General features: G+C 73.1%; 52 protein-coding genes (2 of these 52 only partly in view). 34 read left to right on the top strand and 18 right to left on the bottom strand.

Annotated elements, in window-relative coordinates; genetic code table 11:
- Positions 1-322, bottom strand: partial view of a 3-oxoacyl-ACP synthase III gene (locus tag SERN_RS03475; RefSeq protein ID WP_135848689.1) — the 5' portion only. 701 nt of this gene lie to the left of the window's left edge; only the first 322 of its 1,023 coding nucleotides appear in the window; the start codon lies at positions 320-322; its stop codon lies beyond the left edge, outside the window.
- 174 nt (positions 323-496) lie between these two features.
- Here SERN_RS03475 and SERN_RS03470 point away from each other — a divergent pair, with 174 nt between their 5' ends.
- Together SERN_RS03470 and SERN_RS03465 are read left to right on the top strand one after the other, a co-directional pair.
- The gene (locus SERN_RS03470) at positions 497-2,419 is read left to right on the top strand and encodes an alpha-amylase family protein (RefSeq protein WP_135848688.1); all 1,923 of its coding nucleotides are present in this window, start codon (positions 497-499) and stop codon (positions 2,417-2,419) included.
- A gap of 65 nt (positions 2,420-2,484) precedes the next feature.
- Positions 2,485-3,210, top strand: a complete 726-nt coding sequence (locus tag SERN_RS03465) for a maleylpyruvate isomerase N-terminal domain-containing protein (RefSeq protein WP_135848687.1) — start codon at positions 2,485-2,487, stop codon at positions 3,208-3,210.
- A gap of 34 nt (positions 3,211-3,244) precedes the next feature.
- On the opposite strand, the gene metX is transcribed toward SERN_RS03465, so the two are convergent.
- Both metX and SERN_RS03455 read right to left on the bottom strand, forming a co-directional pair.
- A complete protein-coding gene (metX, locus tag SERN_RS03460; protein WP_233251430.1) occupies positions 3,245-4,465 on the bottom strand; it encodes a homoserine O-acetyltransferase MetX in 1,221 nt (406 codons plus the stop codon).
- Positions 4,466-4,585: 120 nt separating this feature from the next.
- Positions 4,586-5,938, bottom strand: coding sequence for a bifunctional o-acetylhomoserine/o-acetylserine sulfhydrylase (locus SERN_RS03455; protein ID WP_135848685.1), 1,353 nt, complete (start codon positions 5,936-5,938; stop codon positions 4,586-4,588).
- Positions 5,939-6,248: 310 nt separating this feature from the next.
- Between SERN_RS03455 and SERN_RS03450 the strand changes: the two genes are divergently transcribed.
- Together SERN_RS03450 and SERN_RS03445 are read left to right on the top strand one after the other, a co-directional pair.
- Complete coding sequence (locus tag SERN_RS03450) at positions 6,249-7,745, top strand: C40 family peptidase (protein ID WP_135848684.1); 1,497 nt, start codon at positions 6,249-6,251, stop codon at positions 7,743-7,745.
- 50 nt (positions 7,746-7,795) lie between these two features.
- Positions 7,796-8,230: a DUF6918 family protein gene (locus SERN_RS03445; protein WP_135848683.1), complete on the top strand. Its 435-nt coding sequence runs from the start codon at positions 7,796-7,798 to the stop codon at positions 8,228-8,230.
- 105 nt (positions 8,231-8,335) lie between these two features.
- On the opposite strand, the gene SERN_RS03440 is transcribed toward SERN_RS03445, so the two are convergent.
- Positions 8,336-8,854 (bottom strand): inorganic diphosphatase, encoded by a 519-nt coding sequence (locus SERN_RS03440; protein WP_135848682.1) that lies wholly within the window; start codon positions 8,852-8,854, stop codon positions 8,336-8,338.
- Between the two features lie 185 nt (positions 8,855-9,039).
- On the opposite strand from SERN_RS03440, the gene dacB reads away from it, so the two are divergent.
- The 10 genes from dacB to SERN_RS03390 all read left to right on the top strand — a co-directional run bounded on the left by dacB (position 9,040) and on the right by SERN_RS03390 (position 22,123).
- Positions 9,040-10,434 carry a D-alanyl-D-alanine carboxypeptidase/D-alanyl-D-alanine endopeptidase gene (gene dacB, locus SERN_RS03435; protein WP_135848681.1) on the top strand — a complete coding sequence of 465 codons (1,395 nt, stop codon included), beginning with the start codon at positions 9,040-9,042 and terminating at the stop codon, positions 10,432-10,434.
- A 67-nt stretch (positions 10,435-10,501) separates the two neighbouring features.
- Positions 10,502-11,635: a zinc-dependent metalloprotease gene (locus tag SERN_RS03430; protein WP_135848680.1), complete on the top strand. Its 1,134-nt coding sequence runs from the start codon at positions 10,502-10,504 to the stop codon at positions 11,633-11,635.
- A 30-nt stretch (positions 11,636-11,665) separates the two neighbouring features.
- On the top strand, positions 11,666-12,682 hold the full coding sequence (gene tilS / locus SERN_RS03425; RefSeq protein ID WP_135848679.1) for a tRNA lysidine(34) synthetase TilS: 1,017 nt from the start codon (positions 11,666-11,668) through the stop codon (positions 12,680-12,682).
- A 37-nt stretch (positions 12,683-12,719) separates the two neighbouring features.
- A complete protein-coding gene (gene hpt / locus SERN_RS03420) occupies positions 12,720-13,289 on the top strand; it encodes a hypoxanthine phosphoribosyltransferase (RefSeq protein WP_233251429.1) in 570 nt (189 codons plus the stop codon).
- Positions 13,290-13,459: 170 nt separating this feature from the next.
- Entirely contained in the window at positions 13,460-15,493 is a 2,034-nt protein-coding gene (gene ftsH / locus SERN_RS03415) for an ATP-dependent zinc metalloprotease FtsH (RefSeq protein ID WP_135849003.1), read from the top strand.
- A gap of 63 nt (positions 15,494-15,556) precedes the next feature.
- Positions 15,557-17,131 carry a hypothetical protein gene (locus SERN_RS03410; RefSeq protein ID WP_135848678.1) on the top strand — a complete coding sequence of 525 codons (1,575 nt, stop codon included), beginning with the start codon at positions 15,557-15,559 and terminating at the stop codon, positions 17,129-17,131.
- Between the two features lie 25 nt (positions 17,132-17,156).
- Entirely contained in the window at positions 17,157-17,624 is a 468-nt protein-coding gene (locus tag SERN_RS03405) for a DUF3180 domain-containing protein (RefSeq protein WP_135848677.1), read from the top strand.
- A gap of 253 nt (positions 17,625-17,877) precedes the next feature.
- The gene (locus SERN_RS03400) at positions 17,878-19,866 is read left to right on the top strand and encodes an HNH endonuclease signature motif containing protein (RefSeq protein ID WP_158292552.1); all 1,989 of its coding nucleotides are present in this window, start codon (positions 17,878-17,880) and stop codon (positions 19,864-19,866) included.
- Between the two features lie 92 nt (positions 19,867-19,958).
- Positions 19,959-20,462: a PH domain-containing protein gene (locus SERN_RS03395; protein WP_408640857.1), complete on the top strand. Its 504-nt coding sequence runs from the start codon at positions 19,959-19,961 to the stop codon at positions 20,460-20,462.
- A complete protein-coding gene (locus SERN_RS03390; RefSeq protein WP_135848674.1) occupies positions 20,459-22,123 on the top strand; it encodes a PH domain-containing protein in 1,665 nt (554 codons plus the stop codon). The genes SERN_RS03395 and SERN_RS03390 overlap by 4 nt, the downstream gene beginning before the upstream one ends.
- Before the next feature lie 39 nt (positions 22,124-22,162).
- On the opposite strand, the gene SERN_RS03385 is transcribed toward SERN_RS03390, so the two are convergent.
- Positions 22,163-22,843 (bottom strand): DUF805 domain-containing protein, encoded by a 681-nt coding sequence (locus SERN_RS03385; RefSeq protein ID WP_135848673.1) that lies wholly within the window; start codon positions 22,841-22,843, stop codon positions 22,163-22,165.
- Between the two features lie 97 nt (positions 22,844-22,940).
- Here SERN_RS03385 and SERN_RS03380 point away from each other — a divergent pair, with 97 nt between their 5' ends.
- The 7 genes from SERN_RS03380 (at position 22,941) to SERN_RS03355 (ending at position 30,175) form a co-directional block, all read left to right on the top strand.
- Positions 22,941-23,717 carry a response regulator transcription factor gene (locus SERN_RS03380; RefSeq protein WP_135848672.1) on the top strand — a complete coding sequence of 259 codons (777 nt, stop codon included), beginning with the start codon at positions 22,941-22,943 and terminating at the stop codon, positions 23,715-23,717.
- On the top strand, positions 23,714-25,213 hold the full coding sequence (locus SERN_RS03375) for a sensor histidine kinase (protein ID WP_135848671.1): 1,500 nt from the start codon (positions 23,714-23,716) through the stop codon (positions 25,211-25,213). The genes SERN_RS03380 and SERN_RS03375 overlap by 4 nt, the downstream gene beginning before the upstream one ends.
- On the top strand, positions 25,210-27,051 hold the full coding sequence (gene panC / locus SERN_RS16025; RefSeq protein ID WP_135848670.1) for a pantoate--beta-alanine ligase: 1,842 nt from the start codon (positions 25,210-25,212) through the stop codon (positions 27,049-27,051). The genes SERN_RS03375 and panC overlap by 4 nt, the downstream gene beginning before the upstream one ends.
- A 48-nt stretch (positions 27,052-27,099) precedes the next feature.
- Positions 27,100-28,686 carry a lysine--tRNA ligase gene (gene lysS, locus SERN_RS03365; RefSeq protein WP_135848669.1) on the top strand — a complete coding sequence of 529 codons (1,587 nt, stop codon included), beginning with the start codon at positions 27,100-27,102 and terminating at the stop codon, positions 28,684-28,686.
- A 10-nt stretch (positions 28,687-28,696) separates the two neighbouring features.
- Positions 28,697-28,855, top strand: coding sequence for a hypothetical protein (locus SERN_RS15425; protein ID WP_199241483.1), 159 nt, complete (start codon positions 28,697-28,699; stop codon positions 28,853-28,855).
- Positions 28,856-28,977: 122 nt separating this feature from the next.
- Entirely contained in the window at positions 28,978-29,310 is a 333-nt protein-coding gene (locus tag SERN_RS03360) for a histone-like nucleoid-structuring protein Lsr2 (protein WP_135848668.1), read from the top strand.
- 127 nt (positions 29,311-29,437) lie between these two features.
- Positions 29,438-30,175 carry a phosphoglyceromutase gene (locus SERN_RS03355; RefSeq protein WP_135848667.1) on the top strand — a complete coding sequence of 246 codons (738 nt, stop codon included), beginning with the start codon at positions 29,438-29,440 and terminating at the stop codon, positions 30,173-30,175.
- 86 nt (positions 30,176-30,261) lie between these two features.
- Here the strand turns inward: SERN_RS03355 and phoU are convergent, their stop codons facing one another.
- Complete coding sequence (gene phoU / locus SERN_RS03350; RefSeq protein WP_135848666.1) at positions 30,262-30,939, bottom strand: phosphate signaling complex protein PhoU; 678 nt, start codon at positions 30,937-30,939, stop codon at positions 30,262-30,264.
- A 179-nt stretch (positions 30,940-31,118) separates the two neighbouring features.
- Between phoU and SERN_RS03345 the strand changes: the two genes are divergently transcribed.
- Both SERN_RS03345 and SERN_RS03340 read left to right on the top strand, forming a co-directional pair.
- Positions 31,119-32,348, top strand: a complete 1,230-nt coding sequence (locus SERN_RS03345) for a sensor histidine kinase (RefSeq protein ID WP_135848665.1) — start codon at positions 31,119-31,121, stop codon at positions 32,346-32,348.
- A complete protein-coding gene (locus tag SERN_RS03340) occupies positions 32,345-33,046 on the top strand; it encodes a response regulator transcription factor (protein ID WP_135848664.1) in 702 nt (233 codons plus the stop codon). Before SERN_RS03345 ends, SERN_RS03340 begins: the two co-directional genes overlap by 4 nt.
- A 27-nt stretch (positions 33,047-33,073) precedes the next feature.
- On the opposite strand, the gene SERN_RS03335 is transcribed toward SERN_RS03340, so the two are convergent.
- A complete protein-coding gene (locus SERN_RS03335) occupies positions 33,074-33,541 on the bottom strand; it encodes a hypothetical protein (protein ID WP_135848663.1) in 468 nt (155 codons plus the stop codon).
- Between the two features lie 202 nt (positions 33,542-33,743).
- On the opposite strand from SERN_RS03335, the gene SERN_RS03330 reads away from it, so the two are divergent.
- The 3 genes from SERN_RS03330 (at position 33,744) to rlmB (ending at position 36,735) form a co-directional block, all read left to right on the top strand.
- A complete protein-coding gene (locus SERN_RS03330) occupies positions 33,744-34,226 on the top strand; it encodes a CarD family transcriptional regulator (RefSeq protein ID WP_135848662.1) in 483 nt (160 codons plus the stop codon).
- 110 nt (positions 34,227-34,336) lie between these two features.
- On the top strand, positions 34,337-35,758 hold the full coding sequence (gene cysS, locus SERN_RS03325; protein WP_135848661.1) for a cysteine--tRNA ligase: 1,422 nt from the start codon (positions 34,337-34,339) through the stop codon (positions 35,756-35,758).
- A 2-nt stretch (positions 35,759-35,760) separates the two neighbouring features.
- Positions 35,761-36,735 carry a 23S rRNA (guanosine(2251)-2'-O)-methyltransferase RlmB gene (gene rlmB / locus SERN_RS03320; protein WP_135848660.1) on the top strand — a complete coding sequence of 325 codons (975 nt, stop codon included), beginning with the start codon at positions 35,761-35,763 and terminating at the stop codon, positions 36,733-36,735.
- Between the two features lie 9 nt (positions 36,736-36,744).
- Here rlmB and SERN_RS03315 read toward each other — a convergent pair whose 3' ends face one another.
- The 5 genes from SERN_RS03315 to SERN_RS03295 form a co-directional block, all read right to left on the bottom strand.
- On the bottom strand, positions 36,745-38,007 hold the full coding sequence (locus tag SERN_RS03315; RefSeq protein WP_135848659.1) for a DUF4032 domain-containing protein: 1,263 nt from the start codon (positions 38,005-38,007) through the stop codon (positions 36,745-36,747).
- 27 nt (positions 38,008-38,034) lie between these two features.
- Positions 38,035-38,814, bottom strand: coding sequence for an ABC transporter ATP-binding protein (locus SERN_RS03310; RefSeq protein ID WP_135848658.1), 780 nt, complete (start codon positions 38,812-38,814; stop codon positions 38,035-38,037).
- 102 nt (positions 38,815-38,916) lie between these two features.
- On the bottom strand, positions 38,917-40,044 hold the full coding sequence (locus SERN_RS03305; protein WP_135848657.1) for an ABC transporter ATP-binding protein: 1,128 nt from the start codon (positions 40,042-40,044) through the stop codon (positions 38,917-38,919).
- Between the two features lie 192 nt (positions 40,045-40,236).
- Positions 40,237-41,103, bottom strand: a complete 867-nt coding sequence (otsB, locus tag SERN_RS03300) for a trehalose-phosphatase (protein ID WP_135848656.1) — start codon at positions 41,101-41,103, stop codon at positions 40,237-40,239.
- Entirely contained in the window at positions 41,096-42,547 is a 1,452-nt protein-coding gene (locus SERN_RS03295; RefSeq protein WP_135849002.1) for an alpha,alpha-trehalose-phosphate synthase (UDP-forming), read from the bottom strand. Before SERN_RS03295 ends, otsB begins: the two co-directional genes overlap by 8 nt.
- Positions 42,548-42,760: 213 nt before the next feature.
- Between SERN_RS03295 and SERN_RS03290 the strand changes: the two genes are divergently transcribed.
- Positions 42,761-44,440 (top strand): serine/threonine-protein kinase, encoded by a 1,680-nt coding sequence (locus SERN_RS03290; RefSeq protein ID WP_135848655.1) that lies wholly within the window; start codon positions 42,761-42,763, stop codon positions 44,438-44,440.
- A 4-nt stretch (positions 44,441-44,444) separates the two neighbouring features.
- Here the strand turns inward: SERN_RS03290 and SERN_RS03285 are convergent, their stop codons facing one another.
- From SERN_RS03285 to SERN_RS03275, 3 genes are all read right to left on the bottom strand, one after another.
- Positions 44,445-45,887, bottom strand: a complete 1,443-nt coding sequence (locus SERN_RS03285) for a serine hydrolase (RefSeq protein ID WP_135848654.1) — start codon at positions 45,885-45,887, stop codon at positions 44,445-44,447.
- Between the two features lie 79 nt (positions 45,888-45,966).
- Positions 45,967-46,698, bottom strand: coding sequence for a potassium channel family protein (locus SERN_RS03280; RefSeq protein WP_135848653.1), 732 nt, complete (start codon positions 46,696-46,698; stop codon positions 45,967-45,969).
- 5 nt (positions 46,699-46,703) lie between these two features.
- Positions 46,704-48,074, bottom strand: coding sequence for a TrkH family potassium uptake protein (locus SERN_RS03275; RefSeq protein WP_135848652.1), 1,371 nt, complete (start codon positions 48,072-48,074; stop codon positions 46,704-46,706).
- A gap of 131 nt (positions 48,075-48,205) precedes the next feature.
- Here SERN_RS03275 and SERN_RS03270 point away from each other — a divergent pair, with 131 nt between their 5' ends.
- The 4 genes from SERN_RS03270 (at position 48,206) to SERN_RS03255 (ending at position 52,471) form a co-directional block, all read left to right on the top strand.
- The gene (locus SERN_RS03270) at positions 48,206-49,600 is read left to right on the top strand and encodes a GntP family permease (RefSeq protein ID WP_135848651.1); all 1,395 of its coding nucleotides are present in this window, start codon (positions 48,206-48,208) and stop codon (positions 49,598-49,600) included.
- A 61-nt stretch (positions 49,601-49,661) separates the two neighbouring features.
- Positions 49,662-50,906, top strand: a complete 1,245-nt coding sequence (locus SERN_RS03265) for an alpha-amylase family protein (RefSeq protein ID WP_135848650.1) — start codon at positions 49,662-49,664, stop codon at positions 50,904-50,906.
- A gap of 94 nt (positions 50,907-51,000) precedes the next feature.
- Positions 51,001-52,212: an acetoin utilization protein AcuC gene (locus SERN_RS03260; protein ID WP_332888455.1), complete on the top strand. Its 1,212-nt coding sequence runs from the start codon at positions 51,001-51,003 to the stop codon at positions 52,210-52,212.
- Between the two features lie 160 nt (positions 52,213-52,372).
- Entirely contained in the window at positions 52,373-52,471 is a 99-nt protein-coding gene (locus SERN_RS03255) for a 30S ribosomal protein bS22 (RefSeq protein ID WP_012085056.1), read from the top strand.
- Positions 52,472-52,554: 83 nt separating this feature from the next.
- Here the strand turns inward: SERN_RS03255 and SERN_RS03250 are convergent, their stop codons facing one another.
- Positions 52,555-54,105: a UDP-N-acetylglucosamine 1-carboxyvinyltransferase gene (locus SERN_RS03250; RefSeq protein WP_135848649.1), complete on the bottom strand. Its 1,551-nt coding sequence runs from the start codon at positions 54,103-54,105 to the stop codon at positions 52,555-52,557.
- 101 nt (positions 54,106-54,206) lie between these two features.
- Complete coding sequence (locus SERN_RS03245; RefSeq protein WP_135848648.1) at positions 54,207-55,022, bottom strand: HAD family hydrolase; 816 nt, start codon at positions 55,020-55,022, stop codon at positions 54,207-54,209.
- Positions 55,023-55,080: 58 nt separating this feature from the next.
- Here SERN_RS03245 and SERN_RS03240 point away from each other — a divergent pair, with 58 nt between their 5' ends.
- A complete protein-coding gene (locus SERN_RS03240) occupies positions 55,081-55,338 on the top strand; it encodes a glutaredoxin family protein (RefSeq protein ID WP_135848647.1) in 258 nt (85 codons plus the stop codon).
- Between the two features lie 100 nt (positions 55,339-55,438).
- Here SERN_RS03240 and SERN_RS03235 read toward each other — a convergent pair whose 3' ends face one another.
- Positions 55,439-55,969: a YceI family protein gene (locus SERN_RS03235; RefSeq protein WP_135848646.1), complete on the bottom strand. Its 531-nt coding sequence runs from the start codon at positions 55,967-55,969 to the stop codon at positions 55,439-55,441.
- Between the two features lie 81 nt (positions 55,970-56,050).
- Between SERN_RS03235 and SERN_RS03230 the strand changes: the two genes are divergently transcribed.
- Together SERN_RS03230 and SERN_RS03225 are read left to right on the top strand one after the other, a co-directional pair.
- Positions 56,051-56,593 (top strand): MarR family winged helix-turn-helix transcriptional regulator, encoded by a 543-nt coding sequence (locus SERN_RS03230; protein WP_135848645.1) that lies wholly within the window; start codon positions 56,051-56,053, stop codon positions 56,591-56,593.
- Between the two features lie 5 nt (positions 56,594-56,598).
- Positions 56,599-57,070, top strand: partial view of a histidine phosphatase family protein gene (locus SERN_RS03225; protein WP_135848644.1) — the 5' portion only. The gene runs 176 nt beyond the window's last position; only the first 472 of its 648 coding nucleotides appear in the window; it begins with the start codon at positions 56,599-56,601; the stop codon falls past the right edge of the window.

The raw sequence follows: 57,070 nt of genomic DNA, 5'->3' as shown, positions 1-57,070 counted from the left end.
CGGCCACCGACGGCTCCAGGTGGGGCCGGGTGACGGAGGTGTTGATGATGAGACCGACGTCGGAGGGCGAGACGCCGGCCTCGGCCAGGGCCTTCTCCCCGGCGGTGATCGCCGCGGACTCGAAGGTCTGGTCCGGCGCCCAGCGACGGCGCTCGTGCACGCCGGCCACGCGCTGCAGGAGACCTCGGGGCATGCGCAGCCGTTCCAGCGTCCTGGCGAGCCTGTCGTCGATGTCTGCCGACGTCGTCACGACGTCGGGCATCACCGCGGCGACCGACATGAGTGCCACGTTCTGGTGCCTGGAGGTTGCGTTGCCGATCACGTCTGCGTCCTTCTCGTCCGGTGGGAGCCTCACGGCGACCCACCCATGATCCCCCAGGCGGGCCGCGAGGCGGTCCTCGGGCCGGGGTGGGCTGTGCCACGCAGGCCCTCGAGCTCTGCGAAACTCTGACCGCTAGGCTCGCTCTTCCCTGATGCACGCTCGAGAGGCGCCCGCATGACCCGCCTGGCCCGCTCCGTCCTGGTCGACGCCGACGTCGTCCGTTCCCGGATCGCACCGCTCGCCCCCGGGGCCGAGCACGACGCGATCTTCGCCGCCCGCTTCGCCGACCACTTCCCGACGCTGCACCGCCTCTTCGGCGAGCTCTACGGCGCGCGCGACGACGCGCTCGAGGCGCTCACCGCCGTCGTCGGACTGGCCGCCGACTCCTGGCGCGAGCGCCCCGCCGACCTGCGCGAGCTGGACGCGCGCCGCGAGGCGGAGCCGCCCTTCTACCTCGACGCGAGCATGCTGGGAGGCGTCTGCTACGTCGACCGCTACGCCGGGGACCTCGAGGGCGTGCGCCGCCAGATCCCGTACTTCACCGAGCTGGGGCTCACCTACCTGCACCTGATGCCCCTGTTCGCCTCGCCGGAGGGGAACAGCGACGGCGGGTACGCCGTGTCGAGCTACCGGGACGTCGACCCCGCGCTGGGCTCGATGGCGGAGCTGGCGTCGCTGGCGCGCGAGCTGCGCGCGGCCGGGATCTCGCTCGTCGTCGACTTCATCTTCAACCACACCAGCGACGAGCACGTGTGGGCGCGGCGGGCGGTCGCGGGGGAGGTGGTCGACGGCGTCGACCACTCGGACTTCTACCTCATCTACCCGGACCGGACGATGCCGGACGCCTACGAGCGGACCACGCGCGAGATCTTCCCGGACGATCACCCTGGATCGTTCGTGCAGCTGCCGGACGGCCGCTGGATCTGGGCGACGTTCTACCACTTCCAGTGGGACCTGAACTACGCCAACCCGGCGGTCTTCCGCGCCATGGCGGGGGAGATGCTGTTCCTCGCGAACCAGGGCGTGGAGCTGCTCCGGATGGACGCCGTCGCGTTCATCTGGAAGGAGCTCGGCACCACGTGCGAGTCCCTCCCGCAGGCGCACCTGCTGCTCCAGGCCTTCAACGCCGTGCTGCGGATGGCCGCGCCGTCGCTCCTGTTCAAGTCGGAGGCGATCGTCCACCCGGACGAGGTGGTGACCTACGTCAGCCAGGCCGAGTGCCAGATCTCCTACAACCCGCTGCAGATGGCGCTCACCTGGGAGGCGCTCGCGACGCGTGACGCCTCGCTGCTGAACCAGGCGCTCGAGCGCCGGCACGCGCTGCCCGAGGGGACCGCCTGGGTCAACTACGTGCGCAGCCACGACGACATCGGCTGGACCTTCGCGGACGAGGACGCCGCCGAGCTCGGGATCGACGGCTACGCCCACCGCCGCCACCTCAACGACTTCTTCGTCGACCGCGTCCCGGGGTCGTTCGCGCGCGGTGTGCCGTTCCAGGACAACCCGCGCACGGGTGACTGCCGCATCGCCGGGACGACGGCGTCGCTCGCCGGGGTCGAGGCCGGTGATCCGCTCGGGGTCGACCGGGTGCTCCTCGCGCATGCACTCGCGCTCTCGACCGGGGGGATCCCGCTGATCTACCTCGGGGACGAGGTCGGCCAGCTCAACGACTACTCCTACCGGGAGCGCCCCGCCGAGGCGGGCGACTCCCGCTGGGTCAACCGACCGTTCCGGCCGAGCGCGGCCTACGACGCCCGCACCGATCCTCGCGCGACGGCGGGGCGGGTGTTCGCCGGCCTGCGCCGCCTGATCGAGGTGCGGAAGGCGACGCCGGAGCTCGGCGGCGGCACGCTGCTCCCCTTCCGCACGCCGCACCGGTCCGTGGTCGCGTTCCAGCGCCCCGGATGGATCGCCGAGCTGCCGCGCGTGCTGGTGCTGGCGAACGTCGGCGACACCGCGGTGCGGGTGGAGGCGCTGACGCTCAGCGGGTTCGACGCCGCGGCGCGAGACCTCCTGGCGGGTCGGTCGGTGGACCTGCGCGACGGCGTCGCGCTGCCCCCGGCGTCCGTGCGCTGGCTGCGCGTCACGCCGCGCTGAGCCGCCTGCTCAGAACCCGAGCCTCGTCACGACGGCGACCACCCGCGCGGCGCTACCCTCGCCCCATGACCGACGCCGACGTCACCCCCGCCCAGCTGGACGCCGATCTCGCGGAGCAGTGGGACGCCGTCGTCGACTGGTTGCGCACGCTCGAGGACACCGCCCTCGACACCCCGACGCCGCTGCCCGGGTGGCGGGTGCGGGACCTGGTGGCGCACCTCGGCGAGGCGATGGGTGTGCTCGCCCGGGCGGAACCGGTGGACGTGGGGACGGTCGTGGCCGATCGCCCCGAGCGCCGGCACGACCTCGCGTCCTACCTCGCCAGCTACGCCGACAACGCCGACGGCATCCACGCTCGCGCCGTGGAGGTCGCGGACGAGCAGGCCGACGACCCGGCCGCCGCGGTCGAGGAGCGGGGTGCCGCGGCGCTGGCGCACCTGGCGCAGCTGCGGTCCGACGGCGTCGCGCTGGTGCGGGTGCGACGCGGGATCGTCCCGCTCGACCAGCTCGTCACCACGCGCCTGGTCGAGCTCGTCGTGCACGCGGACGACCTGTCGCGCTCGGTGCACGGGGCCGCGGCGGTGGACCCCACCGCACGGACGATCGTCTCGGGCGCCCTGCTCGCGATCCTGCGACGTCGCAGCGGCTACGAGGTCGACGTCGTGGACGAGCGCGCGTGGGTCCGGCTCGCCACCGGTCGTCTCGGCTGGGCCGACCGGGGCGATGCGCTGCGGTCGGGCAACCTGGCCGAGGGACTGCCGGACCTCAGCGCCTACTTGCCCCTGGTCTGACGGCCCGATCCGAGGCGGGGGCGCCGAGGCGGCGTCAGGCGCGGCGAACCACCGGGGCGACCTCGCCCAGGAACGCCGCGACGATGGGACCGAGGGTGTCGAACTCGATGAGGAACCCGTCGTGCCCGTGGTCGGAGTGCACCACGTGCAGGTCCGCCGCCGTCAGCCCGCGTGCGATCTGCGCCGAGTGCGCCGGCAGGAAGAGGCGGTCGGAGTCGACGGCGACCACCAGGCCCCTCGCCGTCACCCCCGCGAGCGCGGCGGCGACCCCGCCCCGGTCGCGGCCGAGGTCGTGCGTGATCATCGACTGCGTCAGCGTCACGTAGGAGCCGGCGTCGAACCGCCGCGCGAGCTTGGCGCCGTGGTGGTCGAGGTAGGACTGCACGGCGAACCGTCCGGTCCCGTCGAGCGGGTTCTCGGCGCGCTGCGGGATCCGGCCGAACCGTGTGTCGAGCTCGCGAGCCGACCGGTAGGTGGTGTGGGCGATCTGGCGCGCCAGCGAGAGGCCGACGTGCGGGCCCTCGCCGTCGGGCGCGTCGTAGTAGTCGCCGCCGCGGAACCGGGGGTCGGCGTGGATCGCGCCGAGCTGCGCGTGCAGCCACGCGATCTGGTCGCCCGTGGTCTGCGCCGCCGTCGCGACGGCGGCGAACGCGCGCACCCGCTCGGGGACGGTCACGGCCCACTCGAGCACGCGGTGGCCGCCCATCGACGCGCCGATCACGAGGGCCCAGGACTCGACGCCGATCGCGTCGCTCAGCAGCACCTCGGCGGCGACCTGGTCGCGCACCGTGAGAGCGGGGAACCGGGAGCCCCACGGGGTGCCGTCGGGGGAGAGGGAGGCCGCGCCGGTGGAACCCTGGCAGCCGCCGAGGACGTTGGGCGCGACGACGAAGTAGCGGTGGGTGTCGATCGGCCGGCCCGGGCCGACCATCTCCGACCACCAGCCGGCGGTGAGGTGGCCGTCGCCGGCGTCGCCCAGCACGTGAGAGTCGCCCGTCAGGGCGTGCAGCACGAGGACGGCGTTGTCGCGCTCGGCGTTCAACGTGCCCCAGGTCTCGTAGGCCATCCGGACCCCGGGGAGCGTGCCGCCCGCCTCGAGGTCGATCTCGCCGACGTCGACGAACCGGCGCCCGCCGACCGGCTGCCCGGCGCGCCAGGCGGCGCTGGCCGCGAGGGGGGTGCCGTCGTCGGCGCGCACCTGACCCCGCGCCGACGGCGCGAGGCGGGGGTGCGGACGCTTCTCGCTGGCACTCACCCGGTGATCGTACGGGGAGGACATCTCCCGGTTCACCCCGTTCTCCCCCCGTGTCGGTGGCCGGACACCGCCCGCGCCACGTCGTGGTCGACGGGGCGCGGGCGGGCCTGCCGGTGCGGGTCAGACCGAGGCGGGCTCGGCGGTGGGTGCCTGAGCCACGACCGCGGCGGCCGCCGCGAACCCGAGCTCGAGGTCGGCCAGGATGTCGTCGACGTGCTCGAGCCCGACGGCGAGGCGCACCAGACCGGGTGTGACCCCCGAGTACAGCTGCTCCGCCGGCGTGAGCTGGCTGTGCGTGGTCGAGGCCGGGTGGATGACGAGCGAGCGCACGTCGCCGATGTTGGCGACGTTGGAGTGGAGCTCCAGCGCCGAGACGAACGCCTGGCCGGCGGGGGCGCCGCCGTCGAGCTCGAACGCGAGCACGGCCCCGGCGCCCTTCGGGGCGTACTTGAGCTGGTTCGCGTGCCACGGCGAGGACTCCAGGCCGGCGTAGTGCACCCCGGCGACGTCCGCGCGTGCCTCGAGCCACGCCGCGACCTTCTGGGCGTTCTCCACGTGGCGCTCGATGCGCAGCGACAGCGTCTCGACGCCCTGCGCGATGAGGAAGGCGTTGAACGGGCTGACCGCCGCACCCAGGTCGCGCAGCAGCTGCACGCGCGCCTTGAGGATGTAGGACAGGTTGACGCCGAACGCTCCGCCCTCGCCGAGGTCGCGCGCGTAGACCAGACCGTTGTAGGAAGGGTCGGGCGTGTTGTAGTTCGGGAACCGGTCGGGGTGCTGGGCGTAGTCGAACGTGCCGCCGTCGACGATCACGCCGGCGATCGCGGTGCCGTGGCCGCCGAGGTACTTCGTGGCGGAGTGCACCACGACGTCGGCGCCCCAGGCCAGCGGGTTGATCAGGTACGGCGTGGCGACGGTGTTGTCGACGATCAGGGGCACGCCCACCTCGTGCGCGATGCCGGCGACGGTCTCGATGTCGAGGACGTCGGAGCGCGGGTTGGGGATCGTCTCGCCGAAGAACAGCTTGGTGTTGGGGCGGACGGCGTCGCGCCACTGCTGCGGGTCGTGCGGGTCGGACACGAACGTCGTGGTGATGCCGAGCCTGGGCAGCGTGTGGTGCAGGAGGTTGTAGGTGCCGCCGTAGAGCGAGGAGCTCGCCACGACGTGGTCGCCGGCCTCGGCGACGTTGAGGATCGCGATCGTCTCGGCGGCCTGCCCCGAGGCGACGAGCAGGGCGCCCACACCGCCCTCGAGCGAGGCGATCCGGTTCTCCACCGCCTCCTGCGTCGGGTTGTTGATCCGGGTGTAGATCGGTCCGAGCTCGGCCAGGGCGAACCGCGCCGCGGCCTGCTCGGCCGACTCGAACACGAACGAGGTGGTCTGGTAGATCGGCAGCGCGCGCGCCCCGGTGGCGGGGTCGGGCGTCTGTCCGGCGTGGATCTGGCGTGTCTCGAACGACCAGTCGTTGCTCATGGTGGCTCCTTGGCAGGTGGTGCGTGAGAGGGGAGGGGATCGGGACGAACGTAGGGTCGCGACGACGGCGATGGCTCGCGGGGCGTGTCGCGTCTCACATGGCGGAGGCGCCGCGTGGTGCCCTCGGCGGTCCGGCGATCCGCGTGACCGCGTCCGCGACGAACTACACGCGTGTTATTTTTGCTTCGGATTAGCGCGGCGTGTCGAATTGACGAAGACCACTTTGACACGCTCATTTCTCAGGCTAAGGTCGAGGCTGAGCCTGTGTCCGCGATGTCTACGCGACACGCCGGACACTGGAGGAAGCCCGATGACGCAGCACCCCCGTCACCTGAGCGCGCGCTCGCGCTCGACCGTCCTGGCGGGCGCCGTCGCCGCCGCCCTGGTCGGGCTGTCAGGCCTCCTCGTTCCCGCGTCGGCCGTGCCGAGCCAGACCGAGCGTGACCAGGCCCAGGCCGACGTCGCCACCCAGGCCGATCGCGTCTCCGTGCTCGAGGGCCAGCTCGCCGCCGCGAACGCCGCGCTGGCCGACGCCGACGTCGCCGCAGCCCTCGCCGGCGAGGACTACCTCGCTGCCGAGGAGTCCGCGACGCGTGCCCGCGCCGCCAAGGTCACCGCCGACACCGAGGCCGCCACCGCGCAGCAGGAGGCCGACGACGCGAGCGACGCGCTCGCCAGCGTCGCCCTCGCCAGCTACCGCAACGGCGGTGGCGCCGCCACCCAGGCGCAGGTCTTCCTCGGGGCCGACGAGTTCTCCGACGTGCTGCGCCGCTCCGCCGCGCTCTCGATCGCGACCGGTGCCGCCGGCGACACGGTGCTGTCGGCGCAGGAGGCGCAGGCGAACGCCGACGTCGCCGCGACCCGCGCCACGACGGCGCAGGAGACCCTCGACACCCGCGAGGCCGCCGCGCGCACCGCGCTCGAGGAGGCCGACGGCCTGCAGGAGGACGCCGAGGCCCAGCGCGCCTCGACGGCCGCGATCGTCGACGGCGCGATCAACGAGCTCGCGGTGCTGCGCAACCACAGCGTCGAGCTCGAGCGCGCCTACCAGGCCGACCAGCTCGAGCAGCAGCGCATCGCGGACGAGAAGGCCGCCAACGACCGGATCGCCGCCGAGGCAGCCGCCCGCGCCGCCGTGACGCCGGCGGCGCCCGCCACGCAGGCGCCGAGCACGCCGAGCACGGCTGCGACCAAGGCGCCCGCGGCGGTCACCCCGGCGCCGAGCACACCGGCCCCTGCACCGGCTCCGGCACCTGCTCCGGCCCCGGCCCCCGCACCTGCTCCGGCCCCTGCGCCTGCGCCCGCTCCGGCTCCGGCGCCTGCGCCCGCTCCGGCCCCCGCACCGGCTCCGGCCCCCGCACCGGCTCCGGCCCCTGCGCCCGCTCCGAAGCCGGCCCCCGCGCCTGCGCCGGCCCCCGCACCTGCCCCGATCCCGCCGGCGTCGTCCAAGGGCCAGGCCGCGGTGAACGCGGCGATGACCAAGGTGGGTCTCACCTACCGCCTCGGCGCGAACGGCCCGAACGCCTACGACTGCTCCAGCCTCGTGAAGTTCGCCTACGCCCAGGTGGGAATCAACCTGCCGCGCGTCTCGCGCGACCAGTGGGGTGCCACGACCCGCATCACGGCGGACCAGCTCCAGCCGGGCGACCTGATCTTCTACTCGAACTCGAAGTCGGCTCGCGACATCTACCACGTCGCGATCTACACCGGCCCCGGGATGAAGGTGCACGCTGCGAACCCGAAGACGGGCATCGTGCACGACAAGATCTACGGCACGAAGCTCCTGGGCTACGGCCGCGTCTCCTGACCGGCCCGACGGTGCGGTCGGCCCCGCGGGGCTGACCTAGCATCGTCAGCATGACGAACCTCCGCGACACCCTGACCGCGCCCGAGACCAAGCCCGCCGCCGTCGCCGATCTCGCCTCGCTCATCGACGCCGAGGTGGCGGGCATGAGCGGCCTGACCGGGATCGCGGCCAAGACGGCGGTCAAGGCCGCCAAGGCCAAGCGTCCCGACGTCGTCACGCGCGGCGCGAACGCCTACCTCGGCACGCTGGCCGACGCGCTCGACCCGTTCTGGACGCGCCACACCGCGCAGGGCGGCGGCGACTTCGGCGCCTACGTCGCGGCGAACTCGGGAGAGGTGAACGCCGCGGTGCTCGCCGCGGTCGAGTCCGAGGTCGGCAGCGGCAACCAGCGCTCGATGTACGAGAAGTTCAAGCCGCAGCTGTCGAAGGTCATCGCCGGCGCCCTGCCGAAGATCGGCACGCTCGTGCAGAAGCACGCCGGCTGACACCCACCCGCTTCCCCCGGCAGGCACCTGGCCGGACACGACGACGGGCCCCGCTCCTGCAGGAGCGGGGCCCGTCGTCGTGCGTGTGCTGCGAGAGCTGCCCGATCAGTGCGGGGCGTTGGCGCCGTGCGCGTGGTGCAGACCGGCGTCCTTGGCGCGCTGGACCGAGCGGAGGATCTCCTGCTCGGCCTCCGCGCGGCCCGTCCAGTGCGCACCCTCGACGGACTTGCCGGGCTCGAGGTCTTTGTAGACCTCGAAGAAGTGCTGGATCTCGAGGCGGTGGAACTCCGACACGTCGTCGATGTCGTCGCGCCAGCTCGCGCGCTGGTCGCCGACCGGCACGCACAGCACCTTGTCGTCGCCGCCGGCCTCGTCGCGCATGCGGAACATGCCCAGGGCGCGGCACTCGATGAGGCAGCCGGGGAACGTGGGCTCCTCGAGCAGCACGAGCGCGTCCAGCGGATCGCCGTCCTCGCCCAGCGTGCCCTCGATGAACCCGTAGTCGTCCGGGTACCGGGTCGAGGTGAAGAGCATGCGGTCCAGCCGGATGCGGCCGGACAGGTGGTCGACCTCGTACTTGTTCCGGTGACCCTTGGGGATCTCGATCGTGACGTCGAACTTCACCGCATGACCTCTCATCTGCTCGTCGGCCGGCGACCTGCCGGTGGACCGGCCTCGTGACCTCGCGGCCGCGTAGGCACCGCGTGACTACTGTGGGGACAGTCTGACGTACGTCGGGCGTTCCCGCGCACCGCGCGTGCGCCCCGCGCGTCGGGAGCACCGTCGTCGAGAACGTTCAGGAGGAACGCGTGGGTCGCAAGCGCCGCGCCGTCGTCGTCACGTCCGTGGTCGTGGCGCTGGGAGCGGTGGGTGTCGGCTACGTCGCCGCGGACAGCGCCGGCCTCGTGCCAGGACCCTTCACGACGGCGGAGCCGCCGCCCGTGCCGCCGCCGTTCCCGACGCCGTCGCCCGCGGGGGCGATCGCCGTCCCGCGCGTGCTGCCGTCGCTCGACGGCGCGGCGCCCGTCCCGACGGCGGCGGGTCTCCAGCAGGCGCTCGACGCCCTGCGCTCGGCGCCCGAGGTCGGGGCGCCCCCCGGCGTGCTGGTCGTCGACGTCGCCACGGGCGAGACCGTCACCGCGGCCGACGAGCAGGTGGCTCGACTGCCCGCCTCGACGACGAAGGTCCTGACCGCGGCGGCCGCCGTCGCCACGCTCGACCTGTCCGCGACCCTGCCCACGACCGTCCGGCTCGACGGCGCGGACGGGCTCGTGCTCGTCGGCGGCGGTGACATCGCGCTGGCCGCGGGGAGCGGCGACCCGACCGCCGTCGTCGGGCGTGCCGGCCTGGGTGATCTCGCGACGGCGACGGCCGCGGCGCTGGCCGAGCGCGGGATCGCCTCGGTGACGCTCCGCGTGGACGACACGCTCTTCTCCGGACCGTCCCAGGCCCCGGGCTGGTCCCCGATCGACCTCACCGGGGGTTTCGTGGCCCCCGTCCAGCCGCTGGGGATCGAGGTCGGGCTGATCGCCGGGCGCGACCGGCGCGACACCGACCCCGCCGAGTCGGCCGGCCTCGTGCTGGCCGACGCGCTCCGTGCCCAGGGCATCGAGGTCCGCGAGGGGCCGACGCGAGGGACGGCCGCCGAGGGCGCCGTCGAGCTGGCCCGGGTGGAGTCCGCGACCGTCGGCGAGGTGCTGGACCTCGCGATGGCCGACTCCGACAACACGCTCACCGAGCTGCTGGGCCGGCTCGTGGCGATCGAGGCGGGGGAGCCCGCGACCTTCGACGGAGCGACGTCCTCGACGCTCGCCGTGCTCGCCGGCCTCGGCCTCGACGTCGGCGGCACCACGCTGTCCGACAGCTCGGGGCTGTCGTCCGAGAACCGGATCTCGGCCCGCCTGCTCGCCGACGTCCTCGTGCTGGGCGCCACCGATCCGGCGATGCGCGAGCTGGCGCTGTCGCTGCCGGTCTCCGGGCTCGAGGGGACGCTCGCGGGTCGCGACCTCGATCTCGGCGAGGTGCGCGCCAAGACCGGCACGCTGCCGGGCGTCGTCAGCCTCGCCGGGTACACCGTGACGGCCGACGGCCGGGCGCTGGCGTTCGTGGTGATGGCCGACGCCGTCCCGCCCGCGGGGAGCTACGCGGCTCGGCTCGAGGTGGACGAGTGGGTGCGCGCGCTGACCGCGTGCGGCTGCTCCTGAGCGTGGGTCCGATCCTCAGCGTCGGTCCGATCCTCGGGGTCCCGAGGTGTCGGCATAGCATGAGGCGATGACGCAAGCCATCGACTGGGACGCCGCCGTGGCCAGGGCCGCGAGCGTGGGCAGGGCGGGTCCGCCGATCGATCGGCAGGGGCTGCTGGCCCTGGTCGCCTCGCTGCGTCAGGCGGCGGCCGACGCCCCCGCCTACGTCGCCGACGTCACCGGGCTGCACGAGGCCGCGGAGATCGCGGCCGACCAGCCCGCTCTGATCGTGGACCGCCCTCGCTGGGCCGAGGCCGCGACCGAGACGTTCGCGAGCCTCACCGACGGACTGCTGCCTGTCTCCCGCATGCCCGGGGCGGCACGCCTCGCGGGCGAGCAGCTCGGTTGGGTGCTGGCGCTCCTGGGGACGCGCGTGCTGGGACAGTTCGATCCGTACGTCAGCCCCGAACCGGGCCGGGGCCGACTGCTGGTCGTGGCGCCCAACGTGCTGAGCGTGCAGCGTCAGCTCGACGCCGATGCGCAGGACTTCCACCTGTGGGTGTGCCTGCATGAGCAGACGCACGCGGTCCAGTTCGCCGCGGCGCCGTGGCTCGCCGACCACCTCAAGACCGCGCTCGCCCAGGTGATCGGGTCGGAGGATGACACGAAGGACGGCGACGGGGAGGAGTCGGACGACGGCGGGACCGTCTCGCTGCTGACCCGCCTGCGCCGCACGCTGCGGCGTGGCGACGGTGAGGGTGAGTCGGACGGCGATCCGGACGTCGGGCCCGACCCCGAGGTCCCCGCCGACGCCGAGACCCCCCCGGACGCTGCCGCCGGCCCCGGGGTCCTGGACGCCGTCCTCGAACCCGAGCAGCGGGCGGCCCTGACCGAGGCCGTCGCCGTGATGTCGCTGCTCGAGGGCCACGCCGACGTCGTCATGGACGAGGTCGGGCCCTCGGCGATCCCCACCGTCAAGCAGATCCGGGCAGGCTTCGAGAAGCGACGGGACGAGCGCACGCTGACCGCGCTCCTGATGCGCCGGCTCCTCGGCATGGACGCCAAGCTCGCGCAGTACCGCAACGGCGCCGTGTTCGTGCGCGGGGTGCGCGAGAAGGTCGGGCACAGCGGCCTCAACGCCGTCTTCGCCGGACCGGAGAACCTGCCCACCGCCGCCGAGATCGCCGACCCGGACGCCTGGGTCGCGCGCGTGCACGGCTGAGGCGTCGGACATCCCTCGGCTGAGCGGCCCGTGACCGGACCCGACCCCGCCGTCGCGCGCGTCCGCACCGCCGTTCGCGACGACCTGGCCGACCTCGCGCCCGAGGACCTGGTGCTCGTGGCGTGCTCGGGCGGCGCGGACTCCCTCGCGCTCGCGGCGGCGACGGCGTTCGTCGCACCGCGTCTCGGGCTGCGCGCGGGCGCCGTCGTCGTCGACCACGGCCTCGCCCCGACCTCGGCGGCGGTCACCGACAGCACGGCGGGGCAGTGCCGCGCGCTCGGGCTCGACCCCGTGCTGACGATCCGCGTCACCGTCGCGGCCGGGGGCCTGGAGGGGCGTGCGCGGGAGGCGCGGCACGCGGCGTTCGACGACGCCGTCGCGTGCACCGGCGCCGTCGCCGTGCTGCTCGCGCACACGAGCGACGACCAGGCGGAGACGGTGCTGCTGCGCCTGGCGCGGGGGAGCGGTGCGCGCTCGCTGGCCGGGATTGCGCCGCGGCGCGGGGTGCTGCGGCGACCGCTGCTCGCGGTGCGGCGCGAGACGCTCCGGCAGGCGTGCCGCGCGCAGGACCTGACGTGGTGGGAGGACCCGGGCAACGCCGTCGACGGACCGGCCACGACGCGCGACGGCGACGCGCTGCCGCGCAGCGCGGTGCGCCACCGCGTTCTGCCGGCGCTCGCGGCCGCCGTCGGGGCCGACCCCGTCACGGCGCTGACGCGGACCGCGGAGCTGCTGCGGCGCGACGCCGACCTGCTGGACGAGCTGGCGGCCGAGGTCGGGGCGCGGGCGGCGGCGTCGGGGGCCCTGCGGGTCGAGGTCCTCGCCACCGCCCACGCGGCGCTGCTGCCCCGGGTCCTGCGCGCCTGGTTGATCGCGGCGGGCGCGCCGGCGGGTGACGTCGGCTCGCAGCACCTCGAGTCCGTCGCCGCCCTCGTGACGGGGTGGCGCGGGCAGATCGGCGTCGACGTGCCCGGCGGTCTGCGGGTGGTGCGGCGCGACGGCGTGCTCGCCGTCGCGCCGCTGACCCGCTCACCGCGATCTCGCTGACGCGCGACCACGCGTGCGGGTGTGGAACGCTTGGCGGGTGACGACACAGGCCTGGAACTACCCGGAGGTCGGCGGCGACCTCGTCGAGATCGTCGTGAGCGAGGAGCAGATCCGGCAGCGCCTGTCGGAGATGGCCGCGCGGATCGACGAGGACTACGCGGGCGAGGAGGTGCTGCTGATCGGTGTGCTCAAGGGTGCGGCGATGGTCATGTCCGACCTCATGCGCCACCTGCGCTCCGACGTCAGCATGGACTGGATGGCCGTCTCCTCCTACGGCAAGGGCACGAAGTCGTCGGGCGTGGTGCGGATCCTCAAGGACCTCGACACCGACCTGACCGGGCGGCACGTGCTGATCGTGGAGGACATCATCGACTCGGGGCTGACGCTCTCGTGGTTGATCGAGAACCTGCGCTCGCGCGGTCCGGCCTCGCTGGAGATCGCGACGCTGCTGCGCAAGCCCGAGGCCGCCAAGGTCGAGGTCGACGTGCGCTACCTCGGGTTCGACATCGCGAACGAGTTCGTCGTCGGCTACGGCCTGGACTACGCCGAGAGGTACCGCCAGCTCCCCTTCGTGGCGGTGCTCGCACCGCACGTCTACGGCGGCTGACACCCCGCGGGGAACCACCGGCGACGCCACGGCGTTGACCTGAGGCCCGTGCGTGTCAGGCGGACGGGCGTACTGCCGTCGGCGAACAGCGCACGAGGTGCGCACCGCCGTCGTATAACGTCACCAACAGGTGCCTTGAGATGAGAAGGGCGGGCCTGGCGGCCCCACACATGAACGTCAAGAAGCTTGCGCGCGGACCCCTCCTGTGGATCCTGCTCCCCGTCGTCATCCTGCTGATCGGCCTCAACTTCTTCGTCAGAGGCGGCGGCGTGCAGACGATCGACACCTCCGACGGCATGTCGCTGCTGCGCGGTGACACGGTCGAGCAGGCCGAGATCACCGAGGGCTACCAGCGGGTGCAGCTCACGCTGACCGAACCCTTCACCGACGCCTCGGACACCGACCGCGGTGAGCGCGTGCAGTTCTACTACGTGACGCCGCAGGCCGACGAGGTCGCCGACCTGATCGCGTCCGCGGAGCCCGAGCAGGGCTTCAACTCGGTCGTGCCCTCCACACCGTGGTGGTCCTCGTTCCTGACGACCTTCATCTTCCTCGCGCTGATCATCGGTGTGTTCTGGTTCGTGATGTCCCGCATGCAGGGCGGGAACTCCAAGATGATGAACTTCGGCAAGTCGAAGGCGCGCCAGGTCAACAAGGAGAACCCGGACGTCACGTTCGCCGACGTCGCCGGCGCGGACGAGGCCGTCGAGGAGATGCGCGAGATCAAGGACTTCCTCGCCAACCCCGACCGCTACCAGGCCGTCGGCGCGAAGATCCCCAAGGGTGTGCTGCTGTACGGCGCCCCCGGTACCGGCAAGACGCTGCTCGCCAAGGCCGTCGCCGGCGAGGCAGGGGTGCCGTTCTTCTCGATCTCGGGCTCCGACTTCGTGGAGATGTTCGTCGGCGTCGGCGCCTCGCGTGTGCGCGACCTGTTCGAGCAGGCCAAGACCAACGCGCCCGCGATCATCTTCGTGGACGAGATCGATGCCGTCGGCCGCCAGCGCGGCGCCGGTCTGGGCGGCGGTCACGACGAGCGCGAGCAGACGCTCAACCAGCTGCTGGTCGAGATGGACGGCTTCGAGAAAAACGCCAGCGTCATCATGATCGCGGCCACCAACCGCCCCGACATCCTCGACCCCGCGCTGCTGCGCCCCGGCCGGTTCGACCGCCAGATCACGGTCGAGGCGCCCGACCTCAAGGGTCGCCTGGCGATCCTGGGCGTGCACGCCGCGGGCAAGCCCATGACGGCCGACGTCGACCTCGCCACCGTCGCCAAGCGCACGCCCGGCTTCTCCGGTGCCGATCTGGCCAACGTGCTGAACGAGGCCGCGCTCCTGACCGCGCGCTCGCACGCGCAGCTGATCGACAACCGCGCGCTGGACGAGGCGATCGACCGCTCGATCGCGGGTCCGCAGAAGCGCACGCGCCTCATGAACGACTCCGAGCGCAAGGTCACCGCCTACCACGAGGGCGGTCACGCCCTGGTCGCCACGGCGATGCGCTACACCGACCCGGTCACGAAGGTCACGATCCTGCCGCGCGGCCGCGCCCTCGGCTACACGATGGTCATGCCCGCGGAGGACCGCTACTCCACGACGCGCAACGAGCTGCTCGACCAGCTCGCCTACGCGATGGGTGGCCGCGTCGCCGAGGAGCTGGTGTTCCACGACCCGACCACGGGTGCCTCGAACGACATCGAGAAGGCGACGGCGACGGCGCGCAAGATGGTCACGCAGTTCGGCATGAGCGAGCGCGTGGGCGCCCTGCGTCTCGGTCAGGCCGACGGCGAGGTCTTCCTCGGCCGCGACTACGGCCACCAGCGCGACTACTCCGAGGAGATCGCCGGCATCGTCGACGAGGAGGTCCGCCGCCTGGTCGAGAACGCCCACGACGAGGCCTGGGCCGTGCTGACCGAGTACCGCGACGTGCTCGACGCGCTCGTGCTGGAGCTTCTCGAGCACGAGACGCTGAACGAGAAGGAGCTCGCCCGCGTGTTCGCGCCGGTCGTCAAGCGTGACCCGCGCCCCGTGTGGCACTCCTCGACCGCGCGCCCCGTGAGCAGCCGCCCGCCCGTCGCGACGCCGGCCGAGATCGCGGCAGGCAAGGCCGACGAGCTGCCGCAGGACCAGGCCGCCGCCGCGAGCGACGAGCACCCCGCGCAGGCGCTCGGCGAGCTCCCGCCCGGCGCGACGCCGCACGCCTGAGGATCGTGGGTCGGTGCTCGCGCGTGCTGGGTCACCGGCCGACGGCGTGGCTAGGGTGGGGTCGTGACTGACACCTACCGGATCGTCGGACTCGCCGGGCGCGGCGCCGTCGCCGCCAGCGACGGCCAGCCCCAGAGCCACGAGCCCTTCCTCGCGGACCTCGTCCTGCACGCCGACCGCGAGATCGATCTCGCCACGGCCGCCAGGGCCGCCGCCGAGGCGCTCGCCCGGCCGCACACCACCCTCCTGCCGCGCGCCGAGGGCGTGGCGCAGGCGGTGCGCGACGCCGTCGACGTCGTGTCCGTCGAGGTCACCCTGCACCGGCCCGAGGTGGGGCTCGGGGTGCCCGTCCTCGACGTCGAGCTGTCGATCGTCCGGCCGCGGGTGGCCGCGAGGTCTGCTGGTGCTGGTGCTGGTGCTGGTGCTGGTGCGCCGGCGGATGCCGCCGTGTTCGCGGAGGCCTCGCTCTCGACGGACGCGGGCGACGCCGGCGCCGGCGCCGACGACGGTGACCACACCGCCCGGCACGCGACTCGCGCCGGCGGGCCGTTCGACGACGTCCTGAGCGGCCGTGGCGCCGTCGCCCCGCCCGCATCGGTCACCCTCGCGGGCATCACGGGTGGCGCGCTGGCTGCCGGGGTGCCGCGAGTGGCCGGCGGTGCCGCGGCGGGCAGTGCTGCGGCGGGCAGTGCCGCGACCCCTGTGCGGGACCTCGAGCCGGATCCGAGCGCCACCACGGTGCGCACGGCACACCCCGCCGTTGCCGACGGCCTGGACGACCGGGTCTCGGAGCCCTCCGAGACTCTGACCGACGAGACTGCAGACGAGACCGCCGCCGACGGCGACGAGGACGTGCGCGCCGCAGCGGCCGCGGCCGGACTCGCGCCCGCACCGCACGCGGATCACGTCTTCCAGGCCCCTCCCGTCATCGAGCCCGACGTCGAGGCCGAGGTCGAGGCCGAGGCCGAGGCCGAGGACATCGCCCCTAAGGGGGTCGAGCCTGGGTACGTGGAGCCCGACGACGTCGAGCCGGTCCTCGCCGCCGCCGAGGGCGAGGCAGTACCCCCCACCGACCTGCCCGACGCGACGCCGAGCACCGACGGGCCGGGGGACGAGACCGCCGTCGCGACCCTGCCTCCCACCGCGATGCAGCCGCGCCGCCCGAGCGTCGATGCGCCGATGCCGGCGCTCGTGGTGCTGTCGGGTCGTGGTGCCTCCGCTCAGAACGAGCTCGCGGGCGCCGTGCGAGCCATCGGCACCGCTGCGGGCCTCGACGTCACCGGCGTCTCGCCGCTCGCCCGGACCACGACGGGTGGTGGCGACCTGCACACCGCCGTCGTCGCCGTCCGCACGACCCTGGGTCCCGGCGACCTCGCCTCCGCGCTGACGGCGGTGAGCGCGTCGCGTCCCTCAGTCGAGGCCGAGATCCTCGTGGTGGGGGACCTGGTCGGTCTGCACGACGACGTCGAGCTCCCGCTGCCCGGTGTCGCCGCCAGCGCGACCGTGCTGGTGCCCTGGGCCCACCTCGACCCGCAGGCGATCCTGCCGGGCCTGGGCGGCGGCCCCGTCGTCGTCCTGGCCGAGACGGCTCCCGACCGCGAGTCGGTGCGCTGGCTCGCGCTCGACTGGCTCGAGTGATCCGCCGGTCGGCGGGGGAGGCCTGATGGAACGCACGCGCGCGTCGACGCTCGTCGTCCTCGCCGTCATCGGCCTCACCCTGACGCTGCTCGTCCTGCGCCTTCTCGAACGGTCCGGGCACATCGTCCCCGCCGCGCCGGTCGCGATCGTGCTCCTGGCGGCGTTCGCCATCGTCGTCCTGGCTCTGGGGTGGCGGGTCAGGTCGTTCGTGGCCGGGCGGACGTCGATGGACGCCGTCGCGGCATCCCGGGTGGCCGCGCTGGCGATGTCGGCGTCCTACGTCGGGGCGCTCTCGCTCGGTGTCGGCCTGGGGCAGACCATGGCCGTCATCGGCCGCCTCGGCGCTCCTGCCGCCCGCGCCGATGCCCTCATCGGCGGCGGAACCGCCGCCACCGCGCTCGCGTGCGTCGTGGTCGGGCTGGTGGTCCAGCACTGGTGCCGCGTCCCGGAGGACGACGACCGCGGAAAGCCCCCCGGCACGCCTGCCGGCTGAGTCTCGCGAGTCTCTGGCTCGCGGGTGACGGGTGACGGGTGACCGGTGACGGGTCCCGGACCTCGACCCTTCTGGGGGTCCGGTCGCTGCCTGTAGCCCCGCACGGCCCGTAGCGACTGCCCACAGTCGTCCACGTGCTCGCGCCCGGCGCGTCACCGTTTGCTTCGGGCCGCCGCTTCCTGCGCGCCCGCGGACTGCTGCGGCCCCGCCCGCCCGCGCGCGTGCGGCCCGGCGCTCACCGCCTACCGCAGCGGTGACTGCCACCCTCGGCAGCCTGGCCTGCATGTCGCGCTGGACGTGTGTCCACAATCCAGAGAAGCCCTTGTGCCATACCTCCGTGGTGGGTAAAATCGTACACATGTTCGATGCGACCAGTGGAGCGGCGGGTGCGGGGATGCGCCCCGAAGCGCTGGCTGCGCCGTGGGGGACCGACCCGGGGGACGGTGGGGGTCCGGTGTTCCTGCTCCGGGAGGGCGCGGCTGCGGTGTCTCGCACATCGTTGGGGGCGGAGTTCGCCCCGGACGCCCCGGTCGACTCCCGTCAGCACGCGGCGTTGGAGCGCCTGTCCGACCTGGTCTGTCAGGAGGGCGAAGGGCTGTCGGACGGTGAGGTGCTGGAGGTGGTGGCGGCGTGGTCGCGTCAGGTGGCAGCGGCTGAGCTGCAGGTGCGGGAGTGGGCGGCTGTGCTCGCGCGTCGGCCGTCGATGTCGCCGATGTGGCGTTCGGCGAGCGGGGCGCGGTGCGAGACGGCGGCGGACGAGGTCGGCCTGCGGTTGGGAGTCTCGCGTCGTCGGGGTCAGCAGCTGATCGACGAGGGCCAGGTGCTGGGCGACGTTCTCTGGCCGGTGGCGCAGGAGCTGGGGGTGGGGCGGATCGATGCCGGGAAGGCGTCGATCCTGGTGGAGGCGCTGGGGGAGCAGGAGCCGCACGTGGCGGTGGCGGTGTGCGAGCAGGTGCTGCCGGTGGCGGGGAGCCTGGACCACGCGGGTTTGCGTCGTCGGGTGCAGGCGGTGATCGTGCAGGCCGATCCTGATGGTGCGATGACGCGTCATCAGCGGGCGGTGCGGCTGCGTCGGGTGAACAGGGTGCGGATGCGCCCGGACGGCATGGCGTCGTTCTCGGCCGTGCTCGCCGCGCCGGACGCGGTGGCCCTGGAGCAGGCCTGCGAGGCTGCGGCCCGTGCTGCTCGAGCCACCAGTGCGACGAGCAAGGGCCACACCGGTGCCGGCGCAGGTGCTGACGCCGGTGACGTGGGTGCAGGCCGCACGTTGGAGCAGCTGCGTGCCGACGCCCTGGTCTCGATGGGCGTTCGTGCCCTCTCGGAGGGGTGCCTGCCGCTGCTTCCGCCGGCGGATGCACGCGGTCGGCGCGGTGAGGCGGTGCCGGTGGTGCTCTCCGGTCGCAGCACCGGTCTGACCGTGATCGCGACCGCCGCGGTCCAGCGCGGGCGCGCGGGGACGGCCACGCTGGCCGACGCCGCCTCGCACGACCTCTACGACTGGGAGCCCGACCCCGAGGACGCGAGGGACCTCGGCGCGGCGGACCGCGGTGCATCGACCACCGGCGCTGCGCGTCAGGCGTTGGATCCGGGCCCGGACCCGTACGTGGACTGGGTCGGCCCGCCGACGTTCCGGCCCGGGATCGATGCACCGGAGCTGGTGGGGTACGGGGCGATCGCGCCGGGGGTGGTGCGCGCCCTGGTTGGCGCGGCGTCGTGGGTGAAGGTGGTCGAGCCCGTCTTCCGGGATGCCGATCCGCCGCCACCGACGTCGTCGTACCGACCGTCGGCCGAGCTGGATCGCCATGTCCGGGTGCGTGATGTGACGTGCGTGGTCCCGGGCTGCCTCGTGCCGGCGGCGCTGTGCGATCTGGACCACCACGTGCCCTGGCCCCTGGGGTCGACCTCGGCGGCGAACCTGCACGCGTTGTGCCGTCGCCACCACCTGATGAAGACCCACGCCGGTCACGACCTCACCGTCCTGCCCGGCGGCACGATTCGGTGGCGCACCGCGCTGGGTCAGATCGTGTGGCGCTCGAGCGACGGCACCCTCGGTCGTGGCGACTCCACGGACCCCGCGAAACCTCGCCCGGCGCCCTGGGGAAGGACGCGTGCGGTGCCCCGACCGAGCGACGCCGAGGTCGATCGTCGGGTCCGCGAGCTCGAGGACGCCGAGGCCGACGATCCCCGCGTCGACGATCTCTGGGCCCACGCCGCCACGGCCGGGTGCCCACCGGCGGTCTGATCGCCGGTTGACCGTTCGGGTGCTCGTTCGGGCAGGGAAGGCGACACCTGGGGACCGGAACCACCCACACCGCCCACCCCGCACCTGGCACGATGGGCGCCATGAGCCTCCCGCAGCAGGATCCGTTCGAGCCCGACGGCGTGACCTGGTCCCGCGTGTCCGACCAGCTCATCAAGGCCCGCCTCATCGTCACGACGATCTGGTTGGGCATCCCGCTGGTGGCAGGCGTCGCGCTGGGCGTGATCTTCGGCGGATGGGTCTGGTCGGCCGCGATCGTCGTCGTGCTGCTGCTCGCCTGGGCGATCTGGCTCATCCCGAGGCAGGTCCGCGCCGTCGGCTACGCGGAGCGTGAGGAGGACCTGCTGGTCCGCAAGGGCGTGATGTTCCGATCACTCGTCGTCGTGCCGTACGGCCGCATGCAGTTCACGGACGTCTCCTCCGGCCCGCTCGCGCGCTCGTTCGGCATCGCCGAGGTCAAGCTCCACACGGCCTCGGCCAGCACTGACGCCACCATCCCCGGCCTGCCCAGCGCCGAGGCCGCCCGCGTCAAGGACCGGCTCACGAGCCTGGGCGAGTCGCGGCTGGCCGGACTGTGACCGACGACGCCGCGCCCACGCCCGCGCCCGACCCCACGCCTGCGCCCACTCCCGCGGGCGCTGCGACGCCCACGGGCACTGCGACGCCCACGGGCACTCCCGCCGTCGCCGAGCACGAGTGGCGCCGCCTCCACCGCGTCACGCCGTTGCTCAACGCGTGGAAGATCGCCGCGGTCCTCGTCGCGATCTTCCTCGTCCAGGGTCTCGACGACCTGTTCCGCATCGACATCCCGGTGCTCACGCTCGTCCTGATCCTCGCCGGGACCATCGTGCTGGCAGCGCTCGTCGGGCTCGTCTACTCCTACTTCGCCTGGCGGCGCACGTCGTACGCCATCACGGGCGACGCCGTCGTGCTGCGCTCGGGCATCCTGTTCCGCAAGGAGCGGGTCGCGCGCCTGACCCGGATCCAGGCCGTCGAGATCACCCAGCCGATCCTCGGTCGGATCTTCGGTTTCGCGGGCATCAAGGTCGAGTCGGCGGGCGGCGCCGAGGCCAACATGACGCTCGCCTACCTGACCATGGACGAGGCCGCGGACGTCCGCAACGAGATCCTCGCGCGCGCTGCCGGCATCGACCTCGACGATGTCGAGGAGGCTGCGGACGGCGACCTCGACGGCGCGACCACGCCCGCCGAGCTCGCCCATCTCGTCGAGGGCTCGGACGCCGTCGGCTCCCACGGTGCCCCGGACGCCCACGCCACCCACGCCACCCCAGCCCCTCGCGCCGGCGCAACGAGAAGGCTCGCCCCCGAAGCGCCCGAGCACCAGGTCTTCGCGCTGCCTGCGGGCCGACTCGTGGCCTCTCTCGTCGCTCACGGCGCGACGGTGGCGATCGTCCTCGTCGTCACGGGGGTCGTGGTCGGCGGCGCCCTGAGCGGTGGCGGCGAATGGATCTTCAGCTCGCTCTTCGGTCTCCTCGGCGCCGTCGGCTTCCTGTGGAGCCGGTTCTCGACCGAGTTCAACTTCCGCCTGGCCACCTCGCCCGACGGGCTCCGCGTGCGCCAGGGGCTCCTGGAGACGAAGGCGCGCACGATCCCGCCCGGCCGCATCCAGGCGCTCACCGTGATGCAGGGCCCGATCTGGCGGATCTTCGGCTGGTGGCGCGTCCGCCTCACGCTCGCGTCGCAGGGCACGTCGTCCGACGGCACCGACACCTCCGACGTCCTGCTCCCCGTCGGCTCGCGGGACGAGGTCGTGGCGATGCTGCGGCTCGCCGTCCCGCAGCTCGAGGAGCACGAGCTGCCCGCCATCGAGGCGGGTCTGGCCGGGATGGACGACGGCGAGGGCTGGGTCCCGTCGCCGCGTCGTGCGCGCTGGCTCGACCCGCTCGCCTATCGGCGCAACGCCTTCCGCGTCCTGGACCACGTGATCGCGCTGCGGAAGGGCCGCATCTTCCGCGAGCTCTCCGTCGTGCCGCACGAGCGGACGCAGTCGCTCGGCATCTCGCAGGGACCGCTCGAGCGGCGGCTCCGGCTGGCGTCCTTCACGCCGCACAGCTCCGGCTCGATCGAGCCGAAGCTCCCGCACCTCGACATCGACGTCGCCGCGCACCTCCTGGTCGAGCAGGCCGACCGGGCGCGCAGCGCCCGACGCGCCGCCGGGCCGGAGCGATGGATGCACACCTCCGGTCCCGTCGCGGGCGCGGGGTCGACGCCCGACTGAGGGCGGCCGGCTCGTCGAGTCAGCGCGGTCGGGTGCGGGTCAGCGCGGCCCGTCCTGCGGCCAGATCGGGGCGTCGGACGGTGGCCCGTACGGCTGCCCGTACCCCGGCTGCCCGTACCCCGGCTGCCCGAGGGGAGGGCCGTACGGCTGCCCGTACCCCGGCTGCTGCAGGCGGAGCTGCGGGTTCACCACCATCGACGGCGTGCCGCGGCGACGGTCGAACGCGAAGCCCTGGGGCGTGCTGCTCAGGCACAGGAGGACGAGAAGGGCGATGCTGCCGAACGGTGCGAAGGAGATGAAGTACCACCAGCCGGAGCGTCCGGTGTCGTGCAGGCGCCGGACGATGACCGCGAGACTCGGCAGCACCTGACCCAGGGCGTAGACCGCGTACAGCGCCACCACGACGCCGAGCAGCGGCGTGAACTCGGGATCACCCGTCCTCGGGTCCGTCCGGCTCGTGGCGAGCGTGACGATCAGGAGCACGTACAGGACGGCGACCACGAGCGCGCACATCAGCACCGACCACCAGTACTCCGAGGCGCTCGCCCTGCCGGAGAAGTCGGCGTACTTCCTGAAGTACCGGCCCACCGCCTGTCGGAACGTCGCCCCGTAGAGCGGCTGGTCCAGCGGCACGGGGGACCCGGGCCGAGCGGCTGCTGCGGGAGAGGCGTACCCCGTCGGCGGCGGGGGGAAGGCGGCCGGGGGCAGGGAGTCGCTCATGGCCGACATCATGGCGGATCCGGCCCACGCGTGGACGCACAGGGTCTGCACAGCCCACGCAGGGCTCCTGTGGCCCGGGCAGGAGCATGATGTGCGCATGAGCAGCAACCCGACCCCGCCGCGTTCCTCCGCCACGTCCGGCGGCGGCGCCCCGGGGCGCCAGCCCGAGGTCCTCACGCGCGCCGACGGCGGACCCCTGCGCGTGCTCGTCGTCGACGACGAGGCGAGCCTGCGCGAGCTGCTCGCGACGGTCCTGCGGTACGAGGGCTGGCGCGTGGAGACGGCTGCCGACGGCCACGCCGCGCTGAAGGTCGCCAAGGAGCTGGACCCCGACGTCGTCGTCCTCGACGTGATGATGCCGGGCATCGACGGGTTCGAGGTGCTCCGTCGGCTGCGCGCCACCCACACGGCGCCCGTCCTGTTCCTCACGGCACGGGACGCGCTCGAGGACCGCGTGCACGGCCTGACGGCCGGCGGCGACGACTACGTCACCAAGCCGTTCAGCCTCGAGGAGGTCGTCGCCCGGCTGCGCGCCCTGATGCGTCGCTCCGGCGCGCTCGCGCAGCGGCCCGACGCCGTGCTCGAGGTCGGTGACCTCACGCTCGACGAGGACTCCCACGAGGTGCGCCGCGACGGCGTCGAGATCCAGCTCACCGCGACCGAGTTCGAGCTCCTGCGCTACCTCATGCGCAACCCGCGCCGCGTGCTGTCCAAGGCGCAGATCCTCGACCGCGTCTGGCAGTACGACTTCGGCGGCCAGGCCAACATCGTGGAGCTCTACATCTCCTACCTGCGCCGCAAGATCGACGCCGGTCGCGAACCCATGATCCACACGCTGCGGGGCGCCGGCTACGTCCTGAAGCCCACGACGTGAGGCGTCCCCGCCGCCTCCGCACGCAGCTCATCGCCCTGGTCGGACTCGTCGCGCTGCTGGTCGCCGTCATCCTCGGTGTGCTGTCGGCGCTCAGCCTGCGCTCCGAGCTCCTCGGCCGCCTCGACGGCTCGCTCGTCGCCGCGAGCGACCGCGGCAGGGGCGCGGACGTTGACCCCGGCGGCTATCCCGACCCGCCGCCCGGCTGGGACGGGGGCCCGCCCGGCCTCAACGTCCGCGGCCAGGCCGTCGGCACGGTGGTCGTGGAGGTGCGCGACGGCGAGGTCGTGAGCGCCGGCTACCTCGACGACGACGCGCAGCTCCGGGAGCTCGACCCCGCGCAGGCCGCCGCGGTGCTCACCGCGGGCGATCGCCCCTCCTGGGTCCACGTCAACGGGCTCGGCACCTATCGCGCCGTCACCGTCGGCCGGGACGACGGCACGAGCGTCGTGACCGCGCTGCCCTGGGACGACTCCGCCGGCACGCTCCGGGGCTACGTGCTCGTCGAGGTCGTCGTCGGCGTCGTCGCCGTCCTGCTCGCCGCAGCGGTCGCGACGGCGCTCGTGCGACGGTCCCTGCGTCCGCTGGACCGCGTCGCCCAGACGGCCACCCGTGTGGCCGAGCTCCCGCTGGACCGCGGCGCCGTCGCCCTGGACGAGCGCGTGCCCGACGGCGACACCGACCCCCGGACCGAGGTCGGGCAGGTCGGTGCCGCCCTGAACCGCCTGCTCGGTCACGTCGAGACGTCGCTCGCCGCGCGGCACGCGAGCGAGCAGCAGGTGCGGCAGTTCGTCGCCGACGCGAGCCACGAGCTGCGCACGCCGCTGGCCTCGATCCGTGGCTACTCCGAGCTCGTGCTGCGCCACGGCGACCTGAGCGAGGACTCCGCGCACGCCGTCACCCGCGTCGCGTCCGAGAGCCGCCGCATGCAGGCCCTCGTCGAGGACCTCCTGCTGCTCGCGCGCCTGGACGCGGGCCGCGAGATCGTCGAGCAGGACGTCGACGTCGTCGCGCTCGCCGCCGACGCGGTGTCAGACGCGCACGCCGCCGGCCGGGGCCACACGTGGCGGCTCGACCTGGCCGGGGACGTCGACCCGGAACGCCTCAGGGTCCGCGGCGACGAGGCGCGCCTGCGTCAGGTGCTGGTCAACCTGCTCGCCAACGCCCGCGTCCACACCCCGCCGGGCACCACGGTGAGGCTCGGCGTCCGGCGCGCGGGCGACGTCGTCACGCTGATCGTCCTCGACGACGGCCCCGGCGTCCCGGCCGAGCAGCAGGCGACGATCTTCGACCGCTTCTCGCGCGGCGACGCCGCGCGCACGGGCGGCGACGGCGCGACCCGCTCCACGGGGCTCGGTCTCGCGATCGTCGAGGCGATCGTCACGGCCCACGGCGGCACGATCACGCTCGACTCCGAGCCCGGACGCACCCTCGTGAGCGTCGTGCTCCCGGCGTCCGGCGCACCGGACGGTGGCGCAGGCGCGAGAATGGGGCCGTGAACCACGCCAGGCCGGGACGTCTCGCCGTCGGAATCGTCGGAGCGGGCAGGGTCGGTGCCGTGCTCGGCAGCGCCCTGCGCCAGGTCGGCCACGAGGTGGTCGCCGCGAGCGGCGGCTCGCCCGAGTCGCTCGAACGCATCGACACCATGCTGACCGGGGTCCCGGTGCGGGACATGGTCGACGTCGCGCGCGCCGCCGATCTCGTGCTGCTGACCGTGCCGGACGACGCCATCGGCCAGGTCGCGGCGTGGATCGCCGACCAGGGCGGGTTCCGGGCCGGACAGATCGTGCTGCACACGAGCGGTCGCCACGGCGTGGAGGTGCTGCGGCCCGCGCTGCAGGCGGGCGCGATCCCGCTCGCGATCCACCCCGCGATGACGTTCAGCGGGACGTCGCTCGACCTGTCCCGGCTGGAGGGTGCCCCGTTCGCGGTCACGGCCCCCGCGCCCGTCCTCCCGATCGGGCAGGCGCTCGTGGTCGAGATCGGCGGCGAACCCGTCCTCATCCCCGAGGCGGCGCGAGGGGCCTACCACGCGGCCCTCAGCCACGCGAGCAACCACCTCGTCACGCTCGTGGTGCAGGCCGAGCGCGTGCTCGCGCAGGCGCGGGTCGACGACGGCGCGCGCCTCCTCGGCCCCCTCACCCGCGCCGCGCTCGACAGCGCGCTCACCTCGGGTGCGCAGGCGCTGACCGGACCGGTCAGCCGCGGCGACGCCGGCACGGTCGCCGGTCACCTCGCGGCGCTCGCCGGGGAGCCGGACCACCTCGAGACGCTGCGGTCCTACCGGGCGCTGGCGCGTTCGACCACCCTGCTCGCGCGCGAGCAGGGGCGGATCGACGACGCCGAGGCCGCCACCCTGACGCGGCTGCTGCGGGAGCACCCCGGTCTCACGGGCGCCACAGGCGCCACAGGCGCCGCGACGGCGGCATCGCCGTCCGCGTCGACCGCCGTCGTCCACACCCGCGCCGAGCTGCGGGCCGTGCGCGCCACGCTGACGGACGAGGTCGCCGTCGTGATGACGATGGGGGCGCTGCACGAGGGCCACCTGAGCCTCGTGCGGGCGGCCCGCACCGCCGCGCGGCACGTGGTCGTCACGATCTTCGTCAACCCCACCCAGTTCGGGGACGCCGGCGACCTCGCGGCCTACCCGCGGACGCTGGAGGCCGACCTCGCGGCGCTCGCCTCGTTGGGACCCGAGGCCCCCGACGTGGTGTTCGCGCCGTCGGCCGAGGAGATGTACCCGGGCGGAACGTCCGATCGCGCCGCGACCGTGGTCGCCGGACCGGTGGCGCACCGCTACGAGGGCGCCTCCCGGCCCGGGCACTTCGACGGCGTGCTGACCGTCGTGGCCAAGCTGCTGCACCTCACGGCCCCGGACGTCGCGGTGTTCGGGCAGAAGGACGCGCAGCAGCTCGCCCTCGTGCGCGGGATGGTGGCCGCCCTGGACATGCCGCTGTGGGTGCTGGCCGCGCCGGTCGCACGCGAGAGCGACGGCCTCGCGATGTCCAGCAGGAACGCCCGCCTCTCCTCGGTGGGCCGGGACAGCGCCCTGGCGCTCTCCCGCTCCGTCGCGGCAGCGGAGCGGATCGCGCGCGCCGGCGGCACCGTCGCCGACGTGCTGCGGGCGGCCAGGGCGGAGGTGGCGGACGCCGACGGCGTGGCGCTGGACTATGCGGACCTCGTCGACCCCGGGACGTTCCTGCCGCTCGACGGCGACGGCGACGACCCCGCCGCGACCCCCGGCGTGCGCGAGGCGACCTACGTCGTCGCCGCCGTGGTGGACGGCGTCCGGCTGATCGACACCACGACCGTCGTCCTCGGCGCCCGGCCCCGCTGACGCGGAAGCGGGCGGGGTCGTCCGGAAGCGCCTCGGTAGGATCGCGGGGTGACCGACGCGCCCCGCACCCCAGACCCGATCGAGCCGCCCGCCGAGACCGACGTCGACCTCGACATCGATGCCGAGGCCGGCACCGCCGACCCCGAGCAGGTCAGGGTCCGCAAGGAGAAGCGTGAGCGCCTGCTGGCGCAGGGGATCGAGCCGTACCCGGTCGAGGTCCCCGTGACGACGACCGTCGAGGCCGTCCGCGCGGGCTACGCCCACCTCGAGCAGGGCCAGGAGACCGACGACGTCGTCGGCGTCGCCGGCCGCGTGGTGCACCTGCGCAACACCGGGAAGCTCTGCTTCGTCTCGATCACCGACGGCGAGGGGCGCACCCTCCAGGTCATGCTGTCGCTCGCCGAGGTCGGTGAGGAGTCCCTGGCCGCGTTCAAGACCGACATCGACCTCGGCGACTTCCTGTTCGCCTCGGGCCGGGTCATCAGCTCGCGCCGTGGCGAGCTCTCGATCATGGCGAGCACGTGGCAGCTGGCCTCCAAGGCGCTGCGTCCGCTGCCGACGATGCACAAGGAGACCAGCGAGGAGACGCGCGTGCGCCGTCGCTACCTCGACCTCATCGCGCGCCCCGACGCACGCGACATGGTCCGGGTGCGCGCCGGCGTGATGCGCTCCCTGCGCGAGTCCTTCCACGACCGCGGATATCTCGAGGTGGAGACCCCGACGCTCCAGACGCTGGCCGGCGGAGCCGCCGCCCGGCCTTTCGTGACACACATGAACGCATTCGACGTCGCCCTCTACCTGCGTATTGCTACGGAGCTTTTCCTGAAGCAGGCCGTGGTCGGCGGAGTGGACCGCGTCTACGAGATCGGGCGCAATTTCCGAAACGAGGGTGTCGACTCCTCGCACAGTCCGGAGTTCTCCGCGATGGAGGCGTACGAGGCGTGGACGGACTACGACGGCATCGCCGACATGACGCGCGGGCTCGTGCAGGAGGCGGCGCAGAACGTCTTCGGCACCACCGAGCTGACGCTGGCGGACGGTTCGCCCTACGACGTCGGGGGCGAGTGGGCGCAGGTCTCGCTGTACGACGCCGTCTCGCACGCCCTGGGCGAGGAGATCACTCCCCAGGTCCCGCTCGCCGAGCTGCAGCGGCACGCGGCCGCCCTCGGCCTCGACGTCAGCGGCAGGGCGCCGACGCCGGGCAAGGTCGCCGAGGAGCTGTTCGAGCACCTCGTGGGCGACCACCTGCACGCCCCGACCTTCGTGCGGGACTTCCCGGTGGACACCTCGCCGCTCACGCGCGCACACCGCAGCAAGCCCGGGGTCACGGAGAAGTGGGACCTCTACATCCGGGGCTTCGAGCTCGCGACCGGGTACTCCGAGCTCATCGACCCGGTCGTCCAGCGCCAGCGGTTCGAGGCGCAGGCGCTGCTCGCCGCGGCCGGCGACCCCGAGGCGATGCGCCTGGACGAGGACTTCCTGCGCGCCGTCGAGCACGCGCTGCCGCCGATGGGCGGCATGGGCATGGGCGTCGACCGCCTGCTGATGGCGCTCACCGGACGCGGGATCCGGGAGACGATCCTGTTCCCGCTGATCAAGCCGACGTCGTCGGGCGCTCCCGCGCACCGGGCGTAGGCTGGCGAGCATGTCGGATCTCTGGGCCAATCTCGGGGCGCTCGTCCCCTCGGTCGGGGTGCTCGCGGTCTTCGTCGTCGTCGTTCGTTCCATGATTCTCGCCGACCGTCGTGAACGGACCGCCCGCGCCCGCGAGGACCAGGAGCTCAAGCGCAAATCCGCCCCGTAATTCGTTCTCGTCGCGTTAAGTCTTCGACAGGGTGCGCGTCGCATTGACTTCACCCTATTTCGTTGGCAGGGTGGTGCCGCATTCTCCGGGAATCGCCGGAATGCGAACAGGAGGAGACCCTGATGGTGCAGCGAGTGAGCGTCGTCCTCGTGGACGACATCGACGGCGGGGACGCCGACGAGACCGTGACCTTCGGTCTGGACGGGGCGACCTACGAGATCGACCTGTCCGACTCCAACGCGGCCAAGCTTCGTGACGCTCTCGCCCCCTGGGTGGGACAGGCGCGTCGCGCCGGTGGCCGCAAGGCCGCATCGGCTCCCCGTGGCCGCGCCCGCGCCTCGCGGGGCTCGGACGCCTCCACGATCCGTGCCTGGGCCGCCGACAACGGCCACACGGTGAGCGAGCGGGGCCGGATCCCGGCCGAGGTGCGCGAGGCCTACGAGGCCGCGAACTAGGCACACGACGGCCGCGAGGCCCACGACGACAGGCCCGCGCCCCACGAGGGTGCGGGCCTTCGTCGTGCGCGAGCATCGTGCGCGAGCGTCGCGGGCGCGCTCCGCCGTCGTGCGCCATGATGGAGGCATGACCTACACCCTGGTACTGCTCCGCCACGGCGAGAGCGAGTGGAACGCGAAGAACCTGTTCACCGGCTGGGTGGACGTGGCCCTGTCCGAGAAGGGCGTGGAGGAGGCCAAGCGCGGCGGTCGCCTGCTGGCCGAGGCCGGCATCCTCCCGGACGTCGTGCACACGTCCCTCCTGCGGCGCGCGATCACGACGGCGAACCTCGCCCTCGACTCCGCCGACCGCCACTGGATCGAGACCAAGCGCTCCTGGCGCCTGAACGAGCGCCACTACGGTGCGCTCCAGGGCAAGGACAAGAAGCAGACGCTCGAGGAGTACGGCGAGGAGCAGTTCATGCTCTGGCGCCGCTCCTACGACGTCCCGCCGCCGGACATCGAGCTGGGCTCCGAGTACTCCCAGGACAGCGAGGCCCGCTACGCCGGTGAGCCGATCCCGCGCGCCGAGGCTCTGGCCCAGGTGCTCGTCCGCGCGCTGCCCTACTGGGAGAGCGCCGTCGTGCCCGACCTTAAGGACGGCAAGACCGTCATGGTGGCCGCGCACGGCAACTCGCTCCGCGCGATCATCAAGCACCTCGACGGGATCGACGACGCGACGATCGCCGGCCTCAACGTCCCCACCGGCATCCCCCTGGTCTACGAGCTCGACGACAACCTCGTGCCCGTCAAGGCCGGCGGCACCTACCTCGACGCCGACGCGGCAGCCGCGGCGATCGCCGCCGTCGCCAACCAGGGACGCTGACGCCCCGCACACCGAGCACGTACGCCGAGAACGCACGAAGGCCCCCGTCCGAACCGGACGGGGGCCTTCGTCGTGCTGCGGGACGCTCAGATCGTGGTGAGCGGCTCCTCGCGCACGAACGGGTCGCCGGTCACGAGGAACATGATGCGGCGGGCGACGGAGACGCCGTGGTCGCCGAACCGCTCGAAGTAGCGGCCGAGCAGCGTGATGTCGACGAGCTGCTGCGCCGACAGGCCGGAGACGTCCGCGGACGGGGCCAGCATGAGGCGGAACGTCTCCTTGTGCAGGGCGTCCAGCTGGTCGTCGTCCTCGAGCACCTGGCTCGCGAGGTTGAGGTCGTGGCCCTCGAGCAGCTTGACCACGTCGTCCGCGACGGCGTTGACGGCCGTCACGACCTGGTCGAACAGCTCGGTCGCCAGCGGCGGCAGGGCGAGGGCGGGGTAGCGCCCGCGAGCGACCTCGGCGACGTGCCGGGCCAGGTCGCCCATGCGCTCGAGCGTGGCCGAGAGGCGCAGCCCGGTCACGACGACCCGGAGGTCGGTGGCCACGGGGGCCTGGCGGGCGAGCAGCGTCACGCACTGCGCGTCCAGGGAGTCCTGCACCTGGTCGATCTCGCGATCGGCCGCGATCACGCGCTCGGCGAGGGCGAGGTCGCCCGTCGTGAGGGCCGCGGTCGCGTCCTGCATGGCGGTCCGCACCTTCTGCGCCATCAGGACCAGGTCGTCACCGACCTGCTCCAGGTCCTGCCGAAAGATCTCGCGCACCATGTCTCCTACTCGATCGTGTCCGGACGCGCCGGCCGTGCCTTCCTGGCAGAGACTGGCACGACGATGCTGTCACGGATGGGCCAGGAGGTGAACGACAGGTGATCCCGCGATGAACTCGCGGTCCTGCCCCGCTCCCCGGTCGGCGGCGGTCCCCGGGCGGCCGTAACCTCGGTGTCGTGAGTGACCCGATCAACGTCGTGACCGCCGTGCTGCTGGCGCTGCTGGTCGTGGCGATCGCCATCCTCGCGTTCCGGGCGAGCGAGCGCACGCTGCGCCCCGGCCGCGCGGCGTCCGTCGGCGGGTCCGACGTCGACGGCGACCTCTCCAGCCTCCTGACGCACCTCACCGCGACCTCCGTGGTCCTGGGGGAGGACGACGCCGTGCTGCGCGCCAGCGCGCCGGCCCACGCCCTCGGCATCATCCGCGGCGGCCACCTCGCCCACGCCGAGCTCACCTCGCTCGTCGCCGAGGCTCGGATCGAGGGCGGTTCCCGCCAGGTGCAGCTGTCCCTGCCGCGCGGTCCCGCCGCCGGGGCCGGCCGCTTCGTCGCCTCGGTCCAGGTGGTCGCGCTCTCGGGGGGCAAGGTGCTCGTGCTGGCCGAGGACCGGACGGCGCAGATCCGGCTCGACGACGTGCGGCGCGACTTCGTCGCGAACGTCTCGCACGAGCTGAAGACCCCGGTCGGCGCGATCGCCCTGCTCGCCGAGACCATGACCGAGGCGGCCGACGACCCCGAGGCCGTGCGGATGTTCGCCGAGCGGATGGGCAGCGAGTCCCGCCGGCTGTCGGGTCTGGTGCAGGACATCATCGACCTCTCGCGGCTCCAGGACGCCGACGTCAGCCTCGAGTCCCGCTCCGTCCCGGCCGACGAGATCGTCGCGGAGGCCATCGTGCGGGCCTCGGTCGAGGCGACGGCGCGCGACATCGCGATCCACGCGGGCAGCGGCTCCGGCCTCGCGCTCCAGGGTGATCCCGGCCTGCTGGTCACCGCGCTGCGCAACCTGCTGGACAACGCGCTGCGCTACTCCGAACCGGGCACGCGCGTCGCCGTCGGCGTCCGCCGGGGCGAGGACGACCTCGTGGAGATCGCCGTCGTCGACCAGGGGATCGGGATCGATCCCGAGAACCTGCCGCGCGTGTTCGAGCGCTTCTACCGCGTCGACCCCGCACGGTCCCGCCAGACCGGTGGCACCGGTCTGGGACTGTCCATCGTCAAGCACGTCGCCGCCGACCACGGTGGCGAGGTGACCGTCTGGTCGACGCCGGGGCGCGGCTCGACGTTCACGCTCCGCATCCCGGCCGCCGAGCCGGAGGAGCTGCCCGCCACCATCGACGGCGCACCCGCGAGCGGCACGGCACCCGCCGTCGCCCCCAGCGGCGCGCGCCCCACGGAAGGACACGCATGACCCGCATCCTGCTCGTCGAGGACGAGGAGTCCTACCGCGCGCCGCTGGCGTACCGGTTGGAGAAGGACGGGTTCGAGGTGACCCAGGCGGAGACCGGTCCGCAGGCCGTGGAGCTGTTCGCCCAGACGGGCGCGGACCTCGTGCTGCTCGACCTCATGCTGCCCGGCATGGACGGCACCGAGGTCTGCCGAGAGCTGCGTCGCACCAGCGACGTCCCCGTCATCATGCTGACGGCCAAGGACGACGAGATCGACAAGGTCGTGGGCCTGGAGATCGGGGCGGACGACTACGTCACGAAGCCCTACTCCTACCGCGAGCTCCTGGCGCGGATGCGGGCCGTGCTGCGCCGTCGGGGCGACCTGTCGGCCTCCGAGGTGGAGGAGGACGGCGACGTCGTCCAGGTCGGGCGCATCGTGATGGACAGGCAGCGCCACGAGGTCACGGTCGACGGCGCGCTGGTGGCCGTCCCGCTGCGCGAGTTCGAGCTGCTCGAGATGTTCCTGCGCAACCCCGACCGGGTGCTGACCCGCGGTCAGCTGATCGACCGCATCTGGGGGGCGAACTACGTGGGCGACACCAAGACGCTCGACGTCCACGTCAAGCGTCTGCGCTCGAAGATCGAGGACGACCCCGGTCAGCCGACCGTGCTGGTGACCGTGCGCGGTCTCGGCTACAAGCTCGTCACCCTCACGTCCTGACGGCGGGACCCGCGGGTCCCGCCCGGCTCACGGGACGAGGTCGGTGTACTCGGGGAACGTGCCGTCGAGGACGGGGACGGGGAGCGAGATCTGACCGAGCGACGGCGTCGCGAAGGTCATCTCGACGTTGGCGCCGGGGGCGACCGGGACGTCGTCCAGGATGATGTCGCCCTCGTCCGTCCCGTTCATCAGCAGGGTCGAGTTCGCCTCGACCGTGACGGTCTCCGAGCTGCCCTCGGCGAAGCCGAACGTGATCTCGACCGGCTCGTTCGTCTGGTTCGTCAGGCCACCGAGGATCCGGCCCTCGCCACCCTGCTCGGCGGCCAGGACGATGACGTTCTCGCCGCGCACGGCGTTGGTGCCCTCCCACGCCACGCGGGTCCCGTCGCCGGCCGCGTACGGCTTGGTCGTCAGGATCGGGGAGCAGGCCGAGAGCGCCAGGGCGACGACGCCGGCGGCAGCGCCGGCGGCGATCCTGGTGACGGTGCGGGACATGCATCCTCCAACGGGGGACGGGGTGCGGAACGGGCGGTCCCACCGTACCGGGGCGGCCCCGCAAACGCCGCACCCGGGCGAGGCGGAGGCCACCCGACGACCGTCGTCGGAGCGGTTGAATTCGGCGTATCGGTGCTGGTGGGAGAGGAATTGCCCGGGAATTCCCGTGGTAGACTTGACCCCGGAAAGGGGAGTGCCCTACATGTCTTTTGAAGTCGGCGAGACCGTTGTCTACCCGCACCACGGTGCGGCTCTGATCGAGAAGATCTCCACCCGCGTCCTGCGCGGCGAGGAGAAGATCTATCTCACCCTGAGGATCGCCCAGGGCGACCTCAAGATCGAGGTCCCCGCCGAGAACGTCGACCTCGTCGGCGTGCGCGACGTCGTCGGCCGCGAGGGTCTCGACCGCGTGTTCGAGGTGCTGCGCGCCGAGTACACCGAGGAGCCCACGAACTGGTCGCGTCGCTACAAGGCGAACGTCGAGAAGATCGCGTCGGGTGACGTCATCAAGGTGGCCGAGGTCGTCCGCGACCTCTCCCGCCGCGACACCAGTCGTGGTCTGTCGGCCGGCGAGAAGCGCATGCTCGCGCGCGCCCGCCAGATCCTGGTCTCCGAGCTCGCGCTCGCCGAGAAGACGGACGAGGACCGGGCCGAGGCCATCCTCGACGAGGTGCTCGCGTCCTGACCGACGCGCTCCTCCTCGCACCACCCCACGAGGCCCGTGCCCGCGTCGAGCGGTCACGGGCCTCGTCGTTCCCGCCGCCCCGGCGAGGCTGGGATCGTTAGGCTGGCACCGTGACCCTGCACCTGTACGACTCCGCCACGCGCTCCCTGCGCGAGTTCACCCCGCTGACCCCCGGTCGGGTGGGGATGTACGTGTGCGGTGCGACGGTCCAGGGCGAGCCGCACGTCGGTCACCTGCGCTCAGCCGTCGCCTTCGACGTCCTCGTCCGGTGGCTGCGCCGCAGCGGCCTGGACGTCACGCTCGTGCGCAACGTGACGGACATCGACGACAAGATCCTGACGAAGGCCGACGAGGCCGGCGTGCCGTGGTGGGCCTGGGCCTTCACCCACGAGCGCCTGTTCACGGCCGCCTACGAGGCCATCGGCATCGATGCGCCCACCTACGAGCCGCGCGCCACCGGCCACGTCCCCGACATGGTCGAGCTGATGGGACGCCTGGTCGAGCGCGGGCACGCCTACGTCGGCGACGCCGGCAACGTCTGGTTCGACGTGAGGTCACTGCCGAGCTACGGCTCGCTCACGCGCCAGCTGCTGGAGAACCTCAGCGTCGACGACTCGGGCGAGGGTGCGGCCGACAAGCGCAGCCCGCACGACTTCGCCCTGTGGAAGGCGCCGCGCGACGGCGAGCCCGCCACGGCGTCGTGGGACACGCCCTACGGCCGAGGACGACCGGGCTGGCACCTGGAGTGCTCCGCGATGGCGCGGCGGTACCTGGGCGAGAGCTTCGACATCCACGGCGGCGGCATCGACCTGCGCTTCCCGCACCACGAGAACGAGCAGGCGCAGAGCCACGCGGCAGGCTACGGGTTCGCGCAGCACTGGCTGCACAACGCCTGGGTGACCTCGGGCGGCGAGAAGATGAGCAAGTCGCTCGGCAACTACCTGTCGGTCACGGCCGTGCTGGAGCGCACCGCGCCCGCCGTGCTGCGGCTCGCCCTCGCGACCGTCCACTACCGCTCGACCGTGGAGTTCTCGGACGCCACGCTCAGCGAGGCGGCCACGACGTGGGAGCGCCTGACGGGCTTCGTCACGCGTGCCGCGGAGACCGTCGGCGAGGACGCGCCCGACGCCGTCGCCACCGTCGCGCTGCCGGCGGAGTTCGCCGCCGCGATGGACGACGACGTGAACGTCGCAGCGGCGATCGCCGTCGTCCACGAGCACGCGCGACGCGGCAACGGGGCGCTGGCGGCGGGTGACGGTGGTCTCGCCGGGCGCAGCGCGCTGCTGGTCCGTGGGATGCTTGACGTTCTGGGCCTGGACCCGCTGGCGCCGCTGTGGCGCGGTGCGGGCGGCTCGGGAGCCGTGCAGGACGCCCTCGGCTCGCTCGTGACCAGCGTGCTGGCACAGCGCCGGGCGGCACGGGAGGACAAGGACTGGGCGCGCGCGGACGAGCTTCGCGACGTGCTGACGGCGGCTGGTGTCGTCGTCGAGGATGCGGCGGGCGGAGCCCGCTGGACGATCAAGGGACAGTGACGATGGCAGGTAACTCGCAGCGGCGTGGCGCGGTGCGCAAGGGCAGCAGCAAGAAGGGTGCCGTCGTCGGTTCCGGCGGCAACCGGCGCCAGGGGCTCGAGGGCCGCGGCCCGACGCCCAAGGCGACCGATCGCCCGTACCACCCCGCGGCCAAGCGCGCCGCGGCGGCGGCCCGTCGCGACGCCAAGCGTCCGGGCGCGACGGCGGCGGGGCGCTCGCGCTCCTCGGCCCGCGCCGTCGGCGAGGAGACCGTCTACGGCCGCAACTCCGTCGTCGAGGCGCTCCGCGCGGGTGTCCCGGCCAAGACCCTCTACGTCTCCTCGCGGGTCGAGGCCGACGACCGCGTGCGCGAGATCCTGCGGCTGGCGCTCAACCAGGGCCTGCCGCTGATCGAGACCACCGCCGTCGAGCTCGACAACCTCTCCGACCGCGGCATCCACCAGGGTGTGCTCATCACCGTGGGCGAGTACGTCTACGCCGAGCCCGCCGACCTCATCGACGCCGCGCTGGAGTCGAACCGTCCCGGCCTCGTCGTCGCGCTCGACGGCGTCACCGACACCCGCAACCTCGGCGCGATCATCCGGTCGGCCGGTGCGTTCGGCGCGCACGGTGTCGTCGTGCCGGAGCGCCGCTCCGCCGGCGTCAACGCCGCCGCGTGGAAGACGTCGGCCGGTGCCGCGGCCCGGGTGCCCGTCGCCCGTGCCACGAACCTCGTGCGCGCGCTGCGCGAGTTCCAGCAGGCCGGCTTCTTCGTCGTCGGCCTCGCGGGCGACGGGAACCAGCTCGTGGGTGACCTCGACGTCGCCGACGGCCCCGTGGTGCTCGTCGCCGGAGCCGAGGGCAAGGGGCTCTCGCGCCTCGTGCGGGACACGTGCGACGTCGTCGCCGCCATCCCGATCACGTCCTCGGTCGAGAGTCTGAACGCGTCCGTCGCGGCCTCGCTGGCGCTGTACGAGGTCGCGCGCGCCCGCGGCTGACGCCGGGCGTCAGCCGATCAGGTCGTCGTCGTCCTCGATCGCCCGCAGCGTCGCGGTGTCGAGGCCGAGGACGGCCTTCTCGTCGGGTCGGTGCCGCAGCACCTGGTCGATGTAGGTCGGGACGACGTCCAGCAGCGACAGGTCGCGCTCGGCCTCCTGCGAGCGGTACCAGCGGTGCTCGAGCAGCTCGTGGAAGATCTCGGCCGGCTCCAGCTTGCCGCGCAGCTCGCGCGGCACCGCGCGGATGGCGGGCTCGAAGACGTTCGCGAGCCAGTCGTGCGCGACGAACTCCTCCTCGTCGCCCTGCCGGTCGGTGGCCGCGCGGAACGCGTCCATGTCGTTGAGCAGGCGCCGCGCCTGGTTCTCCTGCACGTCCAGGCCGGTGAGGCGCATGAGGCGCCGGTGGTGGTGACCGGCGTCCACGACCTTGGGCTGGATGCGGATGCGCGTGCCGTCGACGTCGGTGGACATGTCGAGCTCGCCGACGTCGAAGCCGAGGTGGTTGAGGCGGCTGATGCGCGACTGCACGCGCCACATCTCTCCCGGCTCGAACCACTCCGAGACGGTCAGCTCCTGCCACAGCTCCTCGTAGCGGACCACGAGCATCTCGCCGACCGTGACCGTGTCGACCGTGGAGTCCAGGATCTCGCCGGCCTCCAGGTCCATGAGCTCGCCGATGACGTTGACGCGCGCGATCTCGAGGTCGTAGGCGCGCTGACCGTCGGACAGGTGCTGGTGCAGGTCGCCGGTCTCGGCGTCGACCAGGTACGCGGCGAACGCTCCGGCGTCGCGGCGGAAGAGCGTGTTGGAGAGCGAGACGTCGCCCCAGTAGAAGCCGTTGAGGTGCAGGCGCACCAGCAGCACCGCGAGCGCGTCGATGAGGCGCGTGGCGGTGTCGGGGCGCAGGTACTGGCTGAACAGGGCCCGGTAGGGGAGCGAGAACTGCAGGTGCTCGGTGATGAGGACCGAGTTCAGCTCCTCGCCGTCGCGGCTGCGGCGCCCCGTGATGACGCCGACCGGCTCGACCGAGGGGACGTCGATGCGCGAGAGCTGGCGCAGCAGCTCGTACTCGCGGTGAGCGACGGTCTCACCGATCTCCTTGACCGCGATGACGCGGCCGGACAGCTTCACGAACCGCACGACGTGCCGGGAGATGCCTCGCGGCAGCGCGGCGAGCACCTCGTCGGGCCACTCCTCCAGCGGGATGTGCCAGGGCAGGGTGAGGAGTGCGGGATCGGGGGAGGCCGCAGTGATCTGCAGGCGGTTGCTCACGGGTGTCCTTCCGGCCGGTGGTGACGCTCAGCGCAGCCGCTGGGCGGTCAGCGGGGCCGCGGCCGCGAGATCGGCGACGACGGGGTGGGAGGCGGCGGCGAGGATCTCGGTCAGCGGGCCGGAGGCCACGAAGACGCCGTCGGCGAGGACGTGGACGGTCGAGCACAGGCGCTCCACCGACTCCAGGTCGTGCGAGACCAGGAGCACGCTGATGCCGAGGTCGGCGGCGAGCGTCTTGAGGCGGCGGAGGATCTCCGAGCGCAGGCCGGGGTCGATCGCCGTCAGCGGTTCGTCCAGGACGAGGACGTCGGGACGCGTGGCGAGCGCGTGCGCCAGCGCCAGCCGCTGCCGCTCACCGCCCGACATCGTCACCAGGGTGCGGCCGGTGAAGTGCTGCTCGAGGGCGACGAAGTCGAGCAGGCCCTCGATGGTCGAGGCGTGGGTGCGGCCGGCCCTGCGCGCGTCCTTGAGCGCCCCGGCGAGGTACTTCTCCGCCGTCAGCCGGGGGTCCGTCGTCGGGACGCCCTCCTGCGAGACGCGGCGCACCTCGCCCGCGAAGACCTTCTTCTCGCCGCGGCGCAGCTTGTGGGCGGGGCGTCCGCGGTAGGAGACGGTGCCGCCGTAGGGGGTGATGATGCCCATCAGGGCGCGCACCACGGTCGACTTGCCGACGCCGGAGGGCCCGATGATGCCGACGGGCGCGCTTCGGCCGGCGATGGTGAGGTCGACGCCGTGCAGCACCTCCTCACCCTCGTAGCCGGCCTTGAGACCGGACGCGACGATGATCGCTTCGCCTGCTTGAGCCATGGGTCCATTCTCCCGTACGCGTGCCGGTGGCCGGAACGCCACGAGGGCGGCCCCGATCGGGACCGCCCTCGTGGAGCGTGCTGTGCTGCTGGGTGACGCTGGTCAGCTGGGCAGACGCAGGCCGGACGCGGCAGCGAAGTGGTGCTGCTCGCCCGGACGGATCTTGACCCACAGGCGCGAACCCTTGTCGGGCACGCGGCGGGGGTCGACGCGCACGATGACCTGGGCCTGACCGGCGCCCGAGGAGATGTTCTGCGCGACCTCGTCGCCGCCGGCCAGCTGGCCGTAGACGAAAGCGTCGGAGCCGAGCTCCTCGACGAGGTTGACCTCGACGGGGAAGGCACCCTCGGTGCCCTCGGTGCTGACGTCGAGCGACTCGGGGCGGAAGCCGAGGTTGATCTTGCCGTTGTCGGCGTCCGACAGGCCGGCGATGGTCTCGCGCGACAGCGGGATGCTGGCGGGGCCGAGCTTGGCGGCGCCGTTCTCGACGTGGAACTCGCCGATGTTCATCGCGGGCGAGCCGATGAAGCCGGCCACGAAGATGTTGGCGGGGGTGTCGTACATCTCGCGCGGCGTGCCGACCTGCTGGAGCAGGCCGTCCTTGAGCACCGCGATGCGGTCGCCCATGGTCAGGGCCTCGGTCTGGTCGTGCGTGACGTAGACCGTGGTGACGCCGAGTCGACGCTGCAGCGAGGCGATCTGGGTGCGCGTCTGGACGCGGAGCTTGGCGTCGAGGTTCGACAGCGGCTCGTCCATGAGGAACACCTGCGGCTGGCGCACGATGGCGCGGCCCATGGCCACGCGCTGACGCTGACCACCGGAGAGGGCCTTCGGCTTGCGGTCGAGGTACTGCTCGAGGTCGAGGATCTTGGCAGCCTCCTCGACCCGCTGGCGGATCTCGGTCTTCGGCTTGCCGGCGATCTTCAGGGCGAAGCCCATGTTGTCGGCGACCGACATGTGCGGGTACAGCGCGTAGTTCTGGAACACCATCGCGATGTCCCGGTCCTTCGGCTGGATGTCGGTGACGTCGCGGTCACCGATGAGGATGCGGCCGGAGTTGACGTCCTCGAGCCCCGCGAGCATGCGCAGGGACGTGGACTTTCCGCAGCCGGACGGGCCGACGAGGACGAGGAACTCGCCGTCGGCGACCTCGAGGTTGAGGCTGTCCACCGAGGGTCGGGTGGAGCCGGGGTAGATGCGCGTGGCGTTGTCGTAGGTGACCGTAGCCATGAGTGATCGCTTTCCCTTCACCGGCAGGTACGTGCCGGACGATCCGTTGTGAAAGGTGGCAGCAGCGTCTGCGCTGACACGCCGAGCGTCTCGATCGCATCAGCGGTCGGGGTGCAGGGCGGGCCCATTCTGCCACAGGCCGGGCCCCGGTGCTGTGACACCCGTCACCGGCGGCGACGGCGGCGGGGCCGCTCAGGCGCGGGCGGCCAGCAGCGCGCGCAGCAGGTCGACGACGGCGGGCTCGTCCGCCACGCGCAGCGTCGCGGCGGTCTCGCCCCCGCCGACCTTGACCCCGAGGTCGGCCGGACCGAGCGAGACGAGCGCGTGCTCGTCCGTGGTGTCGTCACCGGCGAACACGACCGCGACGTCGGCGGGGTCCAGCCCCGCGTCGGCGGCCGCGCGCCGACGCACCCAGGCCACGCCGTCGGCCTTGGTCACGTCGCGGACGGCGAGCTCGACCACCGACTTGCCGATGATGGCGTGCACCCCCGGCCAGTCGGCCGGACCCACCACGGCCAGCGCGGTGGCCGACGCGGCGTCGTCGTCCTGCGCCGTGCGCGTGTGCAGCACCCGCGCGAACGTCTTGCGCTCGACCCACGCGCCCTCGACGTCGGCGGCGATGGCGGCGACGGCGTCGTCCAGACGCGCGAGCAGGTCGTGCTCGGCCTCGGTGGGCTCGAGCGGTTCGGTGCGCGTCCCGGCGGCCGTGACCAGGCCGTGCTCGACGCCGTGGGACGCGGCCAGCAGCGCTCCGACCGGCGGCGAGGCGAGCGTCACGAGGTCCTCGAGCCGGCGGCCCGAGACGAGCGCGACGGTCATGTCGGGGTGCGCGGCGATCGCCGCGAGCGCGTCGGCGGCACCCGGCGCCATGGTGACGCCCATCGGGTCGTCGCCCAGCGGTGCGAGCACGCCGTCGAAGTCGAGGGCGACGGCGACGTGGCGCGCACCCGCGACGCGGCGCACGGCCTCGCGCACCGCGTCGTCGCCCGTGGGAACCGCGGCCTGATCGACCGTGGACACGTCGGCCGTGGACACGTCGGCGCTGAGCGCCTCAGACATGGGAGTCGCGGGAAGGCATGGCCCCGAGGGTACCGAGGAACGACCTGGCCCAGGACTGGACGTCCGAGTCCAGGACGCGGCGGCGCAGCGCGCGCATCCGGCGCCGCTTCTCGCGCGGGCTCATGGCGATCGCCTCGAGGATGGCCCGCTTCATGCCGTCGATGTCGTGCGGGTTGACGATGAGCGCCTGGCCGAGCTCGTCCGCCGCGCCGGCGAACTCGCTCAGCACGAGCACGCCGTCGAGGTCGGTGCGCGCCGCGACGTACTCCTTGGCCACGAGGTTCATGCCGTCGCGCAGCGCGGTGATGAGCATGACGTCGGCCGCGCGGTACATCGCGACCATCTCCTCCAGCGGGTAGGAGTGGTGCAGGTAGTGGATCGCGGCGCGGCCGAGCGCACCGTGGTCGCCGTTGATGCGTCCGACGGTGACCTCGACGTCGTCGCGCAGCACGCGGTACTCCTCGACCTGCTCGCGCGAGGGGCTGGCCACCTGCACGAGCGTGACGTCCGGGACGCTGACCGCACCGTCCTGCAGGAGCTCGCCGAACGCCTTGAGCCGGTGGCGGATGCCCTTGGTGTAGTCGAGGCGGTCGACGCCGAGCAGCATCACAGCGGGGTCGCCGAGCTCGCGACGGATCTGGGCGGCGCGCTCGATGACCTCGGGGGTCTCGGCCAGCGCGCTGATGGAGCCGGAGTCGATCGAGATCGGGAACGCCGCGATCCGGACGTGCCGCTCGGGCCGCGTCCACCGGCTGCCCACCGTGACGACCTGGCCGCGCGTGGTCAGGTCGGTGTGGCGCCGGACGCTGCGCAGGATGTTGGCCGCGTCGCTGGTGCGCTGCGTGCCGACCAGGTCCGCGCCGAGCATGCCCTCCACGACCTGCTTGCGCCACGGGAGCTGGGCGAAGATCTCCGGCGGGGGGAACGGGATGTGCAGGAAGAAGCCGATCCGCAGGTCGGGGCGCAGCGCGCGCAGCAGGCTCGGCACGAGCATCAGCTGGTAGTCGTGCACCCACACGGTCGCGCCCGGTGCGGCCGCCTTCGCCGCGGCCGTCGCGAACCGGCGGTTGACCGTGACGTAGGAGTTCCACCAGGTCCGGTGGAACTCCGGGTCGACGACGGCGTCGTGCAGCAGGGGCCAGAGGGTCCCGTTCGAGAAGCCCTCGTAGTACGCCTCGATCTCGTCCGCGGTCAGCGGGACGGGAACGAGGTGGATGTCGTCGTCGTCGAACGCGTCCAGATCCAGGTCGGGCGTGCCCGCCCAGCCCACCCACGCGCCGTCGGCCTCGCGCATGATCGGCGCGAGCGCGGTCACGAGGCCGCCGGGGGAGCGGTTGGTCTCGACGCCGGCGCCGGTCACCGTGGCGTCCACCGGGAGCCGGTTGGCCACGACCACGAAGTCGTACTCGCCTGCCTCGGTCGGGACGGCGGTCGCGGGTGGCACGCCGCCCGTCCCGTCGGGGGCCGACGCCTGCTGGTTCTCGAGGTCGTCGTCGGCGGTGTCGGTCGTGGGACGGCGATCGTCGTCTGGGCTCACACCCTCCACCGTAGGCGGCGGCGCCGCCGAGCACGAGGAACGCCCGGCGCGGCGGGGTCGGGGACGGGCCGGTGGGGAGTCCTCCCCGTCCCGGCGGCGGGTGTCCGTTACGTTCGTCCCATGGTTCGTGCGGGTGACGAGGTGGGTGGGTACACGCTTGTCCACCGCCTCGGCGCGGGCGGGATGGGCACGGTCTGGGAGGCGCGCGACGCCGTCGGGACCGGTGTCGCCCTGAAGCTCCTGCACCCCGCGATCAGCGCCGACCCGCAGGCCCGCTCGCGGCTCGACCGCGAGGTCGCCAGCCTCCACCGGGTCCGCGGCAGCAGGGTCGCGCGCGTGCTGGACGCCGAGGTCGAGGACGACCTCGCGTTCATCGTGACCGAGCTGGTGGAGGGGCTCAGCCTGGAGGAGTCGGTCGCCGCCGAGGGAGCGTTCGATCCGGTCGACCTGCACCCGCTCGCGCGCGACCTCCACGAGGCCGTGACGCAGGTGCACGACGCCGGGCTGCTGCACCGCGACCTCAAGCCCGGCAACGTCATGGTCACCTACGACGGTCCGGTCCTCATCGACTTCGGCATCGCGCAGCTCGTGGACGACGACCGCCTCACGCACGCCGGCTTCGTCACCGGCACACCGGGCTTCCTCGACCCCGCCACCCTCACCGGTGGTGCGCTGGGGCACGCGGGCGACTGGTTCGGGTGGGCGGCCGTCATGCTCTACGCCGCCACCGGACGGCCGCCGTTCGGGCGCGGTCCGATGGAGGCCGTGCTCGGACGGATGACGACGGCGCGTCCCGACGTCGACGGACTCGCCCCCGCCGTCGCGGCAGCCTTCCGCCACGCGCTCGCCCCCGACCCGCGCGAGCGGACCGACCCGCTCGCGCTGCTGCGGGTCCTCGAGAACGACGCCCTCGGGATCGACCAGCCGGTGCCCGAACCGACCCGGCTCGTCCCGCCGCCGCCCGGTCCGGTCGGCGCCGCGCCCCTCGCCGCCGCGGCGGGACCCGCGACGACGGCGGTGCCCCCGCCCCCGGGTCCGGTGTGGCGCGGCGGGGCGCCCGAGGCGGCGACCGCCGTCGTCGCGCCCCGTCCCGCGGCCGGTCCGCCCGTCGCAACGCCCGGCGGCGTGCCGAGCTCGCCGCCCGGCCCCGCCGTCGGCCCGGCGGCCGTTCCCTGGATCGGCGCCGACGTCGTCGCGCCGCCCGCGTGGGCCCTGCCGCCGCGGCCGCAGCGCGCCCTGGTGGTCTCCTCGGGAGCGTTCGTCGTCGCCCTCGCGATCGGCTGGCCGGGCGTCGCCTCGGCCACGGCGCTGCTCGGGTTCGTGCTCCTCACCTCGATCGGCCTCGTCGAGCGCCGCACGAGGGCCCGGCGCCTCGGGCGCGGACCGCGGCGGTCGGACGGCTGGGCTGCCGCCGGGTGGACGGTGCCGATGGTGCTGCTCGGCCTGGTGACCTCGCTGGTGCCGCTCGGCGTCGGGGCGGTCGTCGCGGCCAGCCTGTGGTGGCTCGGGTCCTCGTCGGCCTCCGGCGACCTCGTCGGCGGCCTCCCGTCCGGCTGGGGCGAGCTCGTGACGCCCCTGGCGCTCGCGGCCGGGCTGACGGCCGCGTGGTGGGTGCCGGTCGCCGACGCCACCCGCAGCGGCGCGCGCACGCTGTGGCGTGCCGTCGCCCCGACGGCCACCGTGCGACAGGTGTGGGTGCTGGTCCTGGTGGGCCTCGCCGTCGCCCTCGTTCTCGTGGGCCTGGCGGGGATCGGGGGACCGGCCGTGTGGGCGCCGTTCCCCGACCCGCCGCCGGTCTGAGTCCTCAGCTCCCCGACAGCAGGATCGCGGCGTCCTGGGCCGCGGCGACGTAGGGCCGCAGGTCGGCCACGTCGGTCTGGCTGTCGCTGTGCGCCTGCAGCGTCACGACCCACGCGCCGTCGGCGTCGCGGTAGTGGTGGGTCAGCGCCAGGACACCCATCGAGCTGCCGCCCTTGAACGCGACCTCCTCGAACGCTCCCGCGACCGCCGGCTCGATGCCGGGGTTGGCACCGAGGATGGCCGTCAGCGGTTCGCCCGCGGGCGTGTCCGCCCTCTCCTGCAGCGAGAGGTGCGCGGCCACGAGGTCGTCGGGGGTCGCGAACCAGTCGAGGCCGTCCTGCCAGACCGTGGCCGAGATCGTCAGCGGGTCGATGCCGGGAGGGCCGGCCGGGAGCGCGGCGAGGATCGCGCGGCGCTCGGCGGCGTCGCCGGACGCCCACGCCTCGCGGCGGGCGTCGTCGCCGCCCCAGCCGAGGAGGAACAGCTCGCGCGTGGCGAGCAGCGGCGTGTTCAGCGCGGGGTCGGAGTGGCCCATGACGGGCAGCTGCGCCTCGACGCTCTCGCGGCCCACGGCCTGGATGAGCAGGTCCGTGGCGGTGTTGTCGCTGATCGCGATCATGGCCTCGGCCGCCTGGCGGACCGTGACGACGGTGCCGGCCGGCTCGTCCTGCAGCGTGCCGCTCGGCATGCTCTTGACGTCGTCGGTCAGGGTGAGCTCGGTGTCCCACGCCAGCGTCCCGGCGGCGACGGCGTCGGTCACCGCGCCGAGCACGTACAGCTTGAACACCGACCCGACCGGGAACGCGCCGTCCTCGCCGGAGGCGAAGACCTCCGCGGGGGCCGCGGGGTCGGTCACGTCCGTGACCACGAGGGTGGTGTCGGCGGGCAGGGCCTCGACGGCGGTGCCCAGCTCGTCCCAGGAGGCCGCGGGCTCGTGGTCGAACGGCGGCTGGAAGAGGAGCTGCTCGACGAGCCCCTCCGCGTTCACGACCACGGTCAGGTCGAGACGCTGCCCACCCGCGTCGCGCAGCTGCGCGATCGCGGAGTAGTCCTCGCCCTCGTAGGAGATCGGCTCCCACGGGCCGGTCGCGGCGATGCCGGCGAAGGTCTGCGCCAGCGCCGCGCCGTCGAGCTGCTCCAGGGCGGGCGGCGACAGGCGGGACTCCGCGTCGGCGGGGTCGAGCGTCGCACCCGGGGCGAGTGCCGCGATCGTCCAGGCGATCTGCTCGCCGACCGGCGTGGCGGGGATCTCCACGACGGGGGCGTCGTCGAGCTCCGACGTCGTCGAGGCCTCGGTGGCGCTCGGTGACGGCGTCGGGGACGCCTGCGCCGTCGAGGACGACTCGGGGGCGGCCTCGGGCGTGGTCGAGCACGCGACCAGCACCAGACCGAGGGCGGTGAGGCCGGCGAGGAGGGCGGGGGAGCGGCGGGGGGTCGTCGTGGTCATGCACCCATCCAACCCGCGCGGAGCGCCCGGGTCCTCCGCCGCGCGAGGGAGATCGGTCTCGGGCGCGCGGCGGAGGGCGTCAGGGACGGGCCGCGAACCGCTCCAGGAGCGAGGAGTCGCCGGACACGATGAGGACGTCGTCGCCGTCGATGCGCGTCTCGTCCGCCGCGTACTGGAACGCCACCCCCGGGGCCTTGACCCCGATGATCGTCACGCCGTAGCGCTTGCGCACCTGGGCCTGCGCGATCGTGAAGCCGTGCAGCTCGCGCGGCGGGCGCATCTTGACGATGGTGAACCCGTCCTCCATCTCGATGTAGTCGAGCATCTTGCCCGAGACGAGGTGGGCCACGCGCTGACCGGCGTCGTACTCGGGGTAGACGACGTGGTGCGCGCCGATGCGCTCGAGGATGCGTCCGTGCTCGGCCGAGATCGCCTTCCCCCAGATCTGGGGGATGCCGAGGTCCACGAGGTTGCCCGTGATGAGCACGCTCGCCTCCAGCTCGGTCCCGACGCCGACGACGACGGTGTGGAACTCCCGCGCGCCGAGCTGCTCGAGGGCCTCGGGGTTCGTGGCGTCAGCCTCGACCAGCGGGATGCGCCCCGACCAGGTCCGGATGAGGTCGGGGTCGCGCTCGACGCCCAGCACCCGGCGGTCCAGGGAGTCCAGCGTGGAGGCCAGGGCCGTGCCGAAGCGTCCCAGCCCGATCACCAGGACGGCGGAGGTGTCGACCTCGGGTCGGCGCTCGCGCGGTTCGCGGGGGTCGCGGGGCGGGCGGACGTCCCGGCCACGCGCCAGGCGGTTCTCAGTCATCGTTCTCAACCAATGATCGGCCTCTCCTCGGGCAGACGGACGACCCGGCGCCGGCTGCGCAGGGCGAGGGCAGCAGCCAGCGTCATGGTGCCGGTGCGGCCGAAGAACATCAGGGCGGCGAGCACGAGCTGTGCGCCGTCGGGCAGGTCCGCGGTGATGCCGGTGGACAGGCCGCACGTGGCGAACGCCGAGATCACCTCGAAGAGGATGACGTCCAGCGTGAGGTCGGTCATCGTCAGCAGGAGCAGGGTCGCGATGCCCACGAGCGTCGCGCCGATGAAGGAGACGGCCACGGCCAGGCGCAGCACGGTCGGGTCGATGCGGCGCCGGAAGACGTCGATGTCCCGGTCACCGCGCGACTCCGCCACGATCGCGAGCAGCATGACGGCGAGCGTCGTGACCTTGATGCCGCCCGCCGTCGAGGCGCTGCCGCCGCCGACGAACATGAGGGCGTCGGTGAGGAACCAGGTCGCCTCGCGCATCTCGCCGACGTCGACGGTGGAGAATCCGCTCGACCGCGGCGTCATGCCCGCCACGAGCGAGGCGAGGACGCGGTCCGCGACCGGCAGCGCGCCGAACGTCCGGTCGTTGAACCACTCGAAAGCGCCGATCAGGACCGTGCCGATGACCACGAGGATGCCGCTCGTGGCGAGCGTGAGCTTGGTGTGCAGCGCGACGCGACGCAGCTGGCGCCGGTGGATCCAGACGTTGAGGATGACCGGGAAGCCGATCGCGCCGATGAACGTGCCGATGATGATCGGCAGGCACATCCACCAGTCGCCCACGTACGGGGTCATGCCCTCCGGCATGATGACGAAGCCGGCGTTGTTGAAGATCGAGACCGACAGGAACGTCGCCTCCCACGCCGAGCGACCGATCCCGTCGCCCAGGGTGAGGAACCGCGGGAACAGCACGAGCGCGAGCGCGACCTCGAGCGCGACGGACGCGATGATGACGGCCCGGATCAGGCCACCGACCTCGCCGAGCCGGTTCGTCTTCGTCTCGCTCGCCGTCAGGAGCCGCTGGGTCAGACCGATGCGGCGCGAGACCGCGAGGCCCAGGATCGAGGCCAGCGTCATCACGCCGAGGCCGCCGATCTTGATGGCGACGGCGATCACCACCTGGCCGTAGCCGGACCAGTAGGTGGCGGTGTCGACCGTCGTCAGCCCGGTCACGCACACCGCGGAGGTGGCGGTGAAGAACGCGTCGACGAGCGTGGGGCGCTCGCCCGTCGTCGTCGCGGCCGGCTGCCACAGCAGGAGCGTCACGACGGCGATCACCGAGGCGAACACGGCCACCGCGAGCCGCGCGGGGGAGCGGCGGGCGACGCGGTCGACGACGTCGCGCACGGCCACGAGCGGTGCCGGGACCTCCACCCGCCGACCTCCTCGTACCGCTGCTCGACGCACGGGCAGCCGGTGCTGCCGCGCCAACTCTAGGCGCGCCGATGGGCGTGCCGCGCTCCCGCGTGATAGACCCGTCTCCACCGAGGGAAGGGGTACACGACATGGAGGTCGTGCACACAGCCATCGCCATCGTCCTGGTGATCGGACTCATCATCGGCCTCAAGGTCGATCCGGTCATCTCGCTGGTCACCGCCTGCCTGTACCTGGGGCTGGCGACCGGTGTGGGCCTGGGCGGCACGGTCGACGCCGTCACCGGCGGGTTCGGCGAGATCATGGCGAAGGTCGGTCTCCTCATCGGGTTCGGCGTGCTGATCGGCGCGCTGCTGCACTCGCTCGGGACGTTTCGAAAACTCGTGCGCCTGCTGCTGCGCGTGGTCGGCGCGCACCGCCTGCCGTACGCGCTGACCGGCGCGATGGCCACGGTCTTCCCCTCGATCTACGTCGACGTGCAGGTGGTCCTGGCCGCGCCGATCGCGCGATCCTCCGCCCCGTTCGTCGGCACGAACGGGCGGGGTCTGGCCCACCTGGCCGGCGCCATCGGCACCGGCATCTTCGCCGGCTACGTGTTCGTCATCCCCGGGCTCGCCGCCGTCTCGATCGCCGGCCTGCTCGACGTCCCGCTGGGGACCTGGCTGCTGTACGGCATCGTGCTCGGACCGGTGACCGCGCTCGTGGCGACGTTCCTGTTCGGCTTCCTCGCCCGCAGCAGCTACTGGAACCCCGCCACGGACGAGGTCCAGATCGAGGTCGAGGAGGGCGCGTCGGGGGGCGAGGGCTCGGTCGCCGGGCCCGGCACCGTGGGCACGGGGCCGTCGGAGGACGACGCGAAGGACGACGTCGACGTTCCGCTCGGGATCTCGCTGCTGCCGATCCTCGTCCCGCTCGTGATGATCGCGTTCGGCGCCTTCGCCGATCTCGCGGGCCGGTCCAACGCCGTCATCGACTTCCTGGGCAACGCCAACATCGCCCTGTTCGTGGGGCTGATCGGCGCCTACGTGCTCGTGATCGCGGCGACCGGCCGCGCCGGGGCCACCGACGTGCTGTCCTCAGGGTTCCGCACCACGGGTGAGATCCTGCTGGTCACGGGCGTCGGCGGCTCGCTGGGCGCCGTCATCGAGGCGAGCGGCATGGGCGACACCCTGGCCGGCCTGTTCTCCGCCGGGAGCGGGGCGGCGGTGATCACGAGCATCCTGCTGGCCTGGATGGTCGCGGCGGTGCTGCACCTCGCGATCGGGTCCGTCTCGGTCGCGGCGATCGCGGCGGCCGGGATCATCGCCCCGGTGCTCGGCTCGATCGACGTCGCCCCCATCGCGGTCGGTCTCGCCATCGCCTCCGGCTCGATGTTCGCGCTGACGGTCAACAGCAACTTCTTCTGGATGTTCAAGTCGCTGCTCGGGCTCACCACGCGCGGCGCCCTGAAGTCGATGACGATGGTCACGAGCATCGCCTCCGTCGTCTCGCTGCCGCTGGTGATCGGGGTCGCGCTCGTCGTGTGAGGTCACCGCTCCCGCGCCTAGGGTGATCAGGTCCCTGATGCACCCGGTGGAGGAGTGATCGATGGCCCCGTGGGCCGAGCACGCGATGTGGTGGCACGTCTACCCGCTGGGTTTCGCCGGCGTCCCGGTGCGCGAGGAGCACCGGCCCCCCGCGCCCGACGGCGGGCTGGCGGCCCTCGTGCCGTGGCTGGACCACGTGGTGGAGCTGGGGCTGAACGGGCTCCTGCTCGGCCCCGTGTTCACCTCGAGCACGCACGGCTACGACACTCTCGACCACCGCGAGATCGACCCGCGCCTGGGCACGCGCGAGGACTTCGACGCCCTGGTGGCGGCCGCGCGCGCCCGCGGCGTGCGGATCCTGCTCGACGGCGTCTTCAACCACGTCGGCCGTGAGCACCCGCTGGCGCTCGCCGCCCTGGCGGAGGGGCCGGCGGGGCCGTACGCCGACTGGTTCCGCATCGACTGGGACGCCCCCGGCGGCCCCGACTTCGCCGACTTCGAGGGGCACTCCAGCCTCGTCGCGCTCGACCACGACAACCCCGCGGTGGCGGACTGGGTCGCGCAGGCCATGTCCTTCTGGCTGGAGGCCGGGGCCGACGGCTGGCGGCTGGACGCGGCCTACGCCGTCGCCCCCGCCTTCTGGGCCGCGGTGCTGCCGCGCGTGCGAGCCGCGCACCCCGACGCCTGGATCCTGGGCGAGATGATCCACGGCGACTACGCGGCCTACGTCGCGGAGTCGGGGATCGACTCGGTCACGCAGTACGAGCTGTGGAAGGCGATCTGGAGCAGCCTCGAGCAGGAGAACTTCTACGAGCTGGAGTGGACGCTCACGCGCCACGCCGACCTCCTGGAGACGTTCCTGCCGCAGACGTTCGTCGGCAACCACGACGTCACGCGCATCACCACGCGGGTCGGTCGGGACAAGGCGGTGCTCGCCCTGGTCGTCCTGGCGACCACCGGAGGCGTGGTGTCCGTCTACGCGGGCGACGAGGTCGCCATGACCGGGCTCAAGGAGGATCGGCTCGGGGGCGACGACGCCGTCCGGCCCGCCTTCCCGGCCTCGCCCGCCGACCTCCCCGACGTGCACGGCCCGGTCGCCGACGCGCACCGCGCGCTCCTCGCCCTCCGCCGTCGCCACCCCTGGCTGCTGCGCGCCCGTTCGCGCATGGTCGAGCTCAGCAACACGCGCTGCGTGATCGAGCAGACGGGCGAAGGCGACCGGCTGCTGGTCGAGCTTGACGTCACCGGTGCGCCGCGCGCCCGGGTGACCTCGTCCGACGGCGACGTGCTGTTCGCGTGGGGGTGACGGGGCGGTGACCCGGGGACGGTGGCGGGGGATCGTCTCGCGCGTGCGGGACGGTCGCGGGTGGGGGCGGCCGGACGCCCCTAGGCTGGGCGCCGTGCCGCTCGAGACGGGGGACCCGATGACGCAGCCCGGTGACGGCGCCACGACGGCGTTCGTGTGGTCGCCCGACCTGCCGCGCTACGACTTCGGTCCCGGGCACCCGATGGCACCCGTCCGGCTGTCGTTGACCCGCGACCTCGTGGACGCCCTCGACCTGCCCGGCGTCCGCGAGATCGGGGTCGCGGCCGTCGACGACGCGCTGCTCGCGACCGTGCACGAACCGGCGTTCATCGAGGCCGTCAGGGCGGGAGCCCAGGGTGTGCCGGACGAGGCCCGCGGCCTCGGGAACGAGGAGAACCCGCTGTTCGCGGAGATCCACGTCGCAGCACGGCGGATCGTCGGCTCGACGCTGGCGGCCGCGCGGTCGGTCTGGACGAGCCAGGTGCCCCACGCCGTCTCGATCGCGGGCGGCATGCACCACGCCATGCCGGACCGCGCCTCCGGGTTCTGCGTCTACAACGACGTCGCCGTCGCGATCCGGTGGCTGCTCGACAACGGTGCCGAGCGCGTCGCGTACGTCGACCTGGACGCCCACCACGGCGACGGCGTCGAGCAGATGTTCTGGAACGACCCGCGCGTGCTGACGATCTCGGTGCACGAGTCGGGGACGACGCTCTTCCCCGGGACGGGCTTCGCGAGCGACGTCGGCGGGCCGGACGCTCCCGGCACGGCCGTCAACATCGCCCTGCCGGCGCGCACGGGCGGCGCGGGCTGGCTGCGCGCCGTCGAGGCGGTCGTGCCACCGCTGCTCGCCGAGTTCGCCCCCGACGTGCTCGTCAGCCAGCACGGCGCCGACACCCACGGCGACGACCAGCTGACCAACCTGCGCGTCAGCGTCGACCACCAGCTCGCGGCGGCGCGCCTCGTGCGCGACCTCGCACGCGAGCACGCCGGCGACCGCTGGATCGCGACGGGCGGCGGCGGCTACACGGTCGTGGAGGTCGTCCCGCGCGTGTGGGCCGGACTGACGGCCATCAGCGCCGGTGTCGACATCGACCCGGCCGCTCCGCTGCCGCCGTCGTGGCGCGCGCGGGTGGAGGAGGAGCTCCGCGTGCCCGCACCGGAGATCTGGGGCGACGGCGGGGAGGGGGGCGGGGACTTCGTCCCGTTCGCCCAGGGGTACGACCCTGACGACGCCGTCGACCGCGCCATCCTCGCGACGCGGAACGCCGTGTTCCCCCTCAACGGCATCGACCCGCTGTACTGACCCGCTCTCCTGACGGCTGCCACGAGCGGGGGCGTTCGGGACGGGGTCCGCGGCAGGCTAGACTGTCGGGGATTCAGCGCCCGCGGCGCGAGGATCGAGGTCCGGGATACGCCGGACCCCGGCTCGCTGTGGGATTCCAGACGACATTTGTGAGGTCCCCGTGGGTTCCGTCATCAAGAAGCGCCGCAAGCGGATGGCCAAGAAGAAGCACCGCAAGCTGCTGCGCAGGACGCGTCACCAGCGTCGCAACAAGAAGTAGACCTCCTCGGCGCGAGCCGCAGCAGGTAGCGCGAAGGCCGCCACCCCTCGGGGTGGCGGCCTTCTGCGTTGCCGGGGCGGGCGTCAGTCGCGGAACGTCTCGATCTGCGCGCCGAGCTCGATGAGGCGGTCGGCGAGCTGCTCGTAGCCGCGCGCGATGATGTCGACGCCGCGCAGCACGCTCGTGCCCTTGGCGGCCATCATGCCGAGCAGGATGACGACGGCGGGGCGCAGCGCGGGCGGGCAGCTGATCTCGGCGCCGGACCAGTGCGTCGGGCCGCTGACGTCGAGCCGGTGCGGGTCGAGGAGGCGCACGTCGGCGCCCAGGCGCGTGAGGTCGGTGAGGTGGATCGCGCGGTTGTCGTAGACCCAGTCGTGGATCGTGGTCTGACCGCTGGCGCACGCCGCGATGACCGCGAAGAACGGCAGGTTGTCGATGTTCAGACCCGGGAACGGCATCGGGTGGATCTTGTCGATCGGGGCGCGCAGCTCGCTCGGGAACACCGTGATGTCCACCAGGCGGGTGCGGCCGTTGAGCGCCGTGTACTCGGGCGTGAGGGCGTAGCGCAGGCCCATCTCGCTCAGCGTGGCGAGCTCGATCTCCATGAACTCGATCGGCACGCGCGAGACCGTGATCTCGGAGTCGGTGACGATGCCGGCGGTCAGGAGGCTCATGGCCTCGACCGGGTCCTCCGAGACGGCGTACTCGACGTCGGCGTCGATCCGCGCCCTGCCCCTGATCGTCAGGGTCGTCGAACCGATGCCGGCGATCTCCACGCCCAGCAGCTCCAGGTAGAAGCACAGGTCCTGGACCATGTAGTTGGGCGAGGCGTTGCGGATGATCGTGACGCCGTCGCGGCCCGCGGCGGCCATGATCGCGTTCTCGGTGACGGTGTCGCCGCGCTCGGTCAGCACGACCGAGAGCTGCTCGCCCGTGTCGGGCGTCGCCGTGGCGTGGTAGGCGCCGGCGTTCGCGACGACGTCGAGCCCGAAGGGGCGCAGCGCGATCATGTGCGGCTCGACGGTCCGGGTGCCCAGGTTGCAGCCGCCCGCGTACGGCAGGTCGAACGAGGACTCCTGGCCCAGCAGCGGGCCGAAGAACATGATGATGCTGCGCGTGCGCTTCGCGGCGTCGTCGTCGATCGTGGTCAGGTCGAGGTGCTCGGGGCGCACGATCTCGAGGTCGTGGCCGTCGGGGGACCAGGTCACCTGCACGCCGATGGACTGCAGCACGGCGACGATGCGGTCGACCTCGACGATGCGGGCGACGCCGCGCAGCACCGTGCGGCCACGGTTCAGCAGCGACGCGCACAGCAGGGCGACGGCGGCGTTCTTGGAGGAGTTGACCGTGATGGTGCCCGACAGGCGCTGCCCACCGGTCACGCGCAGGTGGGTGGGGCGCGAGGAGCCGCCGGCGATGGGGAGCAGGTCCGCCTCGAGCGCGGCGTTGATGCGGGCCAGCATGTCGACCGACAGGTTCTGGCTGCCCTGCTCGATGCGGGCGATGGCGCTCTGCGAGGTGCTCAGCCGCTCGGCGAGCTGGGCCTGGGTCAGGCCCATGTTCTGGCGGGCACCGCGGATCAGGGTTCCGATGGCCGCGAGCGGGGTGGTGGCGTCCTCGAGCGTTGTCGTCATGACTACGGAGCGTATACCTTCCCTGAGATATTTCTAGGGGTTGGCCCGGACTCGTGGCGTGTCGCGTGCCACGTTCATGCTCGCTGTGATTTACGCGACGGTCAGACGGCGCCGCGGCGCAGGATCTTGCGCGCCAGCACGACGACGCCCCAGAGGCCGGCACCGGCGCCCGCGACGGCCGCGCCGGAGGAGGCGAGCCCCGGCCGACGACGGCGCAGGTCGCGCACCGGCCAGCGCGACTCGAGCGCGTGCACCCGCAGGTGCGGATCGGGGTTGATCGCGCACGGGTGGCCGACGATCTCGAGCATCTGCAGGTCGTTGGCCGAGTCGCCGTACGCGGCGCAGTCGGCCAGGTCGGCTCCGGCGCGCTCGGACAGCTGACGGACCGCCTCGGCCTTGCGCGACCCGTGCATGAGGTCGCCGACGAGCTCGCCGGTGTAGACGCCGTCGACCGTCTGCGCGACCGTGGCGACGGCGCCGGTCGCGCCGAGGCGGCGGGCCATCAGGTCGCCGATCTCGCGCGGGGTGGCGGTGACGAGCCAGACCTGGTGGCCGCGCTCGAGGTGCGCCGCGACGAGGGCGCGGGCCCCGGGAAAGATGCGGCTGTCGAGGACCGTCTCGTAGACCTCCTCACCCACCTCGAGGATCTCGGCCTCGGTCCGGCCGCGGATGACGCCGAGCGCGCGGGCACGCACGGCGGTCACGCGGCCGACGTCCTCGCCGAACAGGAAGAACTGGACGGCCTGCCACGCGAACCAGGCGATGTCGCGGCGGCGGAAGAACCGGCGTCGGTAGAGCTCCTTGGCCAGGTGGAAGCCGCTCGCGCCGCGGACGATCGTGTTGTCGACGTCGAAGAAGGCGCACGCGGGCCGCGTGCTGCTCGAGGCGAGCACGGGCAGTCCGGTGAGGGCATCCATCGCGGCCACCCTACGCGCCGGGGTCCTGCCGCGGCTCGCGCTGGCCTACCGTGGCGGCATGGATGACGAGGCTGGTGCGGATGCCCGCGTGCTCCTGGTCGAGCGGGCCGGGTGCCACCTGTGCGCGGACGCGCACCGGGTGCTGGACGCCGTGACGGCGAGCACGGGCGAGCGGTGGGTGAGCGTCGACGTCGACGCGAGCGAGGCGCTGCAGCAGGAGTTCGGGGAGCTGGTCCCGGTGGTGCTGGTCGACGGCGTCGCGCGCGGGCACTGGCGGCTGCAGACCGAGCCGATCCTCGCGGCGCTGCGGGGCTGAGCCCGGGACGCCGACGGGGCCCGTCCTGGCGGACGGGCCCCGGTGCGTCGCGCCGGTGGCGCGGAGGTGGTGCGTGGTGATGCCGGGTGACGCCGGGTGCTCAGGCCTTGGTGGCCGAGATCTCCAGGAAGATCTTGACCTTGTCGCCGAGCAGGAAGCCGCCGGCCTCGAGGGGCGCGTTCCAGGTGATGCCGAACGCCTCGCGGGCGATCTCGGTGGTGCCGGAGAAGCCGACGCGGGTGACGCCGTAGGCGTCGACGTTGGTGCCGTTGTACTCGACGTCGAGCTCGACCGGCTTGGTGATGCCGTTGATCGTCAGGTCGCCGGCGAGGGTGAACTCGTCGCCCGAGCCGCTCGCGGAGGAGGACACGAAGGTCCACTCGGGGCGCTCGTCGACGGAGAAGAAGTCGGAGGTCTTGAGGTGACCGTCGCGCTGCGCGTTGCCGGTGTCGACGCTGCTGGCGGCGATGGTGACGTTCGCGGACGAGGCGGCGAGGTCCTCGGCGACGACGATCTCGCCCGAGAACTCGGTGAAGCGGCCACGGACCTTGGCGATCCCGGCGTGACGGATGGTGAACGCGACCTCGGAGTGCGAGGCGTCGATGGCGTAGGTGGCGGCGGGGATGCTCATGGGGGGTCCGATCGCTTGACGTTTTAGTTGAACGCTTAACTACTATCACGGATCGCTTGTCCCGACAAGTAAGGTGGCCACATGGCCGACGGCGTGGACACGAGCTGGCTCGACGAGGGCGAGCAGCGGGACTGGCGCGCCTCCGTCGTCGGGATGACCTACCTCCTGGCCACGCTGTCCCGCGACCTCGAGGTCGCCACCGGACTCTCAATGGCGGAGTACGAGATCCTCGTGCGCCTCAGCGAGGCCCCGGACGGGAGCGTGCGGATGTCCGACCTCGCCGACGGCGTGGCCCACTCGCGCAGCCGCGTCACCCACACGGTCGCGCGCCTGGAGGCGGCAGGGCTCGTCAGCCGACGACCGGCCGCGGAGGACCGGCGGGGGATCGCCGCGACCCTGACGGCGGCGGGGTACGAGCGACTCGTCGCCGCGGCGCCGTCCCACGTGGCCTCGGTGCGGGCCAGACTCGTGGACGTCATCGACCGCGACCAGCTGGCGCAGCTGGGGGAGGCGATGCGCGCGGTGCTGCGTGAGGCCGCACTCGTGGACGCACCGGGTGAGTCGTCGGACACGTCGTGCGGCGACGGCGCTGAACCGTGCACCCAGGAAGGTTTGCGAGACTAGACGGCATGGCGCGCACCACGATCCACCTGCTCCGGCACGGCGAGGTCGAGAATCCCGACCGGATCCTCTACGGCAGGCTCCCCGGTTACGTGCTGTCCGAACGCGGTCACGCCATGGCGCGCCTCGTGGCCGAGTCGCTCCTGGACGCGAAGGCGGACATCACGCACGTCATCTCCTCCCCGCTCGAGCGGGCGCAGCAGACCGCCGCGCCGCTGGCGCAGGGGCTGGGCGTCGCGGTCGAGATCGATGACCGCCTGATCGAGGCGGGCAACGAGCTCGAGGGTCGCCCCGTCGCCGGTGGCGGCTGGCGCGCGCTCGTGACGCCCTCGTCCGCCCGCCACCTCTACAACCCGTTCCGTCCCTCCTGGGGGGAGGCGTTCACGCAGCAGCGCGACCGCATGACCGCGGCGATCGCCGCGGCTCGCGAGGCCGCCGAGGGCCACGAGGCCGTGCTGGTCTCCCACCAGTCCCCGATCT

The sequence above is a fragment of the Serinibacter arcticus genome, assembly GCF_004786095.1.
Lineage (GTDB): Bacteria > Actinomycetota > Actinomycetes > Actinomycetales > Beutenbergiaceae > Litorihabitans > Litorihabitans arcticus.
This window is presented reverse-complemented; position numbering and strand designations above follow the sequence as displayed.

Bases quoted from the DNA above. Each gene is read 5' to 3' on its own strand.
- SERN_RS03310 (WP_135848658.1), bottom strand. From the start codon at position 38,814: ATGGCTCAAGCAGGCGAAGCGATCATCGTCGCGTCCGGTCTCAAGGCC.
- SERN_RS03230 (WP_135848645.1), top strand. From the start codon at position 56,051: ATGGCCGACGGCGTGGACACGAGCTGGCTCGACGAGGGCGAGCAGCGG.
- SERN_RS03335 (WP_135848663.1), bottom strand. From the start codon at position 33,541: ATGTCCCGCACCGTCACCAGGATCGCCGCCGGCGCTGCCGCCGGCGTC.
- SERN_RS03470 (WP_135848688.1), top strand. From the start codon at position 497: ATGACCCGCCTGGCCCGCTCCGTCCTGGTCGACGCCGACGTCGTCCGT.
- SERN_RS03330 (WP_135848662.1), top strand. From the start codon at position 33,744: ATGTCTTTTGAAGTCGGCGAGACCGTTGTCTACCCGCACCACGGTGCG.
- SERN_RS03290 (WP_135848655.1), top strand. From the start codon at position 42,761: ATGGTTCGTGCGGGTGACGAGGTGGGTGGGTACACGCTTGTCCACCGC.
- SERN_RS03380 (WP_135848672.1), top strand. From the start codon at position 22,941: ATGAGCAGCAACCCGACCCCGCCGCGTTCCTCCGCCACGTCCGGCGGC.
- SERN_RS03250 (WP_135848649.1), bottom strand. From the start codon at position 54,105: ATGACGACAACGCTCGAGGACGCCACCACCCCGCTCGCGGCCATCGGA.
- SERN_RS03445 (WP_135848683.1), top strand. From the start codon at position 7,796: ATGACGAACCTCCGCGACACCCTGACCGCGCCCGAGACCAAGCCCGCC.
- SERN_RS03235 (WP_135848646.1), bottom strand. From the start codon at position 55,969: ATGAGCATCCCCGCCGCCACCTACGCCATCGACGCCTCGCACTCCGAG.
- SERN_RS03340 (WP_135848664.1), top strand. From the start codon at position 32,345: ATGACCCGCATCCTGCTCGTCGAGGACGAGGAGTCCTACCGCGCGCCG.
- SERN_RS03450 (WP_135848684.1), top strand. From the start codon at position 6,249: ATGACGCAGCACCCCCGTCACCTGAGCGCGCGCTCGCGCTCGACCGTC.
- SERN_RS03385 (WP_135848673.1), bottom strand. From the start codon at position 22,843: ATGAGCGACTCCCTGCCCCCGGCCGCCTTCCCCCCGCCGCCGACGGGG.
- SERN_RS15425 (WP_199241483.1), top strand. From the start codon at position 28,697: ATGTCGGATCTCTGGGCCAATCTCGGGGCGCTCGTCCCCTCGGTCGGG.
- SERN_RS03430 (WP_135848680.1), top strand. From the start codon at position 10,502: ATGACGCAAGCCATCGACTGGGACGCCGCCGTGGCCAGGGCCGCGAGC.
- ftsH (WP_135849003.1), top strand. From the start codon at position 13,460: ATGAACGTCAAGAAGCTTGCGCGCGGACCCCTCCTGTGGATCCTGCTC.
- SERN_RS03455 (WP_135848685.1), bottom strand. From the start codon at position 5,938: ATGAGCAACGACTGGTCGTTCGAGACACGCCAGATCCACGCCGGACAG.
- SERN_RS03285 (WP_135848654.1), bottom strand. From the start codon at position 45,887: ATGACCACGACGACCCCCCGCCGCTCCCCCGCCCTCCTCGCCGGCCTC.
- SERN_RS03360 (WP_135848668.1), top strand. From the start codon at position 28,978: ATGGTGCAGCGAGTGAGCGTCGTCCTCGTGGACGACATCGACGGCGGG.
- SERN_RS03355 (WP_135848667.1), top strand. From the start codon at position 29,438: ATGACCTACACCCTGGTACTGCTCCGCCACGGCGAGAGCGAGTGGAAC.
- SERN_RS03305 (WP_135848657.1), bottom strand. From the start codon at position 40,044: ATGGCTACGGTCACCTACGACAACGCCACGCGCATCTACCCCGGCTCC.
- rlmB (WP_135848660.1), top strand. From the start codon at position 35,761: ATGGCAGGTAACTCGCAGCGGCGTGGCGCGGTGCGCAAGGGCAGCAGC.
- SERN_RS03240 (WP_135848647.1), top strand. From the start codon at position 55,081: ATGGATGACGAGGCTGGTGCGGATGCCCGCGTGCTCCTGGTCGAGCGG.
- otsB (WP_135848656.1), bottom strand. From the start codon at position 41,103: ATGTCTGAGGCGCTCAGCGCCGACGTGTCCACGGCCGACGTGTCCACG.
- SERN_RS03280 (WP_135848653.1), bottom strand. From the start codon at position 46,698: ATGACTGAGAACCGCCTGGCGCGTGGCCGGGACGTCCGCCCGCCCCGC.
- SERN_RS03405 (WP_135848677.1), top strand. From the start codon at position 17,157: ATGGAACGCACGCGCGCGTCGACGCTCGTCGTCCTCGCCGTCATCGGC.
- SERN_RS03245 (WP_135848648.1), bottom strand. From the start codon at position 55,022: ATGGATGCCCTCACCGGACTGCCCGTGCTCGCCTCGAGCAGCACGCGG.
- SERN_RS03395 (WP_408640857.1), top strand. From the start codon at position 19,959: ATGGGCGCCATGAGCCTCCCGCAGCAGGATCCGTTCGAGCCCGACGGC.
- SERN_RS03465 (WP_135848687.1), top strand. From the start codon at position 2,485: ATGACCGACGCCGACGTCACCCCCGCCCAGCTGGACGCCGATCTCGCG.
- SERN_RS03270 (WP_135848651.1), top strand. From the start codon at position 48,206: ATGGAGGTCGTGCACACAGCCATCGCCATCGTCCTGGTGATCGGACTC.
- SERN_RS03265 (WP_135848650.1), top strand. From the start codon at position 49,662: ATGGCCCCGTGGGCCGAGCACGCGATGTGGTGGCACGTCTACCCGCTG.